48 protein-coding genes and 1 pseudogene (2 of these 49 only partly in view) are annotated in these 57,671 nt (G+C 54.9%); 29 read left to right on the forward strand and 20 right to left on the reverse strand.

From position 1 onward, the window contains the following. The first annotated feature begins 16 nt into the window (after positions 1 to 16). The 3 genes from V6944_RS19225 to V6944_RS19235 are packed head-to-tail and all read left to right on the forward strand — an operon-like array spanning position 17 to position 3,416. Positions 17 to 1,192 carry a dsDNA nuclease domain-containing protein gene (locus V6944_RS19225; protein WP_333500113.1) on the forward strand — a complete coding sequence of 392 codons (1,176 nt, stop codon included), beginning with the start codon at positions 17 to 19 and terminating at the stop codon, positions 1,190 to 1,192. Further along, the gene (locus V6944_RS19230) at positions 1,189 to 1,668 is read left to right on the forward strand and encodes a hypothetical protein (RefSeq protein WP_333500114.1); all 480 of its coding nucleotides are present in this window, start codon (positions 1,189 to 1,191) and stop codon (positions 1,666 to 1,668) included. Before V6944_RS19225 ends, V6944_RS19230 begins: the two co-directional genes overlap by 4 nt. Continuing rightward, positions 1,665 to 3,416: an AAA family ATPase gene (locus V6944_RS19235; protein ID WP_333500115.1), complete on the forward strand. Its 1,752-nt coding sequence runs from the start codon at positions 1,665 to 1,667 to the stop codon at positions 3,414 to 3,416. The genes V6944_RS19230 and V6944_RS19235 overlap by 4 nt, the downstream gene beginning before the upstream one ends. Positions 3,417 to 3,544: 128 nt before the next feature. Here the strand turns inward: V6944_RS19235 and V6944_RS19240 are convergent. The 6 genes and pseudogenes from V6944_RS19240 to iaaA all read right to left on the reverse strand — a co-directional run bounded on the left by V6944_RS19240 (position 3,545) and on the right by iaaA (position 11,351). Next, a pseudogene (locus V6944_RS19240) lies at positions 3,545 to 4,620 on the reverse strand (IS3 family transposase). A 470-nt stretch (positions 4,621 to 5,090) separates the two neighbouring features. Beyond that, positions 5,091 to 6,002: a glutathione ABC transporter permease GsiD gene (gene gsiD / locus V6944_RS19245; protein ID WP_333500116.1), complete on the reverse strand. Its 912-nt coding sequence runs from the start codon at positions 6,000 to 6,002 to the stop codon at positions 5,091 to 5,093. Position 6,003: 1 nt separating this feature from the next. Then, a complete protein-coding gene (gene gsiC / locus V6944_RS19250; protein WP_185666664.1) occupies positions 6,004 to 6,924 on the reverse strand; it encodes a glutathione ABC transporter permease GsiC in 921 nt (306 codons plus the stop codon). Positions 6,925 to 6,976: 52 nt separating this feature from the next. Beyond that, positions 6,977 to 8,515, reverse strand: a complete 1,539-nt coding sequence (gene gsiB / locus V6944_RS19255) for a glutathione ABC transporter substrate-binding protein GsiB (protein ID WP_333500117.1) — start codon at positions 8,513 to 8,515, stop codon at positions 6,977 to 6,979. A 23-nt stretch (positions 8,516 to 8,538) separates the two neighbouring features. Continuing rightward, complete coding sequence (gene gsiA / locus V6944_RS19260; RefSeq protein WP_333500118.1) at positions 8,539 to 10,398, reverse strand: glutathione ABC transporter ATP-binding protein GsiA; 1,860 nt, start codon at positions 10,396 to 10,398, stop codon at positions 8,539 to 8,541. An 11-nt stretch (positions 10,399 to 10,409) separates the two neighbouring features. Continuing rightward, on the reverse strand, positions 10,410 to 11,351 hold the full coding sequence (gene iaaA / locus V6944_RS19265) for a beta-aspartyl-peptidase (protein ID WP_333500119.1): 942 nt from the start codon (positions 11,349 to 11,351) through the stop codon (positions 10,410 to 10,412). A 178-nt stretch (positions 11,352 to 11,529) separates the two neighbouring features. Between iaaA and moeA the strand changes: the two genes are divergently transcribed. Both moeA and moeB read left to right on the forward strand, forming a co-directional pair. Continuing rightward, the gene (moeA, locus tag V6944_RS19270; protein WP_333500120.1) at positions 11,530 to 12,765 is read left to right on the forward strand and encodes a molybdopterin molybdotransferase MoeA; all 1,236 of its coding nucleotides are present in this window, start codon (positions 11,530 to 11,532) and stop codon (positions 12,763 to 12,765) included. Then, a complete protein-coding gene (gene moeB / locus V6944_RS19275) occupies positions 12,765 to 13,514 on the forward strand; it encodes a molybdopterin-synthase adenylyltransferase MoeB (RefSeq protein WP_333500121.1) in 750 nt (249 codons plus the stop codon). The genes moeA and moeB overlap by 1 nt, the downstream gene beginning before the upstream one ends. 139 nt (positions 13,515 to 13,653) lie before the next feature. Here the strand turns inward: moeB and fsa are convergent, their stop codons facing one another. Further along, complete coding sequence (gene fsa / locus V6944_RS19280) at positions 13,654 to 14,316, reverse strand: fructose-6-phosphate aldolase (protein ID WP_333500122.1); 663 nt, start codon at positions 14,314 to 14,316, stop codon at positions 13,654 to 13,656. A gap of 133 nt (positions 14,317 to 14,449) precedes the next feature. Here fsa and V6944_RS19285 point away from each other — a divergent pair, with 133 nt between their 5' ends. The 4 genes from V6944_RS19285 to V6944_RS19300 all read left to right on the forward strand — a co-directional run bounded on the left by V6944_RS19285 (position 14,450) and on the right by V6944_RS19300 (position 20,254). Next, a complete protein-coding gene (locus V6944_RS19285) occupies positions 14,450 to 15,352 on the forward strand; it encodes a glycyl-radical enzyme activating protein (RefSeq protein ID WP_333500123.1) in 903 nt (300 codons plus the stop codon). Positions 15,353 to 15,356: 4 nt separating this feature from the next. Further along, entirely contained in the window at positions 15,357 to 17,789 is a 2,433-nt protein-coding gene (locus V6944_RS19290; protein ID WP_333500124.1) for a formate C-acetyltransferase/glycerol dehydratase family glycyl radical enzyme, read from the forward strand. 176 nt (positions 17,790 to 17,965) lie between these two features. Then, positions 17,966 to 18,781 carry a Cof-type HAD-IIB family hydrolase gene (locus V6944_RS19295; RefSeq protein ID WP_333500125.1) on the forward strand — a complete coding sequence of 272 codons (816 nt, stop codon included), beginning with the start codon at positions 17,966 to 17,968 and terminating at the stop codon, positions 18,779 to 18,781. Between the two features lie 207 nt (positions 18,782 to 18,988). After that, positions 18,989 to 20,254, forward strand: coding sequence for a DUF1479 domain-containing protein (locus V6944_RS19300; RefSeq protein ID WP_333500126.1), 1,266 nt, complete (start codon positions 18,989 to 18,991; stop codon positions 20,252 to 20,254). Here the strand turns inward: V6944_RS19300 and V6944_RS19305 are convergent. Continuing rightward, positions 20,221 to 21,324: a LacI family DNA-binding transcriptional regulator gene (locus tag V6944_RS19305; protein WP_333500127.1), complete on the reverse strand. Its 1,104-nt coding sequence runs from the start codon at positions 21,322 to 21,324 to the stop codon at positions 20,221 to 20,223. The genes V6944_RS19300 and V6944_RS19305 overlap by 34 nt on opposite strands. A gap of 301 nt (positions 21,325 to 21,625) precedes the next feature. Here V6944_RS19305 and V6944_RS19310 point away from each other — a divergent pair, with 301 nt between their 5' ends. After that, positions 21,626 to 22,927, forward strand: a complete 1,302-nt coding sequence (locus V6944_RS19310; RefSeq protein WP_333500128.1) for an MFS transporter — start codon at positions 21,626 to 21,628, stop codon at positions 22,925 to 22,927. Positions 22,928 to 22,941: 14 nt separating this feature from the next. Further along, positions 22,942 to 25,302 carry a glycoside hydrolase family 31 protein gene (locus tag V6944_RS19315; RefSeq protein ID WP_333500129.1) on the forward strand — a complete coding sequence of 787 codons (2,361 nt, stop codon included), beginning with the start codon at positions 22,942 to 22,944 and terminating at the stop codon, positions 25,300 to 25,302. A gap of 106 nt (positions 25,303 to 25,408) precedes the next feature. Here V6944_RS19315 and V6944_RS19320 read toward each other — a convergent pair whose 3' ends face one another. After that, complete coding sequence (locus tag V6944_RS19320; protein WP_185666678.1) at positions 25,409 to 27,001, reverse strand: ABC-F family ATPase; 1,593 nt, start codon at positions 26,999 to 27,001, stop codon at positions 25,409 to 25,411. Positions 27,002 to 27,219: 218 nt separating this feature from the next. Here V6944_RS19320 and ldtB point away from each other — a divergent pair, with 218 nt between their 5' ends. After that, the gene (gene ldtB, locus V6944_RS19325; protein WP_220438663.1) at positions 27,220 to 28,140 is read left to right on the forward strand and encodes a L,D-transpeptidase; all 921 of its coding nucleotides are present in this window, start codon (positions 27,220 to 27,222) and stop codon (positions 28,138 to 28,140) included. A 45-nt stretch (positions 28,141 to 28,185) separates the two neighbouring features. On the opposite strand, the gene V6944_RS19330 is transcribed toward ldtB, so the two are convergent. The 4 genes from V6944_RS19330 to mntR all read right to left on the reverse strand — a co-directional run bounded on the left by V6944_RS19330 (position 28,186) and on the right by mntR (position 32,042). After that, the gene (locus tag V6944_RS19330; RefSeq protein WP_333500130.1) at positions 28,186 to 28,902 is read right to left on the reverse strand and encodes a GntR family transcriptional regulator; all 717 of its coding nucleotides are present in this window, start codon (positions 28,900 to 28,902) and stop codon (positions 28,186 to 28,188) included. A gap of 15 nt (positions 28,903 to 28,917) precedes the next feature. Further along, complete coding sequence (locus tag V6944_RS19335) at positions 28,918 to 30,294, reverse strand: glycoside hydrolase family 1 protein (protein WP_333500131.1); 1,377 nt, start codon at positions 30,292 to 30,294, stop codon at positions 28,918 to 28,920. Positions 30,295 to 30,459: 165 nt separating this feature from the next. Further along, complete coding sequence (locus tag V6944_RS19340; RefSeq protein WP_333500132.1) at positions 30,460 to 31,572, reverse strand: anion transporter; 1,113 nt, start codon at positions 31,570 to 31,572, stop codon at positions 30,460 to 30,462. After that, a complete protein-coding gene (mntR, locus tag V6944_RS19345) occupies positions 31,569 to 32,042 on the reverse strand; it encodes a manganese-binding transcriptional regulator MntR (protein WP_185666682.1) in 474 nt (157 codons plus the stop codon). The genes V6944_RS19340 and mntR overlap by 4 nt, the downstream gene beginning before the upstream one ends. Positions 32,043 to 32,223: 181 nt before the next feature. Here mntR and mntS point away from each other — a divergent pair, with 181 nt between their 5' ends. From mntS to V6944_RS19360, 3 genes are all read left to right on the forward strand, one after another. Further along, positions 32,224 to 32,349, forward strand: a complete 126-nt coding sequence (gene mntS / locus V6944_RS19350) for a manganase accumulation protein MntS (RefSeq protein ID WP_333495866.1) — start codon at positions 32,224 to 32,226, stop codon at positions 32,347 to 32,349. Positions 32,350 to 32,606: 257 nt separating this feature from the next. Beyond that, positions 32,607 to 34,211, forward strand: a complete 1,605-nt coding sequence (locus tag V6944_RS19355; RefSeq protein WP_333500133.1) for a phosphoethanolamine transferase — start codon at positions 32,607 to 32,609, stop codon at positions 34,209 to 34,211. A gap of 117 nt (positions 34,212 to 34,328) precedes the next feature. Beyond that, complete coding sequence (locus V6944_RS19360) at positions 34,329 to 35,282, forward strand: nickel/cobalt transporter (RefSeq protein ID WP_333500175.1); 954 nt, start codon at positions 34,329 to 34,331, stop codon at positions 35,280 to 35,282. Positions 35,283 to 35,346: 64 nt separating this feature from the next. On the opposite strand, the gene ompX is transcribed toward V6944_RS19360, so the two are convergent. Further along, positions 35,347 to 35,859, reverse strand: a complete 513-nt coding sequence (gene ompX / locus V6944_RS19365; RefSeq protein WP_333500134.1) for an outer membrane protein OmpX — start codon at positions 35,857 to 35,859, stop codon at positions 35,347 to 35,349. A gap of 353 nt (positions 35,860 to 36,212) precedes the next feature. On the opposite strand from ompX, the gene rhtA reads away from it, so the two are divergent. From rhtA to glnQ, 5 genes are all read left to right on the forward strand, one after another. Beyond that, positions 36,213 to 37,100 (forward strand): threonine/homoserine exporter RhtA, encoded by an 888-nt coding sequence (gene rhtA / locus V6944_RS19370; RefSeq protein ID WP_333500135.1) that lies wholly within the window; start codon positions 36,213 to 36,215, stop codon positions 37,098 to 37,100. A gap of 291 nt (positions 37,101 to 37,391) precedes the next feature. Then, positions 37,392 to 37,895: a DNA starvation/stationary phase protection protein Dps gene (gene dps, locus V6944_RS19375; RefSeq protein ID WP_333500136.1), complete on the forward strand. Its 504-nt coding sequence runs from the start codon at positions 37,392 to 37,394 to the stop codon at positions 37,893 to 37,895. A 363-nt stretch (positions 37,896 to 38,258) separates the two neighbouring features. Beyond that, positions 38,259 to 39,005: a glutamine ABC transporter substrate-binding protein GlnH gene (gene glnH / locus V6944_RS19380; protein ID WP_185666687.1), complete on the forward strand. Its 747-nt coding sequence runs from the start codon at positions 38,259 to 38,261 to the stop codon at positions 39,003 to 39,005. A 120-nt stretch (positions 39,006 to 39,125) separates the two neighbouring features. Beyond that, positions 39,126 to 39,785: a glutamine ABC transporter permease GlnP gene (glnP, locus tag V6944_RS19385; RefSeq protein WP_185666688.1), complete on the forward strand. Its 660-nt coding sequence runs from the start codon at positions 39,126 to 39,128 to the stop codon at positions 39,783 to 39,785. Continuing rightward, positions 39,782 to 40,504: a glutamine ABC transporter ATP-binding protein GlnQ gene (gene glnQ / locus V6944_RS19390; RefSeq protein ID WP_185666689.1), complete on the forward strand. Its 723-nt coding sequence runs from the start codon at positions 39,782 to 39,784 to the stop codon at positions 40,502 to 40,504. Before glnP ends, glnQ begins: the two co-directional genes overlap by 4 nt. A gap of 42 nt (positions 40,505 to 40,546) precedes the next feature. Here the strand turns inward: glnQ and rlmF are convergent, their stop codons facing one another. Then, entirely contained in the window at positions 40,547 to 41,473 is a 927-nt protein-coding gene (gene rlmF, locus V6944_RS19395) for a 23S rRNA (adenine(1618)-N(6))-methyltransferase RlmF (protein ID WP_333500137.1), read from the reverse strand. 96 nt (positions 41,474 to 41,569) lie between these two features. On the opposite strand from rlmF, the gene V6944_RS19400 reads away from it, so the two are divergent. After that, positions 41,570 to 42,190: a flavin reductase family protein gene (locus V6944_RS19400; protein WP_333500138.1), complete on the forward strand. Its 621-nt coding sequence runs from the start codon at positions 41,570 to 41,572 to the stop codon at positions 42,188 to 42,190. 88 nt (positions 42,191 to 42,278) lie between these two features. Here V6944_RS19400 and V6944_RS19405 read toward each other — a convergent pair whose 3' ends face one another. After that, positions 42,279 to 42,770, reverse strand: a complete 492-nt coding sequence (locus V6944_RS19405) for an REP-associated tyrosine transposase (protein ID WP_333500139.1) — start codon at positions 42,768 to 42,770, stop codon at positions 42,279 to 42,281. 394 nt (positions 42,771 to 43,164) lie between these two features. On the opposite strand from V6944_RS19405, the gene V6944_RS19410 reads away from it, so the two are divergent. The 3 genes from V6944_RS19410 (at position 43,165) to ybiJ (ending at position 46,896) form a co-directional block, all read left to right on the forward strand. Further along, positions 43,165 to 45,447, forward strand: coding sequence for a catecholate siderophore receptor Fiu (locus V6944_RS19410; RefSeq protein WP_333500140.1), 2,283 nt, complete (start codon positions 43,165 to 43,167; stop codon positions 45,445 to 45,447). A gap of 46 nt (positions 45,448 to 45,493) precedes the next feature. After that, positions 45,494 to 46,171, forward strand: coding sequence for a PKHD-type hydroxylase YbiX (gene ybiX, locus V6944_RS19415; protein WP_333500141.1), 678 nt, complete (start codon positions 45,494 to 45,496; stop codon positions 46,169 to 46,171). Between the two features lie 464 nt (positions 46,172 to 46,635). Next, positions 46,636 to 46,896: a DUF1471 family protein YbiJ gene (ybiJ, locus tag V6944_RS19420; protein WP_185666760.1), complete on the forward strand. Its 261-nt coding sequence runs from the start codon at positions 46,636 to 46,638 to the stop codon at positions 46,894 to 46,896. A gap of 174 nt (positions 46,897 to 47,070) precedes the next feature. Here the strand turns inward: ybiJ and ybiB are convergent, their stop codons facing one another. From ybiB to rhlE, 3 genes are all read right to left on the reverse strand, one after another. Next, a complete protein-coding gene (gene ybiB, locus V6944_RS19425) occupies positions 47,071 to 48,039 on the reverse strand; it encodes a DNA-binding protein YbiB (RefSeq protein WP_333500142.1) in 969 nt (322 codons plus the stop codon). A gap of 62 nt (positions 48,040 to 48,101) precedes the next feature. Further along, entirely contained in the window at positions 48,102 to 50,255 is a 2,154-nt protein-coding gene (dinG, locus tag V6944_RS19430; protein WP_333500143.1) for an ATP-dependent DNA helicase DinG, read from the reverse strand. 96 nt (positions 50,256 to 50,351) lie between these two features. Then, entirely contained in the window at positions 50,352 to 51,737 is a 1,386-nt protein-coding gene (rhlE, locus tag V6944_RS19435; protein ID WP_333500144.1) for an ATP-dependent RNA helicase RhlE, read from the reverse strand. Positions 51,738 to 51,965: 228 nt separating this feature from the next. Here rhlE and cecR point away from each other — a divergent pair, with 228 nt between their 5' ends. The 5 genes from cecR to V6944_RS19460 all read left to right on the forward strand — a co-directional run. Beyond that, positions 51,966 to 52,643, forward strand: coding sequence for a transcriptional regulator CecR (gene cecR, locus V6944_RS19440; protein ID WP_333500145.1), 678 nt, complete (start codon positions 51,966 to 51,968; stop codon positions 52,641 to 52,643). After that, positions 52,640 to 53,635: a secretion protein HlyD gene (gene hlyD / locus V6944_RS19445; protein WP_333495878.1), complete on the forward strand. Its 996-nt coding sequence runs from the start codon at positions 52,640 to 52,642 to the stop codon at positions 53,633 to 53,635. Before cecR ends, hlyD begins: the two co-directional genes overlap by 4 nt. Next, positions 53,628 to 55,367, forward strand: a complete 1,740-nt coding sequence (locus V6944_RS19450) for an ATP-binding cassette domain-containing protein (protein ID WP_333500146.1) — start codon at positions 53,628 to 53,630, stop codon at positions 55,365 to 55,367. Before hlyD ends, V6944_RS19450 begins: the two co-directional genes overlap by 8 nt. Further along, a complete protein-coding gene (locus V6944_RS19455; RefSeq protein ID WP_185666700.1) occupies positions 55,357 to 56,490 on the forward strand; it encodes an ABC transporter permease in 1,134 nt (377 codons plus the stop codon). The genes V6944_RS19450 and V6944_RS19455 overlap by 11 nt, the downstream gene beginning before the upstream one ends. 90 nt (positions 56,491 to 56,580) lie before the next feature. Beyond that, positions 56,581 to 57,671 carry the 5' portion of an ABC transporter permease gene (locus V6944_RS19460; RefSeq protein WP_185666701.1) on the forward strand. It continues 16 nt past the right edge of the window, so 1,091 of the gene's 1,107 nt are visible here — the first part of the coding sequence; the start codon lies at positions 56,581 to 56,583; its stop codon lies beyond the right edge, outside the window. Further along, positions 57,649 to 57,671, reverse strand: the 3' end of a protein-coding gene (locus V6944_RS19465; protein ID WP_220438392.1) for a YbhQ family protein. 388 nt of this gene lie beyond the right edge of the window; 23 of the gene's 411 nt are visible here — the last part of the coding sequence; its start codon lies off the right edge, out of view; the stop codon is at positions 57,649 to 57,651. The genes V6944_RS19460 and V6944_RS19465 overlap by 39 nt on opposite strands.

A 57,671-nucleotide genomic window follows, 5' to 3' on the forward strand; every position in this document is an offset into this window, starting at 1 on the left:
CTTTAAGCCATCTTAAATGACTCTGAGGTGTCTGTTAAACCCGTGGCGATTCAATACCTTAGAACGGTATAATGCTCAGATTAGAGCGGCGAGTATCGCATGTTTGTCAATCTTAGAGGGCAAAGACGTTAAACGTGTTTTTTGCGAATTTCACGATGATTTTGTGATTGAAAAAGTTGTCGCTAATGATATTCATTACACATTTGTGCAAGTCAAAACTAAGGAGAAGCTTCGTGAAATATGGAAACTTCGAGATGTTTTTGGAATCTTAAAAAGAAAAAGTGCAAAAAACCCTCAAACCAATGAAATGATCAGAGATAGTTTTGTTGGGAAATTATTGCAGCACACGACTAATTTTGAGGATTCCTGCAAAGAGGTTGTTTTGCTTACAAATACGCATGTTGACGAAGATATAGAGAACATTATTAATGACATATCATCTGAAACTTTTTCAAACACACATTGCAAGCTAATTATTGACTCATTTAATAACTGCTTTATCTCAATTCAGAATGAACAAAAAGAGTTAGGAATTGACGCAATAAAACACAAGCTTAAGAAATTAAGGTTCGAAACTGATGTAGAATATATAAAGAGCAAACATGAAACATTTGAGATACTTGCAAAAGAGAAGATTTTTAAATTTAGCGAAATAGAACTATCGCATAGTGAAGCTAAAGAAATACTTTTTTCCCTCTTAGCTCTTGTAAATTCTAAGTCTAGTGTAAAAATCAATGACTGCTCAAAAGAAAATATAGAAAAACTCGCAGGAGTTGATATCAATGACCTTCTAGAAGTTTTAAGCATCTCTAAACGTGCTTATTATGATTTCTTAGAGAATGGTGATGAACATGCTTTAAAATCAGCATCAGTAATTGAAAGATTACTGAGAAAAGCAGGAGCCAGCGACATCGAAGTGGATTTTTTTACCAGATGCAAGATCAAATGGGATCAGTGGCTAAGGAATAACAGACACATTATATCTGAATTAGATTACATCACACTTGAAAGAGAGATTAATTCAACTTTGGATAAACTAACCTTCATGCATGGAAGTTTATTTATTTCAAACTTGAGAACATTCATAGATGAATTATATGATTTATTACATAAGCATAATTTACTTCATTCTTTAGATAAAGAGACTTTAATAGGAAGTCTTTTTTCCAGATTAGTAGAGCGTTCAAAATGAACTATGATGAATTTTTTGACACTATATCCCATAAAGAAATTAGAATTGATATAAAATACATTGATAAGCAAGAGAGCACAGGACTAAACAATGAGGCTCTATTTCAATTGCCTTTAATAGCTCTGATTATACTTCTTTTATCTAAAAATCGTGTTAAACCTCGTGCTTGCGAAGTCGGTAGCCTAATAGGTATACTTTTAGAAGATGTGATGCTGGGGTTTAAAGGATCATCACAACTATTAGGTTGGTCAGCTAATCTTAGAATACGTACAGTAACTGCATTACAATTTCTTGAATCTGTACAACTAGTTATTTTAGATGAGAGCAGTAAAAAGTTAAATATTACCAAGTTAGGGAAGAAAGTTATCGATAAAGCATTTTTATATGAAAGCGATTTATCTTATAATCTCGCATTAATAGAAAGGTCATATAGAAATTACTGTGTTGATTCAACATTGGACGGTGAATTATTATGAAGCTGATAAGTATAAAAATTAAAGGTAGAGATATAGTCGGCCTTGAATCCGAAGAGCTAATCTTTGGGACAAACATAACTGAATTTTATGGCCCCAATGGATGTGGAAAAACACCATTATTACAATCAATCTCTTATTGCCTAGGATACCCGTGCAAATTTAGGGATGATATTTATAAACTATGCAAATCTGCCACTCTTACGTTCACTATAGCTAATAATATTTTTCGTGCCACAAGGGACTTTGAAAATACCGATTTCATTTTAGCATTAGAACAAAATGAAGAGACATTAAGATTTTACAACCAAGCTGACTATTCAAAACATATCTTTGAATTGTTATCACTCAGTTATCCATCGCTTCTTACAACGCAGAATAAACAGTCTTATCCCTATTTATCAACTATTCTTCCTATATTCTATCTTGATCAAGATTTAGGTTACTCAAAATTTTATTATTCACCCGGTAACTTCATAAGAGATCAATTTTCTGAAATGCTCAGAATCGTATTTTCGTTGCCTGAAAAACACTCTTTTGACGCTAAAAAGAAAGCAATTAATATTACAGAAGAGTTAAAATATCTTGATAACTCATTAGCAGTACAAAGGAGAAATATTGAAATAGCTAAAGGAACTCACAAAGACAAAAATATTGAGGCAATTGATAGCTCTATTGATAATTTAAAAAATGAACTTTCTGAATTAAAAAACAGTAAATCATTAAAAAATGATTCTCTATTTAGCATAGAGGCGGTAATAAAAAAACAAAAAGAAAATTTAAATGATCTGAAATCCAAACTAAACTTCATGGAAAGGAGAGAGTCTTCATTGTTACAGATAATGAAGGAGATCAATACTGAAATAGAAACTCTAAACCTTAATGAAGAAGCCAAGAGAATATTCCGTTCTTTCGAGGAAATTTGCCCATCTCTTGATTGCAAAATGTTCTCCCGCAGCTCTGAAAGCTACGCAAAACATCTGTTATATCTAAAAGATCAAATTAAAGACATTGAAAGAAGTTTAAATTTAGATAGTGATCGACATGACAAGATAGAACAAGAAATTTTATACACCAGTAAGACCATTGAAGATCTTGGTACTATGAGAAATAACATCATAGAAGAGGAGGACATATCCTCAGTAATTGATGCCATTTCCGAAATATCATCTATGCTATTTAAGTTGCAATTAGAAAAAAACGAGTTAAATAAAATAGCATTATTAGAAGATAAATATGTAGAAATGCTTAATAAGCGTGAATATGCTTTAGATGAATTAGCTGGACTCGAAAAAAATAGACAATCAATACCGAGATTGGCGAAAATAAAAACAACTCTACGAGATAAATTTATCAACTGGTTGAAGGTTTTAAAAACTCCAAATATTGATTTCAATGTCACGTTTGAAAATGATTTTAGCCCTATTATGGGCTATGAAACATTGGAACAATTAAAAGGAAGCACTAAAGTTAGAGCAATACTTGCATATAGAACAGCATTAATAGAAAGCATGCTTGAACTGGACTGTAAATCCTTCATGTTTGCGATATTTGACACACCAAAGCAACATGAAATACATTATGAAGACATAGACAACTTTATCATTCATTTGAAAACCCTTTCTAAAAGATACAATTTCCAGTTTATTTTTTCATCCACCGAATACAAATACGAAGGTGATGAAAATGATGTCTTGTTAACACCAAAATATCCTGGAGAACAACACAACATGTTTTTAATGAGATATTAATTAATATTTCGCCCATATTTATAAGAATAAACATGGGCTTTTTACATCCATAATCCGTATGATTCAAAATACTAATCTTAGCTTCAGTTAGTAATGTCGGTTGGTTTTTCTTCATATTTCCCGTTTCGTCAGTTCGCTGCAAATTCAGCTGGCGTCAGGTAATCCAGCGATGAATGTGGACAGCACTCGTTATAATCCTGCCGCCAGTCATTAATCGTTTTCCTGGCATAAGCAATATCGCTGAACCAGTGCTCGTTCAGGCATTCATCTCTGAATCGTCCGTTAAAACTCTCAATAAACCCGTTCTGAGTCGGCTTGCCCGGCTGGATAAGCCGTAGTTCCACACCATGCTCAAAGGCCCATTGATCGAGCGCGCGGCAGGTAAATTCCGGGCCCTGATCGGTTCTTATTATCGCCGGATAGCCCCGAAACAGTGCGATGCTGTCCAGAATACGCGTGACCTGAACGCCTGAAACCCCAAAAGCAGCGGTGATCGTCAGACACTCCTTTGTGAAATCATCCACACAGGCCAGGCACTTGATCCTGCGACCGTTGGCCAGTGCGTCCATAACGAAATCCATCGACCATGTCAGGTTCGGCGCATCCGGCCGCAGAAGCGGAAACCGTTCGATCTCCAACCCTTTACGGCGTCGTCTGCCTTTTACGCTCAGTCCATTAAGATGGTAAATACGGTATACCCGCTTGTGATTGACGTGAAGACCCTCCCGACGCAGCAACTGCCAGATGCGCCGATAACCAAAACGTCTGCGTTCAAGCGCCAGCTCAGTAATACGCCCTGATAAATGTGCATCAGCAGATGGACGCTGAGCATCATAACGACAGCTCGACAGGGACAAACCTGTAAGCCTGCAGGCACGACGTTGCGACAGACCGGTCGCATCACACATCAACATCACGGCTTCCCGCTTCTGGTCTATCGTCAGTACTTTCGCCCCAGAGCCACATAAAGCGCCTCCTTATCCAGCATGGCTTCGGCAAGCCGCTTCTTGAGGCGAGCGTTCTCCTCTTCAAGAGATTTAAGCCGCTTCACCTCAGGAACGTCAATGCCACCAAACTTCTTGCGTCAGGTGTAGAAAGTGGCATCGGAAATGGCGTGCTTACGGCAGAGCTCAAGGGCAGAAACTCCGGCCTCCGCTTCGCGGAGAATACTGATGGTCTGTTCGTCGGAAAAACGCTTCTTCATGGGGATGTCCTCATGTGGCTTAGGAAGACATTACTAACATCGGGGTGTGTTAATCAACGGGGAGCAGGTCAGGTTCTCCCGCTCCCACAGATCGGCTTCTATTTGCTGTGCGCTTTTGGCCCCCCCCAGCACCACAGCATGATGGGCAAGAAAGCGGAAAACAGACTGCTTATCGGTAAAAGTCTGGTTGAGAAAAATGTTGTCCCGAGCAATGAGCATTGACCTATCTCTCCCTGCAAATATTCTCGATTAGGTTAAGTCGATATTAAGCTTTCTGGCGGGAACAAACCGAGATGCGTGTTCCGCCCGCGGGAGGAACACGATTCTTTATAACAAGGGGAAAAAAGCGAGCGGGATCAAAAAAGCATCAGGATTTGTGAGCGTGGAAGGAATTGGCTCAGCGCAGGCAACTTGCACCGCCCGATGGCGCTACGCTTATCGGGCCTACATTGTTCAGGATATCTGTTAACTCACCCTTTCAATTTCGGATCCAGCGCGTCGCGCAGGCCGTCACCCAGCAGGTTAAACGCCAGCACCGTCAGGAAAATCGCCAGCGCCGGGAAGACTGCGACGTGTGGCGCAATCACCATATCCGCGCGCGCTTCGTTAAGCATCGCTCCCCATTCAGGCGTCGGCGGCTGTGCGCCGAGGCCGAGAAACGACAGGCTAGCGGCGGAGATAATCGACACCCCGATACGCATGGTGAAATAGACCACGATAGAAGAGACCGTGCCGGGCAGGATGTGCTGGAACAGGATCACGCGGTCGCTGGCGCCGATGCTGCGCGCCGACTCGATAAAGGTTTGCTGCTTCAGCACCAGCGTATTGCCGCGCACCAGGCGGGCAAAGGCCGGAACCGAGAAAATCGCCACGGCGATAATCACGTTGGTCATGCCGCTGCCCATAATCGCGACCACAGCAATCGCCAGTAAAATGCCGGGGAAGGCAAACAGCACATCGCAGATGCGCATGATGATGCGGTCCCACCAGCCTTCGTAGTAGCCCGCCAGCAGCCCGAGTACGGTGCCAATCAGCGAGCCAATCAATACCGCAAATACGCCCGCGGTAAGCGAGATTTGCGCGCCCACCAGCACCCGACTGAAAATATCGCGCCCTAATGAATCTACGCCGAACCAGTGGATCAGCGATGGGCCGTCGTTCAGGCGGTCATAATCGAAGTAGTTTTCCGCATCAAACGGCGCAATCCACGGTGCCACCACCGCCACGATAATTAGCAGCAGTACGAAAATGCCGGAAGCCATCGCCACCGGCTGCTGGCGAAAGCGCCGCCAGAATTCTCGCCACGGCGTGCGCGTCGTCCCCGCTTGCATCACCGGCATGGCGTTAAGCACCGCCTGCCGACGCCAATTGAATAATCGCACGTTATTTATACCTGATAGCCGGGTTAATGGCGGCGTAGAGCACATCCACCACTAAGTTGATAAGAATAAACTCCAGCGAAAACAGCAGTACCTCAGCCTGAATCACCGGGTAATCACGCATCTCCACCGAATCCACCAGCAGGCGTCCAAGCCCCGGCCAGTTAAAGACTTTCTCTACCACAATCGAGCCGCCGAGCAGGAAGCCAAACTGCAGCCCCATCATCGTCACCACTGGGATCATGGCGTTACGCAGCCCGTGTTTCAGCACCACCACTTTTTCGCTCACCCCTTTGGCGCGGGCGGTACGCATATAGTCTTCATTGAGCACGTCAACAAACGAGGCGCGGGTAAAGCGCGCCATCACCGAGGCCACGGCGGCACCGAGAGTGATTGACGGCAGAATGTAGTGCTGCCAGCTGTCGGCGCCCACGGTCGGCAGCCAGCCAAGCTCAACGGAGAAAATTTGCATCAGCAGCATCCCCAGCGCAAACGCCGGGAAGGAGATCCCGGTAACCGCCAGCGCCATGCCGAGACGATCCGGCCAGCGGTTGCGCCACACCGCGGCGGCAATCCCCGCGGCCATACCAAAAATCACCGCCCAGACCATGCTGGCGAGGGTCAGTAAAAGCGTTGGCAGAAAGCGGCTGGCAATCTCCTCAGAAACGGGACGGCGTGACACCATTGAGATGCCAAAATCACCCTGCACCGCATGGGTGATGTAGTGCCAGAACTGAACGTACAGCGGCTGATCCAACCCCAACTGCTGGCGAACCATCGCGATAACCTGCGCGTCCGCTTCCGGCCCGGCAATCAGTCGCGCCGGGTCGCCGGGAAGCAGATGGACAAATAAAAACACCAGCACCGCCACGATAAACAGCGTCGGGATCAGGCCGAGCAGGCGTTTAAGAACATAGTTAAGCATGACTCTCCTTGCCGTAAGCTCCCTGCGCCATCATGACGCAGGGAGACGTCGCTTACTTCAAATCCGCATCGTCAAAGCTAAAGCCCGTGTCCGGCATAATATAGAACCCGGTCAATGACTTGCTGTGCGCCGAAACCAGTTTCTCTACCACCAGCGGCACCCACGGCGACTCTTTCCAGATAATATCCTGGGCCTCTTTGTAGAGCCGCGCTTTTTCTTTCGCATCCGTCGTTTGCAGCGCCGCCGTCAGGTCTTTATCCACCTGCGGGTTGCTGTAGAACGCGGTATTAAACTGGGTTGGCGGCCAGTTAGACGAGGCAAACAGCGGCGACAGCGCCCAATCGGCTTCACCCGTTGAGGCGGACCAGCCGGTGTAGAACATTCTCACACCGCTCTCTTTCTGCCCTTTCGCTTCCACTTCCGCCGCACGCTGGCCGGCATCCATCGCCGTCACCTGTGCTTTAATACCAATTTGCGCCAGCTGCTGCTGGGTAAACTGCAGCACCTTCTGCGCGGTACTGTGGTTGTGTGACGACCAGAGCGTGGTGCTAAAGCCGTTCGGGTAGCCCGCCTCTTTCAGCAGCGCTTTGGCTTTTGCCGGGTCGTACGGCCACGGCTGATACTGCTGAGCGTAGGCGATAGACGGCGGCACCACGCCGGTAGCCGGGGTCGCGTAGCCCGCGAAGGCCACCTTCACCAGCGCCTGACGGTTGATGGCGTAGTTAATCGCCTCGCGCACCTTCGGATTATCAAACGGCTTTTGCGTCACGTTCATGCTGATATAGCGCTGCATAATCGATGGGCTCGCCACCAGTTCAAGCTGGCTGTTTTTGGCCAGCAGCGCCGCCTGCTCGTAAGGGATGGGGAAGGCAAACTGCGCCTCGCCGGTTTGCAGCATCGCGGCACGCGTGTTGTTATCAACCACTGGACGCCAGGTGATGGAATCAAGCTTCGGTAGCCCTTGCTGCCAGTAGCCAGCAAATTTGCTGACCTTCACGAAGTCAGTCTGGTTCCAGGTGTCGAGCTTATACGGCCCGGTTCCCACCGGATGGAAGCCAATTTCATTGCCGTATTTCTTCAGCGCCGCCGGGGAGATCATCGCCGTTGCCGGGTGGGCCAGAATATTGATAAACGCCGAGAATGGCTGCTTTAAGGTGATCTTCACCGTCTGGTCGTCAACGACCTCGGTTTTATCAATGTTTTTATACAGGTTATAGCGCTTGAGGTGGCTATCCGGGTTGCTGGCGCGATCGAGGTTAACCTTCACCGCCTCGGCGTTAAAATCGGTGCCGTCCTGGAATTCGACTCCCTGACGTAGCTTCAGAGTGTAGACCTTACCATCGTCAGAAACGGTGTAACTTTCCGCCAGTACGTTCTGCAGCTTCATCTCTTTATCAAGACCAAACAGCCCCTGATAGAACGATTTCGCCACCGCCTGCGACAGCGTGTCGTTGGCATCATATGGGTCAAGCGTGGTGAAGTTGGAGCCTACCGCCACGACCACATCTTTTGCCGCGAACGCGGGAGAAGCCGCCAGCGCGGAAGCCACGCCCAGTGCGACCAGCCATTTACGTGAAACGCGTTGTGTCATGTTGTCCCCTGCCTATGGTTTTATTATCTATTGATCAGCGCACTGCTAGCCGGCTCCCTGGCGACATAGTGCCCCGGTGAAACCTGTTGCAAATTAATGGGTTCGACTTCTTCACCCCGTTTGTAGATATTGCCCGGCAGATCGTCCGACAGCAGCACGCGCTGCGGCCGCCGATGGGCCGGGTCCGCCACCGGTACGGCGGCGAGCAGCTTACGGGTATACGGATGCTGCGGGTTTTCAAACACCGCGCGGCGCGGGCCAATTTCCACGATGCGCCCGCGGTACATCACCGCCACGCGGTGGCTAATGCGCTCAACCACCGCCATATCATGCGAAATAAACAGAAATGCGATGCCCATCTCCCGCTGGAGCGACAGCAGCAGATTGATGATCTGCGCGCGAATCGAGACGTCCAGCGCCGAGACCGATTCATCGGCAATCACCACCTTCGGGTTCAGCGCCAGCGCGCGGGCAATGCAGATACGCTGCCGCTGGCCGCCGGAAAACTCATGCGGATAGCGCCACGCGTGCTCCGGCTGTAGGCCCACGCGCTGCAATAGCCACTCCACCCGCTGCTGTAGCGCCTCGCCCTGCAACGCCCCATGAATGCGCAGCGGCTCCATAATCGAGAAGCCGACGGTGTGGCGCGGGTCGAGCGAGGCGTACGGGTCCTGGAAGATAAACTGAATATCGCGGCGCAGCGGCTGAAGCTGATGCGCCGAGAGCGTATCAATGCGCTCGCCGTTAAAGGTAATGGTGCCGCTTTGCGACTCCACCAGCCGCAGCAGCGCCCGCCCGGTGGTGGATTTTCCGCAACCGGATTCCCCCACCAGCGCCAGCGTCTCGCCAGGCCATAAATCAAAACTGACGTTTTCTACCGCGTGCACTTCACGAGTGACGCGGTTCAGAATGCCACCGCGCAGCGGGAAACGCGCCACCAGATTGCGCACCTTGAGAATCGGTTTGCCGTCGACAACGGTGTCTTGCTGCTGCGGTTCACTCTTCTGTGCATTGAAATCCGGGAAGCTTTTAGGATAGTCGCTGCCGCGCATCGCGCCCAGACGTGGGACGGCTGCCAGCAAACGGCGCGTGTACGGGTGCTGCGGCGCGGTAAATATCTCGTCCACCAGCCCGCTTTCAACCACTTCGCCCTGATGCATCACCAGCACCCGGTCGGCGATTTCTGCCACCACGCCCATATCGTGAGTGATGAAAATCACCCCCATCGACATCTCTTTTTGCAGCACGTCGATAAGCTGCAGGATCTGCGCCTGAATCGTCACGTCCAGTGCGGTGGTTGGTTCGTCGGCAATCAGCACCGCCGGGCGGCACGACAGCGCCATCGCAATCATCACCCGCTGGCGCATGCCGCCGGAAAGCTGATGCGGGTAGCGTGACAGCATGGCCTGCGCTTCCGGAATGCGCACCTTATCGAGCATTTTTTTCGCCTCGGCCAGCGCCTCTTCGCGCCCAAGTCCCTGATGCAGACGAATAGACTCGGCAATTTGCTCGCCGATGGTAAACACCGGGTTCAGCGAGGTCATCGGCTCCTGGAAGATCATGGCGATGTCGGCACCGCGCACGCTGCGCATTTGCGTTGGCGTTTGCTCCTGAAGATCAATAACCTCGCGGTTACGTCGGCGCAGCAGCAGGCTATCCATGTTCACCTGGCTGCCGGACTGCTCCAGCAGGCGCATTAATGCCAGCGCCGTGACCGATTTCCCCGAGCCGGACTCCCCCACAATCGCCAGCGTTTCACCGCGATTAAGATGAAAAGAGAGCTGATGCACGGCACGCACGGGCTGCCCGTCCTGACGAAACGTCACATTCAGGTTCTCAACACTCAGCACCTGCACGTTATCAAGCTCAGCGGAATGCGGCACGGTAACTCCTTCTATTCCTTATAGATACCAATGGTCGGCGTATCACCGGCGTAGGCCCAGGCGCGGTACATACCTTCGCTGTTAAACGGCAGCACCACGTTGCCTTCGCGGTCGATGGCGATAAGGCCGCCGCTGCCGCCAAGCGCGGGCAGCTTTTCCATCACCACACGCTCGCAGGCCTCGTAAAGGCTGAGGTTGCCGTACTCCATCAACGCGGCGATGTCGTACGCCGCCAGCGTACGGATAAAGACTTCGCCCGTGCCGGTGCAAGAGACCGCGACGCTGGCGTTATTGGCATAGCACCCCGCCCCCACCAGCGGGCTGTCGCCCACCCGGCCGGGCAGTTTGTTGGTCATCCCGCCGGTCGAGGTGGCCGCCGCCAGGTTGCCGTTGAGATCCAGGGCGACGGCACCCACCGTGCCCATCTTTTGCTGCTCATCCAGTGGAGCGGCATCGTGGTCGAGAATAAAGTCGCCGTTGCTGCGGGCCACCAGCAGTTGCTGGAAGCGCTCGTCGGTGGAGAACAGTGAATTATTCACCAGCTCCATTCCCTGCGACTGCGCAAAGGCTTCTGCCCCCTCGCCAATCAGCATCACGTGCGGGCTGTTTTCCAGCACGCTTCTGGCCGCCAGCACCGGGTTGCGCAGATGTTTTACGCCGGCAACGGCCCCCGCCTGCAGCGAGTAGCCGTCCATCACGCAGGCGTCCAGTTCATGCGTCTCTGCCGAGGTGAAGACCGCGCCAATCCCAGCGTTAAACAGTGGGCACTCTTCAAGCTGGCGTACCGCTTCGGTGACCGCATCCAGCGCGCTCACTCCAGACTCCAGCATGCCCTGTACGCTTTCGACGATGCCGGAAAGCGCGGTGACGTATTGTTGTTCTTTTTCTGCCGACAGCTGGCTGCGGCTAATTGCGCCAGCCCCGCCGTGTATTGCAATGACTGCCTTGCCCATTAAGCGATCCCTTACCTCATTTTCTTTATAGATATCATTATAGTGCCTCTGTTCCTATATCAATTTTGAATATAGAAATAGCATCCCGCATAGTGAGGTACACCACAGGTGGCATACTGTCGGTAAGGCTTTTCTGCCATAATGTGCGCATTCGAACGTTTCCCGCAGGAGTTTACCCATGGATTTTACCGCCGGACTGATGTCGCTTGATACCGCGTTGAGCCAAATGCTTGATCAGATTACCCCGCTGCACGAGCGCGAGTCGGTACCGCTGCTGAAGGCTTTTGGTCGCATTACCGCGAGCGATATCGTCTCCCCGTTGGACGTACCGGGTTTTGATAACTCGGCAATGGATGGCTATGCGGTGCGTCTGGCCGACCTCGCGGCGAAGACGCCGCTGACGGTGGCAGGTAAAGCTTTTGCCGGTCAGCCGTTCCACGGTGAATGGCCTGCCGGTACCTGTATTCGCATTATGACCGGCGCGCCGGTGCCTGCGGGCTGTGACGCGGTGGTGATGCAGGAAGAGACGGAGCAAACCGACGACGGTATTCGTTTTACCGCCCACGTTAAAGCCAACCAGAACATTCGCCGTCGCGGCGAAGACATCGCTAACGGCGCGGTCGTGTTCCCTGCCGGAACTCGTTTAACCGTCGCCGAACTGCCGGTGCTGGCATCGCTCGGCATCGCTGAGGTGGACGTGGTGCGTAAAATCCGTGTCGCGCTGTTCTCCACCGGCGATGAGCTGCAGCTGCCGGGCCAGCCGCTGGGCGATGGACAAATCTATGACACCAACCGTCTGGCGGTGCACCTGATGCTGGAACAGCTGGGTTGCGAGGTGATTAATCTCGGCATCATTCGTGATGATCCGGACCAGTTGCGCCAGACCTTTATCCAGGCCGATCAACAGGCCGACGTGGTAATAAGCTCCGGCGGTGTTTCCGTCGGTGAAGCCGACTACACCAAAACCATCCTCGATGAGCTGGGTGAAATCAGCTTCTGGAAGCTCGCCATCAAACCGGGTAAACCGTTCGCCTTTGGTAAGCTTAACCATAGCTGGTTCTGCGGTCTGCCGGGCAACCCGGTTTCCGCGACGTTGACTTTCTATCAGCTGGTACAGCCGCTGCTGGCCAAGCTGAGCGCCGGTAGCGTGGCAACCCAGGCGCCACGTCTGCGCGTACGCACCACCGACCGCCTGAAAAAATCACCGGGTCGCCTCGACTTCCAGCGCGGTCTGCTGACCCGCAATGAAAACGGCGAGCTGACCGTTTCCACCACCGGCCATCAGGGTTCCCACATCTTCAGTTCGTTCAGCCAGGGCAACTGCTTTATCGTGCTGGAGCGCGAACGCGGTCACGTTGAGCCGGGCGAATGGGTAGAGGTGGAGCCGTTTAACCATCTGCTGGGAGGCCTGTAATGGCAGCGGAGCTTAGCGATGCGGAGATGATGCGCTATAACCGGCAAATCATCCTGCGCGACTTCGATTTTGACGGTCAGGAGCGGCTGAAAGCGGCTCGCGTGCTGGTCGTCGGCCTCGGCGGGCTGGGCTGCGCGGCCACGCAGTATCTGGCAGCCGCAGGTGTTGGCGAGCTGACGCTACTCGACTTCGATACCGTTTCGCTCTCCAACCTACAGCGCCAGACGCTGCACAGCGATGCCACCATCGGTCAACCAAAGGTGGACTCCGCACGCGAGGCGCTGACGCGCATTAACCCGCACGTTAGGCTGAATACGCTAAATGCGATGCTGGAAGAAGCGGCGCTGTGGGCGCAGATTGCCGAACACGACCTGGTGCTCGACTGTACCGACAACGTGACCATTCGCAATCAGCTCAACGCGGGCTGTTTCCAGCACAAAATCCCGCTGGTGTCCGGGGCGGCGATTCGGATGGAAGGTCAGATCAGCGTCTTTACGTACCAGGAGGACGAGCCGTGCTACCGCTGCCTGAGCCGCCTGTTTGGCGAGAACGCATTAACCTGCGTGGAAGCTGGGGTGATGTCACCGCTGGTTGGCGTGATTGGTGCAATGCAGGCAATGGAAGCGATTAAAGTGCTGACCCATTACGGGGTGCCTGCCGCGGGGAAAATCGTGATGTACGACGCAATGCGCTGTCAGTTCAGAGAGATGAAACTGATGCGTAGCCCGACGTGTGAGGTGTGCGGGTAGGCTTCGGCGTAGCCCTCTCCCCAATGGGGAGAGGGAACCGATCGGCGAATCCATCGTAGCCCGGCCGAGCGAATGCGACGCCGGGAATCAGCTCCGAGCCGCCCCGGGGTCGGCATAAATGCCTCGCCCGGGCTACGCGCTACAGCGACGTACGTCCGAACGCCGTCTGCCAGTCCTGCTCAAACTTCGCCACCGCCGCATCAACCGCCGGGTAGCTAATCAGCTGCTGCGCCACATCGAGCGGCAGCGTGATTGACTGGCAGCCCGCCAGCAGGCAGTCCAGTGCCTGGCGCGGTGTTTTAAAGCTTGCGGCCAGTACTTTTGCCTGCGGCGCGTGCAGGGTCAGCAGGTCCTGTAATTCACACACCGTCTGAATCCCGTTGCCGCCCTGGGCATCCACGCGGTTGACGTAGGGCGCGACGTAATCGGCCCCCGCCAGCGCCGATAACAGCCCCTGCGCCGCACCGTAAACGGCCGTACCGAGCGTTGGGATACCTTCCGCTTTCAATAGCTTAATCGCCGCCAGACCTTCCGCCGTCACCGGCACTTTCACGACCAGATCGGGAATAATTGCCCGCAGCTTGCGCGCATCCGCCACCATGCCATCCGCCGTGGTCGCCATCACCTGGGCAAACAGTCGGCCTTTACCGCCCATGGCGTCCAGTAGCTCCGGCAGCAGTGCGTCCAGCGGCGTCTTACCTGCCGCCACGATGCTTGGGTTTGTGGTCACGCCCGCCAGTGGGAAAACGCGCGCCAGCTTCTTCACTGCAGCGACGTCGGAGGTGTCGAGATAGAGTTCCATGATGTGTCCTTAAACCGTGATATTGAGCATGGAATAACATTACCACAGCAAAACCTCTTCTTAAGTTGACTCACGTCAAGATAACTTTCATTCGAAAGTATTTTAATCTTTATACGAAAGAAGAGGGCAGCATATGATTTTTAACATTCAGCGCTATTCCACCCATGATGGTCCAGGCATCCGCACCGTCGTCTTCCTTAAAGGATGTTCGCTCGGTTGCCGCTGGTGCCAGAACCCCGAAAGCCGCTCCCGCGAGCAGGATCTGCTGTTCGACCCGCGCCTGTGTCTGGACGGCTGCGACCTGTGCCAGAAAGCCGCGCCGTCGGTGATTGAACGCGTGCTGAACGGGCTGGTTATCCATCGGGAAAAGCTGGATGACAGCCATCTTGCCACACTGACAAGCTGCTGCCCGACGCAGGCGTTAACCGTCTGCGGGGAAGCAAAAAGCGCTGAAGAGATTATGGCAACCGTGCTGCGCGACAAACCGTTTTATGACCGCAGCGGTGGCGGCATGACCCTCTCCGGTGGCGAGCCCTTTATGAACCCGGAGCTGGCGCTTGCGCTGCTAAAAAGCGCGCACGACCAGGGTATTCATACCGCCGTTGAGACCTGCCTGCACGTGCCGTGGCGCTACCTTGAACCCGCGCTGCCCTATATCGACCTGTTCCTGGCCGACCTCAAGCATGTCGATGAAGCACGTTTCAAGCAGTGGACCGACGGCTCGGCCAAGCGCGTGCTGGATAACCTGAAGCGACTGTCAGCCGCCGGTAAACAGGTCACGCTGCGCGTGCCGCTGATTCAAGGCTTTAACGCTGACGAAACCTCGATTAAAGCGATTACCGATTTTGCCGCCGACGAAATGCCCGGCGTGCGCGAGATTCATTTTCTGCCTTACCACACGCTCGGCATCAATAAATATGCCCTGCTCGGCCTTCCCTACTTCGCACCCGATAAGCCGCTGAATGACCCTGAGCTGCTGGATTTTGCTCAACAGTATGCCGGTGAAAAAGGGTTAACAGCGACACTACGAGGATAAAACGATGACCACTCTGAAACTCGATAAACTGACCGACCGCATTCAGGCCCATAAAAACGCGCTGGTGCATATCGTGAAGCCACCGGTGTGCACCGAACGTGCACGTCACTATACCGAAGCCTATCAGCAGCATCTCGACAAACCGATCCCGGTACGCCGTGCGCTGGCGCTGGCCCATCACCTCGCAGAACGCACTATCTGGATTAAGCATGACGAGCTGATCATCGGCAACCAGGCAAGCGAAGTGCGCGCCGCGCCTATCTTCCCGGAATATACCGTCAGCTGGATTGAAAAAGAGATCGACGACCTGGCCGATCGCCCAGGCGCTGGCTTTGCGGTGAGCGAAGAAAACAAACGCGTGTTACACGAGGTATGCCCATGGTGGCGCGGCCAGACCGTACAGGACCGCTGCTACGGCATGTTCACCGACGAGCAAAAAGCGCTGCTGGCGACCGGCATCATCAAAGCCGAAGGCAACATGACCTCCGGCGATGCCCACCTGGCGGTGAACTTCCCGCTGCTGCTGGAAAAAGGCATGGACGGTATGCGCGCTAAGGTAGCCGAGCGCCGCACCCGCATTAACCTGACCGTGCTGGAAGACCTGCACGGTGAACAGTTCCTGAAAGCCATTGATATTGTGCTGGACGCGGTGAGCCTGCACATTGAACGTTTCGCCGAACTGGCGCGCAAGATGGCTGCCGAAGAGATTCGCGAAAGCCGCCGCGACGAGCTGCTCGCAATAGCAGAAAACTGCGATGTGATTGCCCACGAGCCGCCAAAAACCTTCTGGCAGGCGCTGCAGCTGTGCTACTTCATCCAACTGATTCTGCAAATTGAGTCCAACGGCCACTCGGTGTCGTTTGCCCGCATGGACCAGTATCTCTACCCGTACTACCGTCGCGATGTTGAACTGGAACAGACGCTGGACCGCGAACACGCCATCGAGCTACTGCACAGCTGCTGGCTGAAGCTGCTGGAAGTGAACAAGATTCGCTCCGGCTCGCACTCTAAAGCGTCCGCCGGTAGCCCGCTGTATCAGAACGTCACCATCGGCGGTCAGAAGTTAGTGAACGGTGAAGCGCTGGACGCGGTAAACCCGCTCTCTTACGCGATTCTCGAATCCTGCGGCCGTCTGCGCTCCACTCAACCTAACCTGAGCGTCCGCTACCACGCGGGCATGAGCAACGACTTCCTCGACGCCTGCGTGCAGGTGATTCGCTGCGGCTTCGGCATGCCGGCGTTCAACAACGATGAAATCGTTATCCCGGAATTTATTAAGCTCGGCGTTGAGCCGGAAGATGCCTACGACTATGCGGCCATCGGCTGTATCGAAACCGCCGTTGGCGGTAAGTGGGGCTACCGCTGTACCGGAATGAGCTTTATCAACTTTGCCCGCGTAATGCTCGCGGCGATGGAAGGCGGTCGTGATGCCACCAGCGGTAACGTGTTCTTACCGCAGGAGCACGCGCTGTCTCAGGGCAACTTCGCCAACTTCGATCAGATGCTGGCCGACTGGGATACCCAGATTCGCTATTACACCCGTAAATCGATTGAGATTGAGTACGTGGTCGACACCATGCTGGAAGAGAACGTGCACGATATTCTGTGCTCGGCGCTGGTTGATGACTGCATCGAGCGGGCGAAAAGTATCAAACAAGGCGGCGCGAAGTACGACTGGGTTTCCGGCCTGCAGGTCGGTATCGCCAACCTCGGCAACAGCCTGGCGGCGGTGAAAAAACTGGTCTTCGATCAGGGACTGATTGGTCAGCAGGAGCTGGCAAAAGCGCTGGCGGAAGACTACGACGGCCTGACCCACGAGCAGCTGCGCCAGCGGTTGATCAACGGCGCGCCGAAGTACGGCAACGATGATGACAGCGTCGACACCCTGCTGGCTCGCGCTTACCAGACCTATATCGACGAGCTGAAGCAGTATCACAACCCGCGCTACGGTCGTGGCCCGATTGGCGGCAACTACTACGCTGGCACGTCCTCTATCTCTGCGAACGTACCGTTTGGCGCACAGACCATGGCAACGCCGGACGGCCGTAAGGCCAAAACCCCGCTTGCCGAAGGGGCCAGCCCGGCAAGCGGCACCGACCATCTTGGGCCAACGGCGGTGATTAGCTCGGTCGGGAAGCTGCCAACCTCGGCGATTCTTGGCGGCGTGCTGTTGAACCAGAAGCTGAACCCAGCAACCCTTGAGAACGAGAGTGATAAGCAGAAGCTGATGGCGCTGCTGCGCACCTTCTTCGAAGTGCATAAAGGTTGGCATATTCAGTACAACATCGTGTCGCGCGAAACGCTGCTGGAAGCGAAGAAACATCCGGACCAGTATCGTGACCTGGTGGTGCGCGTGGCAGGGTATTCGGCGTTCTTTACCGCGCTGTCGCCGGATGCACAGGACGATATTATTGCGCGTACGGAACATACGCTGTAGGTCAGTGCTTTTCCCTCTCTCCCCTGGGGAGAGGGAACCGATCGACGTTGTCGATAAGCAGGTAGCCCGGGCGAACGCAGTGACCCCGGGATTTCTTTCGAATGAAATAAATTTGTGCTTTAGCTCACATTGTAATTAAATTGTTTCTGGCCGAAGTTACTCCAGGAGCATCCCGCATGACCGTTAAAGTTATCGTCACTGATATGGACGGAACTTTTCTTAATGACGCCAAGACCTACGACCGTTCGCGGTTTCTGGCGCAGTTTGAACAGCTTCAACAGCGTGGCATTGAATTCGTCGTTGCCAGCGGCAACCAGTACTACCAGCTGATTACCTTCTTCCCTGAAATTCGCGATCGCCTCTCTTTTGTCGCTGAAAACGGCGCGCTGGTGTACGAGCACGGGCAGCAGCTTTTCCACGGTGAGCTGACGAAGCATGAGTATCAGGTGGTGATTGGTGAACTGCTGAAAGACCCGCAGATGTACTTCGTCGCCTGCGGTCTGGAAAGCGCCTACATCAGCGAGAGTGCGCCAGATGCGCTGGTCGAGCTGATGTCCAAACACTACTACCGCTTAAAGCGCGTGGCGAACTTCCACGACGTCGACGACAAAATGTTCAAATTCTCGCTGAACCTGCCGGATAGCGACATTCCCGATCTAATTGATAAGCTGCACGTCTCCCTTGACGGCATTATGAAGCCCGTGACCAGCGGTTTCGGCTTTGTCGATCTCATCATCCCTGGTCTGCACAAAGCCAACGGCATCAGCCGTCTGCTGAAACGCTGGCAGCTTTCGCCGCAGCAGTGCGTGGCAATTGGCGATAGCGGCAACGACGCCGAAATGCTCAAGCTGGTGAAGTACGCCTTCGCGATGGGCAATGCGGCCGAGAGCATTAAAGCTATCGCCGACTACCAGACCGACGATAACAACCACGACGGCGCGCTGAATGTGATTCAGGCCGTGCTGGACAGCACCGCACCTTTCTCTTCCTGAAGGTAGCCCGGACGAGGCGCAGAGCGCCGACTCCGGGGATTCTCCCCATTTCCAGATCTTGTGCCTTCCCGGCGTCGCTGCGCTCGGCCGGGCGACTTTTCGCCTTCGTGATCGAACGCAAAAATTTAAACTTTCATTAACTTTATTTTAACTTAAAGTATCACTTGTAATGCATTTTACTTTCGAACGAAAGATTGCGAGGTTGATATGACAATGTCCTTTACCCACGAAACGCTGCCCGCCGACCCGAAAGCGGCGATTCGCCAGATGAAGCAGGCGCTGCGTGCACAGATTGGCGATGTGCAAGCGGTGTTCGACCGCCTGAGCACCACCATTGAAGCCCGCGTGGCGGAAATTAACGCGCTGAAGGCTGAGGGGCAGCCAGTGTGGCCGGAGATCCCGTATGCCGAACTCGCGGCCGGGAAGATAACGGAAGCTACCCGCGCTGAAGTGAAGCGTCGCGGCTGTGCGGTGATAAAAGGTCATTTTCCTCGTGAACAGGCATTGGCCTGGGATCGTTCGATGCTCGACTACCTCGACCTCAATCACTTTGACGATGTCTACAAAGGTCCCGGCGACACCTTCTTCGGGTCGCTTGATGCCTCACGCCCGGAGATTTACCCCATCTACTGGTCACAGGCGCAGATGCAGGCCCGCCAGAGCCCGGAAATGGCCCAAGCGCAGTCATTCCTGAACCGTTTGTGGCAGGTGGAAAGCGACGGTAAGCAGTGGTTTAACCCGGATATCAGCGTTATCTACCCGGATCGTATTCGCCGCCGCCCGCCGGGCACCACGTCTAAAGGTCTGGGTGCGCATACCGACTCCGGCGCGCTGGAGCGCTGGCTGTTACCCGCCTACCAGCAGGTATTTGCCAACGTGTTTAACGGCAATATTGAACAGTACGATCCGTGGAACGCCGCGCACCGCACCGATGTGGAAGAGTACACCGTCGATAACACCACCAAATGCTCGGTATTCCGCACCTTCCAGGGCTGGACGGCGCTCTCCGATATGATTCCCGATCAGGGATTATTGCACGTGGTGCCGATTCCAGAAGCAATGGCCTACGTGCTGCTGCGTCCACTGCTGGATGATGTGCCGGACGACGAACTCTGCGGCGTCGCGCCGGGCAAAGTGCTGCCGATTTCCGAGAAGTGGCACCCGCTGTTGATCAGCGCGCTGACCGCCATTCCCGCCATTGAGGCCGGGGATTCCGTATGGTGGCACTGTGACGTAATTCACTCGGTGGCACCGGTCGAAAATCAGCAAGGCTGGGGCAACGTGATGTATATTCCGGCGGCACCGATGTGCGCGAAAAACCTCGCCTATGCCCATAAGGTGAAGGCCGCGCTGGAGCGCGGCGCATCGCCGGGCGACTTCCCGCGTGAAGATTACGAAGCCGACTGGCAAGGGCGTTTCACCCTCGCCGACCTTAACATTCACGGCAAGCGAGCGCTCGGTATCGACGGCTGATTGTCGTACAGCCCTTCCCGCTCTACGGCGGTGTGCCCTTTTCCGGGGCGCACCCGCCTGACCGACTCCCGCACCGCCAGCCGCCCGTGCAACAGCAGTGAACCGACCGGTGCATCCGGGCGAATTAAGCGCTGTTGCAGCATCTGCACCGCCTCAACGCCCAGCTCATCACGTGGGACGTGAACCGCCGTTAGCGGCACATCTTCAATCGCCGCCAGGTTAAAGCCGTCGATACTCATCACCGAAACATCCTGCGGCACGCGCAGCCCGCGCTGACGCAGCGCGTTGATGGTACCCGCCGCCATAAAATCACCGCCGACCAGGAACGCCGTTGGCATCGGGCGGCTGCCCAGCGCGTCGAGCCACGCCCCCACCTTCTCTTCCGCCCCTTTGGCGCTAAAGCTGCCGATATTGAGCAGGTCACGCTCATGCTGAAAAACGAGGTTGTGCTGCCGCCACGACTCTTTAATGCCCGCCAGTCGCTGCTCCATAGTGTAGCGGCGCAGGCACATCACGTTCATCACCTCACGGTGGCCCATTTCAAACAGATAACGGGCGGCAAATGCGCCGATCATACGGTGATCCGGCGCGATAGCGGGCAATCGCATACGATCGTCGCGGCAGTTGATCAGCACGCAGGGCTTGCCGAGATCGGCCGCCAGATCGTGAATATGCGGATCGTCGATACCCAACAGAATGGCCGCCTGCGTCTCCGGTTCATTCATACGTGACAAAAATAGCGTCGGGTCACCGTCGTTCTCTTCCAGCGGGCAATAGCGCAGGCGCACCTCGTGCGGAGCCAGCGCCTTGCTGATGCTCTGAATCACACGGTAGTAGAAGATGTCCGAACGCTCGTCAAACGCCCTTGGCGGCGCAAAGATTATCAGGTTGTTCAGCAACATACGGCCTGCTGCCATGCCGTCCATCACCCCCAACTCACGCGCACAGGCCAGCACCTTTTCTCGGGCACGGTCGCTGGTGTTGGCTTTCCCTGCTAATACCCGCGAAACGGTGCTGGCGGAGAGCCCGGTTCGCGCGGCAATTTCCGCGATTCTTAGCTTCTTTTCCATTATGTGATCCGCCTCTAATTCAGAAATGAAAGAATTTTCATGACATAAAAACCGCACGCTGACGGGATTTGAATGCTTGTACGTAATCTATATCAGCCAGTTATGAAAAAACGTGCACAAAACCCGCTTTCCCCCGCTTTTATTGTCTCCTACTGTGAATTGGTAGAACAACTTCCATACAAGAACGGTGGAAGTGAACAAAAACAAAAACGATAACAATCAAAACGTTAATAAAAGTGGTGTGACAACTCCCCCCACGCAGTTGGCGCACCGTCCCCTATACCATCCTGTGGAGAACCCTATGAGCCAGGGTATCAATAATGATATGGCCGTCAGCAAAACGCGCCGCGTAGTGAAGAATCTGCGCTGGTGGATGCTGGTCCTCTTTTTACTCGGTGTCACCGTCAACTACATCACCCGCAACTCGCTGGGTATTCTGGCCCCGGAGCTGAAAACCAGCCTTGGGATCACCACTGAACAGTACTCGTGGATTGTCGGGGCGTTCCAGATTGCCTACACCCTGTTCCAGCCACTATGCGGCTGGCTGATTGACGTGATTGGCCTCAAGCTGGGCTTTATGATCTGCGCCAGTCTGTGGGCATTGGCCTGCCTGCTGCATGCGGGAGCCGGTAACTGGGTGCATCTGGCAATGCTGCGCTTCTTTATGGGGGGCGCGGAAGCGGCGGCAACCCCAGCAAACGCCAAGACGATTGGCGAGTGGTTCCCGAAATCCGAGCGCCCGGTGGCGGCAGGATGGGCGGGCGTAGGTTTTTCTATCGGCGCAATGCTGGCGCCGCCGATTATCTACTTTGCCCACGCCTCCTTTGGCTGGCAGGGCGCATTTATGTTTACCGGCGTACTGGCCGCGGCGTGGGTGGTGCTGTGGTGGGTGTTCTACCATAACCCGGACAAACACCCGAACCTGGGCAAGGCCGAACTGGACTATATCCGCCAGGATAACGAAGCGCCGCCGGTCAAGCTGCCGTTCCTCACCGCGTTGAAAACCGTCGGCAAAAACAAACGCTTCTACGGCATCGCGATTCCCGCATTTATGGCGGAACCGGCCTGGGCCGTATTCAGCTTCTGGATGCCGCTCTACTTCGCCAAACAGTACAACATGGATCTCAAGCAGATCGCCCTATTCGCCTGGCTGCCGTTCCTCGCCGCCGACCTCGGCAGCGCCGCCAGCGGTTACTTAACCCGCCTGTATGTCCGTCTGTTTGGCTGCTCACGCGTCAACTCCACCGTGGCAAGCTCCGTGACCGGCGCGTTCCTGATGGTGTCACTCGCCGTGGTCGCACTGACCAAAGATCCTATCGTCGCCGTGGTGCTGATGTCGATTGGCGGCTTCGGCCACCAGATCATCTCCTGCATGTTGAGTGCCCTGGTGGTGGAGTCGTTCGATAAGGGCCAGATGGCAACCGTGAACGGCATGCGTGGATCCGCCGCGTGGATCGCGAGCTTCATCTTTTCCCTGATTATCGGGGTGACCGCCGACAAAATCGGCTTCAACCCGCTGTTTATCGCCATGGGCTTCTTCGACCTGATTGGCGCCATCTTCCTGGTTTCCTTTATTGCTGAACGCCGCGCAAAACGCGCCTGAGAGTGGATGTAGATATGAAAACGCTGAAAAACTGGACCCTGCAAAAACAGTCAACCCATCACGTCGAGCTGCTGGTCGACGGCCAGCACAAGCTGTGCCTGTACGTGCTGGAGGAGAATCTGTTCCGCGTGCTGTTAAAACGCAAAGGCGAGCTGGCGCTGGACCGCACCTGGAGTATCGCGCCAGCGCAGGATGTGCCGTGGGAAGGACGTGACCGTGAGGATCTCAGCGGTTTTACCCTACCGGCCTGGACGTTGAGCCAGCAGGACGACACCGTGACGGTGGCGACCGAATCCCTGCGTGCTACCGTCCACCAGCCGCTGTGGATCGAATGGCATTACCGTAACGCCGAGGGCGAGTGGCAGCCGCTGGTGAATGACCGCCCGACTAGCGCCTACCTGGTCAACGCCCACGGCGACGGCGTGGCGCACTACCAGAGCCGCCGCAAGGACGAACGTTTTTATGGCCTCGGCGATAAAGCGGGCGACCTGCAGCGCACCGGCAAACGCTATGAGATGCGCAACCTCGATGCGATGGGCTATAACGCGGTCAGCACCGACCCGCTGTACAAACATATTCCGTTTACCATCACCCGCCGCGATGACGTGAGTTTCGGGCTGTTCTACGACAACCTCAGCAGCTGCTGGCTGGACCTCGGCAACGAGATCGACAACTACCACACCGCCTACCGCCGCTGGCAGGCCGAGGCCGGGGATATCGACTACTACCTGTTCACCGGTGAACGCGTGCTCGACGTGACCAAAGCCTTCGTCCGCTTAACCGGTAAAACGCTGTTCGGGCCAAAATGGAGCCTCGGCTACAGCGGTTCCACCATGCACTACACCGACGCGCCGGACGCGCAAAATCAGTTGATGAACTTTATTCGTCTATGCGACGAACATGCGATTCCGTGCGACTCGTTCCAACTCTCTTCCGGCTATACCTCGATTAACGGCAAGCGCTACGTGTTCAACTGGAACTACGACAAGGTGCCGCAGCCGAAGGTGATGAGCCAGGCGTTCCACGACGCCGGGCTGCATCTGGCGGCGAACATCAAGCCGTGCCTGCTGCAGGATCACCCGCGCTACGGCGAAGTGGCAGAACAGGCGCTGTTTATTCGCGATTCCGAAAGCGACGGCCCGGAACGTTCCAGCTTCTGGGATGACGAAGGTTCACACCTCGACTTCACCAACCCACAGACCGTGACCTGGTGGCAGAACGGCGTCACCGGCCAGCTGCTGGAGATGGGCATCGACTCCACCTGGAACGATAACAACGAGTTTGAAGTCTGGGACGGCGAAGCGCGCTGCCACGGCTTCGGCAAAGAGATTGCCATCAAGCATATTCGTCCGGTGATGCCGCTGCTGATGATTCGTGCCTCAATGGAAGCCCAGCAGCGCTTTGCGCCGAACAAGCGCCCGTACCTGATTTCCCGCTCCGGCTGCGCCGGGATGCAGCGCTACGTGCAGACCTGGAGCGGCGATAACCGCACCAACTGGGATACCCTGCGCTACAACACCCGCATGGGGCTGGGCATGAGCCTGTCTGGCCTCTACAACCTCGGTCATGACGTCGGCGGTTTCTCCGGTGATAAACCCGATCCGGAACTGTTTGTACGCTGGGTACAAAACGGCGTGATGCACCCGCGCTTTACCATCCACTCCTGGAACGATGACCATACCGTCAACGAACCGTGGATGTACCCTGCCATCACGCCAGCCATCCGCAGCGCCATTGAACTACGCTACCGCCTGCTGCCCTACTTCTACACCCTGCTGTGGCAGGCGCACGCCGACGACGAACCGATGCTGCGCCCAACGTTCCTCGACCACGAGCACGATGAACAGACGTTTGCGGAGTGCGATGATTTCCTGCTCGGCCGCGATATTCTGGTCGCCAGCGTCGTCGAAGCAGGCGAGCGCGAGCGCCGCGTCTGGCTGCCGGATAACGAGACCGGCTGGTACGATTTTTACACCAGCGAGTGGTTCAGCGGCGGTCAGTGGATAACGGTCGATGCGCCACTGGAGAAGCTGCCGCTACTGGTACGCGCCGGGGCCGGTATCCCAATGAGCGAACGCATTACCTTTGTTAACGCCGCCGAAGATACGCAACGCGAGCTGAAGCTGTACCCGCTGAAAGGCGTGGGCAGCACGTCCGGTATGCTGTTCGAGGATGACGGCGAGTCCTGGGGATACCAGCAGGGCAACGCGCTGTGGCTGGAGTGGGAGATGGTCTGCACCGGCAGTACCATTGATCTGAAGGTCAATGCGCGCGGCGATTATCGTCCGGCATGGAAGGCGTTGAAGGTAACGCTGCCGGAAGGGGAAAAACGTCGGCTACTGATTAACGGAAAAGAAGGAAATGAATGGCAGTAATACCAGCGCCGGAGAGTCCCCGGCGTCGGCGTAAACGCCTCGGCCGGGCTACGTTTATTGTAGCCCGGCCGAGCATCGCGACGCCGGGATGGCGCCGACGAACAGATTACTCCACGCCTTTGCTGCGCAGGTAATCTTCGTAGTTGCCGCTGAAGTCCACCACGCGCTCTGGGGTAATTTCAATCACGCGGGTCGCCAGCGAGCTCACAAACTCACGGTCGTGGGAAACGAAGATCAGGGTGCCCTGATACATTTCCAGCGCCATGTTCAGTGATTCGATCGATTCCATATCCAGGTGGTTGGTTGGTTCATCCATCACCAGAATGTTTGGTTTCTGCATCATCAGCTTACCGAACAGCATACGACCCTTCTCACCACCGGACAGTACTTTCGCCGGCTTCTTGATATCGTCCTGGCTGAACAGCAGACGGCCGAGGAAGCCACGCACCACCTGCTCGTCGTCGCCTTCCTGTTTCCACTGGCTCATCCAGTCAAACACGGAGAGATCGTTATCGAAATCTTCGGCGTGATCCTGCGCGTAATAACCAATGCTGGCGTTCTCGGACCATTTTACGGTACCGCTATCCGGTGCCAGTTCACCAACCAGGGTTTTCAGCATGGTGGATTTACCGACGCCGTTGGCACCGATAATGGCGATCTTCTCGCCCACTTCCATCATCAGGTTGAAGTTTTTAAACAGCGGGCCGTTATCAAAACCTTTGGTCAGCGCTTCGACTTCCAGCGCGTTACGGAACAGTTTCTTCTCCTGTTCGAAACGGATGAACGGGTTCTGACGGCTGGAGGCTTTCACTTCGTCGAGCTTGATTTTGTCAATCTGACGGGCACGAGAGGTCGCCTGACGGGATTTAGAGGCGTTGGCGCTAAAGCGGCTAACGAACGACTGCAGGTCAGCAATCTGCGCTTTTTTCTTGGCGTTATCGGCCAGCAGACGTTCACGCGCCTGAGTCGCTGCGGTCATGTACTCGTCGTAGTTACCGGCGTACACGCGCAGTTCACCGTAGTCGAGGTCAGCCATGTGGGTGCAGACCATGTTCAGGAAGTGACGGTCGTGCGAAATGATGATCATGGTGCTGTCGCGTTCGTTCAGCGTCTGCTCCAGCCAGCGGATGGTGTCGATGTCCAGGTTGTTCGTCGGTTCATCGAGCAACAGAATGTCTGGATTAGAGAACAGCGCCTGCGCCAGCAGCACACGGAGTTTCCAACCCGGAGCCACTTCGCTCATCAGGCCGTAGTGCTGCTCCAGCGGAATGCCCACGCCCAGCAGCAGTTCGCCTGCGCGTGATTCCGCAGAGTAACCGTCCATTTCGCCGTAGAGCACTTCGAGGTCGGCCACTTTGTAGCCGTCTTCTTCGCTCATTTCCGCCAGACCATAGATGCGGTCGCGCTCTTGTTTCACTTCCCACAGCTCGCCGTGACCCATGATGACGGTGTCGAGTACGGAGTACTCTTCGAAGGCGAACTGATCCTGACGCAGCTTACCGATGCGTTCGTTCGGATCGAGGGAAACGTTGCCCAGCGTTGGCTCTAAGTCGCCGCCGAGGATTTTCATAAAGGTAGATTTGCCGCTCCCGTTTGCGCCAATCAGGCCGTAACGGTTGCCGCCGCCAAATTTCACGGAGATGTTTTCGAACAGCGGCTTACTGCCGAACTGCATGGTAACGTTGCTGGTAACTAACACGGGAGTATCCTGAAGAATGTGACAAACCGCCTATTCTGCCACAATTGGGAATAAAAAGCGCCCGCCTTCGCCAGTGACTAAACTGTAACTCAAGTGAAAAAAATGTGATTTCGTACACATCCGAATTCCCTGCGGGGAGGAATGCACATATAATGCGCTCCTACCAACAGTCTGAATTCTCAAACAACCGCTGTAATGGCACTGATACCTCGCACAACATGAACATGAAATTAACTACGCTTTTCGCTGCGGCGCTTGCTGTCGTAGGCTTCTGTAATTCGGCATCGGCGGTAACCTATCCGCTGCCAACCGATGGAAGCCGCATTGTCGGTCAGAATCAGGTCATCACCATTCCTGAAGACAATAAGCAACCGCTGGAATACTTCGCGGCCCAGTACCAGATGGGTCTGTCTAACATGCTGGAAGCTAACCCTGGCGTGGATACCTACCTGCCGAAAGGCGGTAGCGTGCTGAACATTCCTCAGCAGCTGATCCTGCCGGACACCGTGCATGAAGGTATCGTAATTAACAGCGCAGAAATGCGTCTGTACTACTATCCGAAAGGCACCAATACCGTCATCGTGCTGCCAATCGGTATCGGTCAGTTGGGCAAAGATACGCCTATCAACTGGACCACCAAGGTAGAACGTAAGAAAGCGGGCCCAACCTGGACCCCAACGGCGAAAATGCACGCTGAATATGCCGCAGCCGGTAACCCGCTGCCAGCCGTCGTTCCTGCTGGCCCGGATAACCCGATGGGTCTGTACGCGCTGTATATCGGCCGTCTGTACGCTATCCACGGCACCAACGCCAACTTCGGTATTGGACTGCGCGTAAGCCACGGCTGCGTTCGTCTGCGTAACGAAGACATCAAATTCCTGTTCCAGAACGTGCCGGTCGGTACTCGCGTACAGTTCATTGATGAGCCTGTGAAAGTGACCACCGAACCAGACGGCAGCCGCTTTATGGAAGTTCACAACCCGCTGTCTACCACCGAAGCGCAGTTTGAAGGCGGCGAAACCGTTCCGGTTGTGCTGACTAAAGCGGTGCAGAGCGTGACCAGCCAGGCTGACGTTGACCAAAGCATCGTTGACCAGGCGGTTAAAAACCGTTCCGGTATGCCAGTTCGTCTGAACTAATTGCCTGACGACATAAAAATGGCGGGTTAATCACCCGCCATTTTTTTATCCGTTATTTACTATAACTATACCGCCATGGTCGTAGCGATAGTGGCAGTGCGCGTACTCCAGCGGCGTGCCGTCATCCAGGTAGATAACCTGCTCCACCTCCAGCACCGGGTCGCCGGGCTCACAGCTTAGGTGCAGCTGATCGAGCGTATCGGGTTTAATGGCCCGCACCACCCGATACGATCCCATCATCTTCAGACCCAGGCTTTCCTGCACATAGCGAAACACCGAACTTTCGAGATGCGTTTTGCTTAACCCCGGCACCAGCGACACCGGCATCACGGTCATATCCAGCGACAGCGGCTCGCCGTTGAGCAAACGCAGACGGACAAAGTCATAGACCGGCGCATCGGCGTTAACCAGCAGTGAAGCCTGCTCTTTTTCCGTAGGAAAGCGCAGTTCAAAGCGAATGACCTGACTTTCCACGGTGCCAAGATGCTCCCAGGTTTCAGTGGCCCCGGAGTAGTCGGCGCCGGGAACGTCCCACTGGGAAAGCTGCAGGAAATTCTTACGCACAAACGTGCCCTGACCCTGACGGGTATACACCAGCCCTTCGACGATCAGCTGGCGCATGGCCTGCTGAATGGTCATCCGGCTGGTACCGAACTCCGCCGCCAGCGCAAACTGGTCGGGCAATGGTTCAGAGGCGGAATACTGCCGACTGATAATCCGTTTTTTAATTTCCCGCGCTATCGCGATGTATTTCGCCGCCATGAACCACTCCTGTTATTACATCTCTTCGCCGTTGCTATGAATCGCCTTTTTCAGCCATTCATAGCTTTTCTTCGGCACACGCTTGAGGTCTTTTAAATCGTGGTTTTCACGGTTGACGTAGACCACGCCGTAACGTTTACGCATATCGCCCTGCGAGCTCAGAATATCAATCAGTCCCCAGCCAAGATAGCCAATGACCTGCGCGCCATCTTCAAACATCGCCGCTTTCATGGCGTTGATATGGTCACGGTGATAGGCAATACGATAGTCATCTTCGATGATATGTTCGCCGTCCCAGGATTCGATCACCCCAATGCCGTTCTCAATCGGGAATACCGGCAGACGCCAGTCATTGTAATAGCGCGTAATAATACTGCGAAAACCGAGCGGGTCTATCTGCCAGTTCCACTCCGTGGCTTTCAGGTGCGGGTTTGGCGTGTCGCCAAACAGCATATAGTTGTTCACCGCCGTGCCTTCCGGAATAGCGTCGCTGTTGAGGGTACGGCTGGCGTAGTAGCTGAAGGCCATGTAATCGTTTTTCATGGTCGCCAGCACCGCCAGGTCTTCCTCGCGGTAGATGTCGTCAAAGCCGGACTGCTTAACGAAGTGTATTACTTCCGGGCTATAGCCCTCACCCGCAAAAGCGCGCAACAGGTTCTGGTTGAAGAACTCATCCAGTTGCTGGGCACAGAACACATCGCGCGGCTTACAGGTGGCCGGATAAACCTGAGCATGCGCCAGCATCCCGCCCATCAGCTTGCCCGGTTTGGTCTCGTGCAAGTAATTGGTGAGATGCGCGTGGGCCATCATCACGTGGTGCTGAATTTCATAAAGCTCGCGCAGGGTTTTGTCGCCGCGCATATAGCCGGAGATCAGGAACGTTTCCGGCATATGGTAGAGATTCTGCTCGTTAAAGGTCAGCCACCAGGTCACCTTGTCGCCGAAGCAGTCGATCACTTTTTTGCCGTAGCGGATAAACGCGTCCATCACGCGACGGTCGGTAAAGCCGTTGTATTTTTCCGCCATCGCCAGCGGCATATCGAAATGGTACAGGCAGATCATCGGCTCAATGCCGCGTTCAATCAGGGCATCGATAAAACGATCGTAGAAGGCAAGGCCCTCTTCGTTGAACTCGCCGTCGCCGGTTGGGCACACGCGACTCCAGGCAATCTGGAAGCGGTAGCAGTTCATGCCCAGGTCTTTCATTAAATCGAAATCTTCTTCATAGCGATGATAAGAATCCGTCGCCACTTTCCAATCAGAGGCGAACTCTTTCGGTTCGCGAATATCGTATACCGACATCCCCTTACCGCCTTCATTCCAGGCGCCTTCGGTCTGCATGCTGGAAACAGAGTTGCCCCAAAGGAAGTTGGCGGGCAGTGATGGTTTCATGGTTCGGCTCCTATATGACTAGTCATTTAAATTTCATGACTAGTCATATAACGCAAAGAAGAAAAAGCGCGCAACCCTGAAGATCGTTTTTTGTGAGTCGGAGAGGTTTTTTCCCGGCGGCGCTTCAAATGTAGCCCGGCCAAGCGAAGCGCCGCCGGGGAAAGATCAGCGGAGGATCAACAGCAACCCATACCCCACCGCCGCCGCCCATAGCAGCATCGGAATAGAGTACAGGTGGAAGCGCCACCAGATGCGTCGGTCCGCCGCCATACGCAGGGCAATCAGGTTCGCCAGCGAGCCGGGCAGCAACCCGAAGCCACCGACGTTTACCGCCCATGCCAGCAGCAGCGACGGCGGCACGTAGTTGAGCAGCAGGATGGTTGATGGGACGTTACTGATAACCTGTGACAGCCCAATCGCCGTAAGCCAGAGCGGCGCATCAGACAACCCGCTCACCCCGCTCAACACCTGATACAGCGCGGGAAGTTGGGTCAGCAGGTGTACGTCGATAAACATCGCCATAAACACCAGCAGCAGCGTCCAGTCCACACCGAACACGACGCGTCGCGCCAGGATCAAAAATCCGGCGGCCACGATCGCTAAACCCCATAGCTCCTGCTTTATTTCGAGTGCGGTCAGAAAGACAAGGTAGAACACCAGGCAGCTCCACACCAGGCGCGGCTGCCAGGTCGGTGTGATATCACTGCTCTGAAACTGCAGCTTTTTCGCCGGGAAGCAACACCAGCACAGCGCCAGCAGCGTAGCCATCATCGCCAGCGCCAATGGCAGCATTTGCAGGGTAAACGCCGGGAACGACAGGCCAGAACGCCCCCACAACAGGATGTTCTGCGGGTTACCAATAGGCGTTAGCAGCGACCCGGCGTTGACCGCCAGCGCTTCGAAAATAATCAGCCGATTAATCGGCAACGCACACCATTTTTTCAGCGTTAAGGTCAGCGGCACCACGATAAACAGCGCCACGTCGTTGGTGAGAAACGTTGAGAGCAGCGCCGCCGCCAGCACCATAAACAGCGCCAGCTGCCGCTCGGAGGCGAAGCGACGCGCCATTTTGCGCCCGAGGACATCAAAATAACCGCTCTGTTCTACCCCTTTGGTCAGCAGCATCAGGCCGCTCAGGGTAATGATGGTGTGCCAATCAATGGCCGCAGGCCAGCGTGATGGCGTGAAGGGCACGAAAAAGCTCAGCAGTATGCCGACGATAATCAGCAGATGCAGAAAACGGTCGCGGGCGAGCGACCGTATAAAAGGGAGGTTCATTCCACGTATTGCCCGTGTTTCTGGGTAAACTGGCGGAACATGTCCAGCGTCTCTTCGCTGACATGGTGTTCAATGCCTTCCGCGTCGCGGCGGGCGGTGTCGGCGCTGACGCCCAGCACCAGCAGGAAGTTCTCCACCACCTGATGACGCTCGCGGCTCTCCTGCGCCAGTTTTTCTCCTTCCGGCGTCAGGAATACACCACGCCATGGGATCTGTTCAATCAGCCCTACGCCAGCAAGACGTTTAAGCATTTTAGCCACCGTCGGCTGCGAGACGCCAAGACGGGCGGCCATATCCACCTGTCGCGCTTCCCCTACTTCGCGGATTAAATCAGAAATTAGCTCAACATAGTCATCAATCAGCTCCCGGCGATGCGCTTCACGCACCTGACGGAACCCTTCGACGTGCTCTTCAACGTTAACCAGCTGCGTCGCTTTTTTTGTTGTTGGCGTACCTGCGCGGCGGCTCATAACACTTCCTCATCTGCGTGACGCCTGAACGCGTCATATCAAGTGAGCCCATTGTAATGGATTGTGACCCAAGCACAAAAATTTAACGTTTTAGCCATAGCTATAAAATATAGCCTGTGCTATATCTGTATGTAATGCAAACGCTCATCACGGATTGACGGGCCAAATCGCAGGAGGAACCATGAACGAATTCAAGAGGTGTATCAGCGTGTTTAGTCATTCTCCTTTTAAAGTCCGGTTAATGTTGATCGGTATGCTGTGCGACCTGTTCAACAATAAACCGCAGCAGGACTCTCAGTCCCACTAAGCGGCGAGCGCATCGCCGCTTCATCTTTCCGTCACAATTCGGTGGCAAGCTACTCTATTTCGCCCAAAAACCCCGGTTATTTTCTGGTTTTGCAATCTCCCTCCCAAAACAATTCGTTATCAGTAGTTGACCCGATAATAAGCTCGCTTTATCTTTGCGCAGCCCTGAACTTTGCTTCCCCCTCGTTACGCATTGTCTGGCCAATAAAGACCCCTTGACGCCAGGGGATGCGCATGGCGTTTTTATAGTTGCTATCTATGAACCTAACCCTGAAAGAAACCCTCGCTGCACGTGGGCTTGCCCTGAGCCCGTGGACGGGATTTTATTTTTTACAATCGATCCTGATTAACCTGGCGCTGGGTTACTCCTTCACGCGACTTGCTGACTGCGGGTGGGATCTCATGTACGCCGTAGCCTTTACGTGTGTATTACATTTGCTCTGGCGAACAGCACCCACAGTTCAAAGGGTGATGCTAGGGGTATACTCACTCGTCGCCGCGCTCTATTTTCCCTTTAGCCAGGCCTACGGCGCGCCGAACTTCAACACCCTGCTGGCGCTGCACTCCACCAACGTCGAAGAGTCGACGGAAATCTTCACCATCTTCCCGTGGTACAGCTACCTCGTTGGCCTGTTTATTTTCGCACTCGGGGTCATTGCCGTTCGTCGCAAAGTCACGGATAAAAAGCGTTGGGGCGTGATGGAAACGCTGTGCCTGGTGTTCTGCATCGGCGTGTTCTTCGTCCAGCCGATTCAAAACCAGATGACCGGTTGGGGCTTTAAACTGAGAGATAGCGGCTACCCAGCCTTCCGCTTCGTTAAAGACATTATTGTGAACAACAACGAGGTGATTGACGAGCAGCAGCGCATGGCTGAGCTTTCCAATATGAAAGACACCTGGAACGTGCTCGCCGTGAAGCCGAAATATCACACCTACGTGGTGGTGATTGGCGAAAGCGCGCGCCGTGATGCGCTGGGTGCATTTGGCGGCCATTGGGACAACACACCGTTTGCCAGTTCAGTAAACGGCAACCTGTTCACCAACTATATTGCTGCCAGCGGCTCAACGCAGAAATCGCTGGGGCTGACCCTGAACCGCGTGGTGGATGGTAAACCGTTGTACCAGGATAACTTCGTCACCCTCGCCAACCGCGCGGGCTTCCAAACCTGGTGGTTCTCCAACCAGGGGCAGATTGGCGAATACGATACAGCGATTGCCAGTATCGCCAAACGCGCCGATGAGGTGCACTTCCTGAAAAACGGTGATTTCGAAGCGGACAAAAATACCCGCGATGAAGCGCTGCTGAAAATGACCGCGCAGGTTCTGTCGACCGCCCGCAGCCAGCCGCAGCTGATTGTGTTGCACCTGATGGGCTCACACCCGCAGGCCTGCGACCGCACCCAGGGCAAATATGCGCAGTTTGTGCAGTCAAAAGAAACATCATGCTACCTCTACACTATGACGCAAACCGACAGCTTGCTTAGCCAACTGTACGATCAGCTGCGTCGCAATACCGACAGCTTCTCGATGGTCTATTTCTCTGACCACGGGCTGGCGTTTAAAGAACGCGGTAAAGCGGTGCAGTATCTGGCGCATGATGATAAGTACCAGCAAAACTTCCAGGTGCCGTTTATGGTGCTGTCCAGTGATGACAAAAAGCACAACGTCATCAAGGCGCGCCGTTCCGCTAACGACTTCCTGAGCTTCTTCTCGCAGTGGACGGGGATCCAGACCCAGGAGATCGTGCCGAAGTACCGCTTTGTCTCCTCGCAGAAAGCGGGAAAGGTCTACATCACCAACTTCCAGTTACAAAAAGTGGATTACGACACGCTGAAAACCGATCTGTTTGATCCCAAAAGCTAATTCGTTCCTTCCCTGATCTTGCTATCCGCCCGCCGTGAAGTCCTGCGGGCGGATAGCAAACCCGCCAGACTCTGCATTACTATACTGTTCTCAACTCCTCTCACCGCGAGCCTGATGATGATCGCACAACGTCTTACGCGCGACTGGCGTATTCCTACCGCCGGACTAATGTTGTTGCTCTTACTCGCTACCGCATTCAGTCTGCACACTCACTGGAACGCCTTTATCCAGTGGTGTCTGGCGACGCAAATCACCCTGCACCGCTATCTGGTGATGTATTTGCTGCAGCTCAATAACCACGAATACAGCGGCGGGTTATGGCTGTTAACCGGCGCATTTTTTTATGGCGTGCTGCACGCCGTTGGGCCTGGACACGGCAAGTTTATTGTCACCACCTATCTCAGCACCAACCATGAAAGCCTGGTGGCCGCCCGCGTGGTGCCCTTTATCGGCAGCCTGATGCAGGGCATCAGCGCGATTCTGTTTGTCTTTATTCTGGCGGTGGGCTTTAACCTGGCCTCCGGCGATCTCAGCACCAGCCGTTGGTACGTTGAGAAAATCAGCGCGGTCATGATTGGCGCATTTGGGCTGTTCGTTATCTATCAGGCGCTGAAAAGCCTGCGCCCGCGCAAAATGACAATCTCATCGCTCAAACCATTGCACCAGCACGATGAACAGTGTGGCTGCGGGCACCACGGCGTGGGAGCCGCGCTGACAAAAAGTGACTGGAAAACCCGTCTGGGGGTGATTCTGGCGATCGGCGCTCGACCATGCAGCGGCGCCATTATGATTCTGATGTTCGCCAATGCGCTTGGTATTGTCAGTTGGGGGATTGCGGCAGTGATGACAATGGCCTTCGGTACAGCACTGTCCATTCTTGGGCTATCGCTTGCCGTACGCTATGCACGCGAACGAACGGTCGCCTTTTTTGGCGGCGCGACGGGGCAGAGTTGGGTAATGCCAGCGATTAAAGTGGCCGGAGGGGTGATGCTGATTCTCTTTGCGACCGTGCTATTTTTAACGGTCATTCCTATCAGCGCTAACGGGGATTACATCGCAGCAGGCTGCTAGTCTGCGGTACAACAGGCATAAAAAAAGGGGTCATCAAGACCCCTTTTTTACATCACCGAAGTGATTAGAAGCGGTAACCTGCACCCACGATCCAGGTACCTACGTCAACGCTACGAATGCGAGACTGCTCGTAGGATACGTCCAGAGCGACGTTCTCGATCGGGTTGAACTGCAGACCAGCACCGTAAGAGAAACCGTAGTCGCTGGTGCTGTTGTTGTTTTCTGGGAACTGGTTGTACTGTGCTTTACCGTAACCAACACCGACTACGCCGTAGATGCTCGCCCAGTCGTTGATGCGGTAAGCAGGACCAGCAGTGATGCCGTAGTACTGACCTTTGGTGTAGAAGTCGTTCTGAGTGTCGCTCTTAGACGTGTAGGTGAAGGAGCCGATCACACCCAGTGGGCTGTTGTCTGCTTCGTAGCGGTATTTCAGGTTGAAACCGCCCGCTTTGTTAGCAACGCCCTGCATATCGCTCTGAGCGTAACCACCAGTAACGGTAGAAGTTGCAGCTACGGCAGTACCTGCGGAGATAGCCAGTACAGCGGCCAGTGCTGAAAGACATGCAATTTTTTTCATAACCACCTCAAATGTGCTTCTAATAAATCCTAAGTTTTAAATATATCAAAAATTGTTAAGAAACTCTTTCGGCCTAATGCTGTCTAAGGGCATTTATGATGTAAAACTTTGTTTCCATGCATCACTATCCCTTTCATTAACCACACGTTTTTACCTTAAGTCTTATCTCTACGTCGGTAAAATCCAGGTTAATTTTTCCAGATTATTCCTGGTTTGATCGGCCAAAATGTCCTCAACTGAAGAAATTCTACCCCTTCCATGACGCTTTTTTTTCAACAATCCCTCAACCGTAGCCGACTATTTCAATTACACTGCCGGTTTTACCTCTTTTGACAAAAGCTGACAGGAAGAAGATGCCCGGCACACCCCGCAAGGTACCATCATGGTTACCCATACTCGTTATTCTTATCTCAATGGTCTCTATCCAGAGCGGTGCTTCGCTGGCTAAATCATTGTTTCCGCTGATCGGTGCTCCCGGCGTTACCGCGCTGCGTCTGGCCTTAGGCACATTAATTCTCGTCGTAGTGTTTAAGCCCTGGCGACTGCGCTTTGCCAAAGAACAGCGACTGCCGCTGCTCTTTTATGGCCTTTCGCTTGGCGCCATGAACTACCTCTTCTATCTATCTTTGCAGCGCATTCCGCTGGGTATCGCGGTGGCGCTGGAGTTTACCGGCCCGCTGGCGGTGGCACTCTTTTCCTCGCGCCGCCCGGTCGACTTTATCTGGGTGATTCTGGCGGTCGCCGGTCTGTGGTTCCTGCTACCGCTGGGCCAGGATGTGGCGCACGTCGATTTAACCGGCGCACTGCTGGCGCTGGGTGCCGGTGCGGGCTGGGCGGTGTATATTCTGAGCGGGCGACGTGCCGGTGAAGAGCATGGCCCGGCAACGGTGGCCATGGGCTCGCTGATTGCGGCCATCGTGTTTGTACCGCTGGGGGCTTTTCAGGCAACGGACGCGCTGTGGCATTGGTCGATATTACCGCTGGGGCTTGCCATTGCCGTGCTCTCTACCGCACTGCCCTACTCGCTGGAGATGATTGCCCTGACGCGTTTACCTACCCGCACCTTCGGGACACTGATGAGCATGGAACCGGCGCTGGCCGCCCTCTCCGGGATGGTTTTTCTGGGCGAGCTGCTGACCTTCAGTCAGACGTTGGCGCTGGGCGCCATTATTATTGCCTCGATGGGCTCAACGCTGACCATGCGACAGGAAAGTAAAATTAAAGAGGTCGATGTCGGCTAGGTTTTTATATTATGCATAGTGCACGCCACTATGCATAATAACCCCGAGCAATTGCATAACTTTTTATTTCATAGCAATAAAATAGCCGCAAAAATATTATCGCCTGACCATTAAAATAATAAGCCATTGTTTTAAAACAAAAATACCCAACCTATCATCATCACTATCAAACCTATAGGCAGAATCAGAAAATACCGTTTCGGTGACGGTGCTATACTTGTTTTCGTTAATTCATGAGGACGCAGATACACACAACTTTATAGGTGTATCAGATCAAGAGGATATATGATTATGAGTACTGCAAAACTGGTTAAAACGAAAAATGCCCATCTGCTCTATACGCGTAACGATGTTCCGGATAGCGAAAAACAGGCGACCGTTGCGTTACTCAATCGTCAGGTTCTGCAGTTTATCGATCTGTCATTGATTACCAAACAGGCACACTGGAACATGCGTGGCGCCAACTTTATCGCCGTTCATGAAATGCTCGACGGCTTCCGTACCTCGTTGACCGATCATCTGGACACCATGGCAGAACGCGCCGTGCAGCTTGGCGGTATTGCGCTTGGTACCACTCAGGTTATCAACGCCCAGACTCCGCTGAAAAGCTATCCGCTGGATATCACCAGCGTGCAGGATCACCTGAAAGCGCTGGCCGAACGTTATGCCATCGTGGCTAACGACGTGCGTAAAGCTATTAGCGAGGCAAAAGATGAAGATACGGCGGACATTTTCACCGCTGCATCTCGCGATCTTGATAAATTCCTGTGGTTCATCGAAGCGAATATTGAATAACCTTAAGTAAAACCGGTCTCCTTCCCGTCGCCCGACGGGAAGGCTTTCGCACCAAAAAAGTGCATCATAACGGTTATAAACCCCGCCAAAGTAAATCAATTGTAATAATCACCTCGCACAATCGTTAATAAAAGATTGTTTTCTCCCCTGCGTTTGCGCTAAAAATCACCATACTTAACAACATCTTTTTCACGCACTACTTTGGTGCCCCTTTATGGTGCATATGGACATTTATCCTGCCGAAATTGTGCAAAGCCAAAAGCATTATTTGTTGATAAACAATGAATTGTAATGTTGGCACGATTTTTTCATATACCGATTGTTCTCGCTGGGGATCGCCCCGTGGATATAAAAGGAAATGCTATGAAGTCTATGTTTAAAGTTTCACTGGCTGCACTCACCCTGGCTTTTGCAGTTTCTTCTCATGCTGCAGACAAGCAACTGGTTGTGGCAACGGACACGGCGTTCGTTCCGTTTGAATTCAAACAAGGCGACAAGTACGTCGGCTTTGATATCGATCTGTGGGCCGCGATTGCGAAAGAACTGAAGCTGGATTACACCCTGAAGCCAATGGACTTTAGCGGCATTATCCCAGCGCTGCAGACCAAAAATATCGACCTGGCGCTGGCAGGCATTACCATTACCGACGAACGTAAAAAAGCGGTCGACTTCTCCGACGGCTACTACAAAAGCGGCCTGCTGGTGATGGTGAAAGCCAACAACAACGACATTAAAAGCGTGAAAGATCTCGACGGCAAAGTGGTTGCCGTGAAGAGCGGTACCGGTTCTGTTGATTACGCGAAAGCCAACATCAAAACCAAAGACCTGCGTCAGTTCCCGAACATCGATAACGCGTACATGGAATTAGGCACCAACCGTGCTGACGCGGTGCTGCACGATACGCCAAACATTCTCTACTTCATCAAAACTGCCGGTAACGGTCAGTTCAAAGCGGTAGGCGAATCTCTGGAAGCGCAGCAGTACGGTATTGCGTTCTCTAAAGGCAACGACGAGCTGCGCACCAAAGTTAACGGCGCGCTGAAAACGCTGCGCGAGAACGGCACCTATAACGAAATCTACAAAAAATGGTTCGGCACTGAACCTAAATAAACCCACCTGACTTATCAGGTTCTGTAACGCCCGGTGGCGCTTGCGCTTACCGGGCCTACAATTTTAGTCAGCACACGTTGACTCATTTTTTATTTTCACCACGGTATACAGGAATACATCATGCAGTTTGACTGGAGCGTCATCTGGCCAGCCATTCCAATTTTGTTGGACGGCGCCAAAATGACTCTGTGGATTTCGATCCTCGGCCTGGCGGGCGGTATTATTATCGGTCTGCTGGCGGGCCTGGCCCGCACCTACGGCGGCTGGATTGCTAACCACATTGCCCTCGTATTCATTGAAGTGATCCGCGGTACGCCGATCGTCGTGCAGGTGATGTATATCTACTTCGCCCTGCCGATGGCCTTCCCGGATATTCGCATCGACACGTTCACCGCAGCGGTGATCACCATCATGATCAACTCCGGCGCCTACATTGCCGAAATCACCCGTGGCTCGGTGCTGTCGATCCATAAAGGTTTCAGCGAAGCCGGTCTCGCGCTCGGTCTTTCCCGTCGCGAAACCATTCGTCACGTGATTATGCCGCTGGCCCTGCGCCGCATGCTGCCCGCGCTCGGCAACCAGCTCATCATCAGCATCAAAGATACCTCGCTGTTTATCGTTATCGGTGCCGCTGAGCTGACCCGCAGCGGTCAGGAAATTATCGCCGGGAACTTCCGCGCACTGGAAATCTGGACCGCTGTTGGCGTTATCTACCTCATTATCACGCAGGTACTCAACATCGTTCTCCGCGTTCTTGAAAGAAGGATGAAAATCCTGTGATTGAATTTAAAAACGTCTCTAAGCACTTTGGGCAAACCCAGGTGCTGCATAACATCGATCTCAACGTCAAGCAGGGTGAAGTCGTGGTGATTATCGGGCCATCCGGTTCCGGTAAATCGACGCTGCTGCGCTGCATTAACAAGCTGGAAGAGATAACCAGCGGTGACCTGATCGTCGATGGTCTGAAGGTCAACGACCCGAAAGTGGACGAACGCCTGATCCGCCAGGAAGCGGGTATGGTGTTCCAGCAGTTTTATCTGTTCCCGCACCTGACGGCGCTGGAAAATGTGATGTTTGGCCCAACCCGCGTGCGTGGTCTTAATAAAGCCGCCGCGGAGACGCTGGCCAAAGATCTGCTGGCGAAGGTCGGCCTTGCCGAGCGCGCCCATCACTACCCTTCTGAGCTGTCCGGCGGCCAGCAACAGCGCGTGGCGATTGCCCGTGCGCTGGCGGTGAAACCGAAGATGATGCTGTTTGATGAGCCTACATCGGCGCTCGACCCGGAACTGCGCCACGAAGTGCTGAAGGTGATGCAGGATCTGGCGGAAGAAGGCATGACGATGGTCATCGTGACCCATGAAATCGGTTTTGCCGAGAAAGTGGCGTCTCGCCTGATCTTTATTGATAAAGGCCGGATTGCCGAGGATGGCAACCCGCAGGAGCTGGTGAAGAATCCACCAAGCCAGCGTCTGCAAGAGTTCCTGCAGCACGTCTCCTGATGCTAACGCCGTTTATTCCCTTGGGATAAACGGCGTTTTTTCTTAGCGTTTGCGCGCCAGGAAACGACGACGCTGTTCGTCATCCATAAACGACCAGGCGATAAAGCGACTCTGCTTCTGCCCCTGCGCCATCTCTTTTTTGACGACCTTCACCGCCCCCACGTCGGTTAACGCACGGTACAGCGGCGGCAGGTTTTCGCCTTTGGATACCAGCGATGTAAACCACATCACCTGACGAGCAAAACCTTTGCTCTCTGCAATCATCTGTTTGATAAAGGCCACTTCCCCGCCTTCACACCACAGCTCCTGCTGCTGGCCACCAAAGTTCAGCGCGTCGTCACGGTCCTGACCCAGGTTACGACGCTTACGCTCGCTGCCTGCACGTGCTGCTGCTGCCGAATCGTGGAATGGCGGGTTACACAGGGTGGCATCGTACTGTTCATTTTTGTGGATCACGCCGTTGAACATCGCTGTCGTATCTTTCTGGCGACGCAGACGGATCATGCGGTTCAGCGACGGGTTCGCGCTCAGAATAGCCTGTGCGCTGGCAAACGCCTCAGCATGCGTTTCGCTGCCGGTGAAGCGCCAGCCGTATTCATGCGCGCCAATCAGCGGATAGATACAGTTCGCGCCGACGCCGATATCCAGGATATTGGCCCCTTTTACTACATTGCCGCTCTCATCGCTGAGCAGGTCACCCAGGTGGTGGATATAATCCGCGCGTCCCGGTACCGGTGGGCAGAGGAATCCTTCCGGAATATCCCACTCTTTGACCGCGTAGAAATGCGCCAGCAGCGCTTTGTTCAGCGTCTTCACCGCCAGCGGGTCAGCGAAGTTGATGGTCTGCTCGCCCGCTGGGCTGAGGGTAATAAAATCGCGCAGTGCAGGGACGGCCTGGCACAGCGCTTCGAGATCGTAGCGACTATGATGACGGTTACGCGGGTGTAAACCCGGTTTTTGGGTACTCATGACTTTCTCCTGTCGTAATGCGGCGTAAGATACCCGTTGACGACGGTGCGGTAAATAAGGGAGTCTGGATTCCTGCTTCTAAATAACAGGTGCGCTATGTATTTTTATGAGCCTTCCCACGGACATGGGCTGCCTCACGACCCGCTCAATGCCATCGTCGGGCCACGACCTATCGGCTGGATTTCCTCCGTCGACCCGCAGGGGCGGCGCAATCTTGCGCCCTACAGCTTTTTTAACTGCTTTAACTATCGCCCACCGATCATCGGTTTCGCCAGCAGCGGCTGGAAAGATAGCGTGCAGAATATTGTCGAAACCAAAGCGTTCGTCTGGAATCTGACCACGCGCGATTTAGCCATCGCAATGAACGAAACCTCCGCCACGCTGCCGCACGGCGAGGATGAGTTTGCCCGCGCCGGGCTCACGGCCATAGACAGCCGATTGGTGAAAGCGCCTCGCGTAGCTGAAAGCCCGGTTAACTTCGAGTGCCGCCTGTCGCAGTGCATTCAGCTCACCGGTGCGGACGGTACCACCGTCGATACCTGGCTGGTGCTGGGCGAAGTGGTCGGCATTCACATTGACGAATCGCTGCTGGAAAACGGTATCTACCAAACCGCCAAAGCGCAGCCGGTGCTCCGCGCCGGTGGCCCGTCGGCCTATTACACCATTGATGAGCGTCATCGGTTTGACTTAATCCGCCCGGATGCGCGTCAGGCCTGAGCAATACCTCCCCGGGGTCGGCGTAAACGCCTCGCCCGGGCTACGTTCGATATGTAGCCCGGGCGAGCGCAGCGACTCCGGGAAATTGTCACCGCCTCTCTCCCACATCCATCTCACCAACATTTCCGCCCCAACCAGCAGGATACAGTCCGCGTCGCACATCCCGATGAAACGAGGAATACGGCCATTCTTTAACGGATGCCACCCATCCATGCTTCACCGGGTTGAAATAGCAGTAGTCAACGTGCCGTCTGTAGTCCGTTTCATCGCGTAAGGTGTGCTCCCAAAAGCGAGGTTGCCATATTTCCCGCATTCTCAAAGGCTGGGTGAAATGTCGTTTAAGCCCAAGCCAACGCTGGGAAAAATCATTATCACCCGGCGGTAGCGTCCAGATGCAGTGCATGTGCTCAGGTAGCACCACCCAGGCGTTGATGATGAAGGGTTGCACGCGTTGAACGTCAGCAACCGCTTGCCGTAGCAGATCGATGTGCCGGGTAAGCAGGTCGCTGCGGCGGTTTCGCAGATTGGCAGTGAAGAACAGAATACCTCCAGGAATGGCGGATCGACGGTAGTGAACCATTGTCATTGCTCCTTGCGTAAGACACTCGCAGCAACGTAATCCCCAACACGATATGGCGCAAATCATCAGTTTTGCTTGTGGAAAGCGGCACGCAAATTTTATCGCCGAGCCGCCCCGGAGTCGGCGTAAACGCCTCGTCCGGGCTACAAACCTGTCGCCCGAGAGCCCCCTCAATGTGTAATCTTTATGTATAAAAAATGAAGAAACTGTAAAGCAATGTATTTATTTTTAGCTCAATGAGTGATAAAAAGTTACGCGTTTTGATAATGCTTCTCACAATCATTATCAACATCATTTAAAAAAACATTAAGCAACCTGCAGTGGCAAAGGGGACAAGGTGTGCCCGGTTGTCATCTTTAACATCGCTTTTAAAAATTATAAGACGCTCATTGATATGGATAAAAATCGCACTACCCCATTCAGCAGCTTTGGCTCGCTTACCTTCTTTACCGGACTGTGCATTGGCCTGACGCCTGCTGCCCAAGCCGCGGACAGTAAAGAAAAAGGCCAGGGAGATACGCTGGTTGTTGAAGCGCAAGCCCCATCGCTATATGCCCCGACAAAATCAGCCGACCCGAAATTCAGCCGTCCGATTGCCGACACCACGCGTACCGTGACGGTAATTTCCGAGCAGGTTCTTAAGGATCAGGGTGCTACCAACCTGACCGACGCGCTGAAAAACGTGCCGGGCGTGGGCGCATTCTTTGCGGGTGAAAACGGCAGTTCATCGACCGGCGATACCATCTATATGCGCGGTGCGGATACGTCGAACAGTATCTACATCGATGGCGTTCGTGATATCGGCAGCGTGACGCGTGACACCTTCAACACCGAACAGGTAGAAGTGATTAAAGGCGCGTCTGGTTCAGACTATGGCCGCAGCGCGCCGACGGGCTCAATCAACATGATCAGCAAGCAGCCGCGTCTGGACTCCGGTATCGATGCTTCAGCAAGCGTCGGCAGCGCATGGTATCGCCGCGGCACGCTGGACCTGAACGAAGCCATCGGCGACACCACCGCCGTGCGTTTAAATCTGATGGGGGAAAAAACCCACGACGCCGGGCGTGATAACGTGAAAAACGAACGTTACGGTATTGCCCCGTCCATTGCTTTTGGCCTCGGCACACAAAACCGCCTGTATCTGAACTATCTGCACGTCACCCAGCACAACACGCCGGATGGCGGTGTGCCAACCGTGGGCCTGCCAGGTTACTCCGCACCAAACGCGGCGACATCGGCGCTCAATAGCTCGGGCAAGGTAGATACGCACAACTTCTACGGTACCAACTCAGATTACGACGACTCCACCACCGATACGGTGACGATGCGTTTCGAGCATGACTTCAACGACACCACCACCCTCCGTAACACCACCCGCTGGTCACAGATTAAGCAGGACTATCTGATGACGGCGGTGATGGGTGGAGCCACTAACATCGGTCAACCAAACCCTAATGATGTCGGCACCTGGACCTGGACGCGCAACGTCAACACCAAAGACGTGAGCAACAAGATCCTGACCAACCAGACCAACCTGACCTCGAAGTTCTATACCGGCGCTATCGGCCACGATATCAGCACCGGCGTCGAGTTTACCCACGAGCAGCAGACCAACTACGGCGTCTATCCGATAACCGCCCCGGTGGTGAATCTGTATAACCCGAACAGTAACGTCAACATCGGCAGCCTGAACCGCAGCGGCGCTAACGCTAACGGTCAGACCGATACCTTTGGCGTCTACGCGTTCGACACGCTGCAAATTACCCGTGATTTCGAGCTGAACGGCGGTATTCGCCTGGATAGCTATCACACCGAATATGACAGCGCCTCACTGTGTGGCGGTACGGGACGCGGCGCAATTGCCTGCCCGGCGGGCGTGGCCAAAAACAGCCCAGTCACCACCGTCGATGCAACAAAATCGGGTAATCTGGTCAACTGGAAAACGGGAGCGCTGTATCACCTGGCGCAAAACGGCAACGTCTACGTCAACTACGCTATCTCCCAGCAGCCTCCGGGCGGCAGCAACTTCGCGCTGGCCGCTGGCGGTACAGGTAACAGCGCCAACCGTACCGACTTTAAGCCGCAGAAGGCCAAAACCAGCGAAGCGGGCACCAAGTGGGAACTGTTGGATAAGCGCCTGCTATTGTCGGCAGCGTTGTTCCGTACCGATATTGAAAACGACGTTGAGGCCAACGACGACGGCACCTACTCGCAGTACGGCACCAAACGCGTAGAAGGCTATGAGATCTCCGTAGCCGGGAACATTACTCCTGAGTGGCAGGTCATTGGCGGCTTCACACAGCAGCGTGCGACCATCAAGCAGGGTGCTGATGTCACTCAGGACGGCTCATCCTCACTGCCGTACACGCCGGAGCATGCCTTCACCCTGTGGAGCCAGTACCAGGCAACCGATGCCATTTCTGTCGGCGCGGGCGCACGCTATATTGGTAGCATGCATCGCGGCAAAGACGGTGCCGTTGGCACGCCGGACTCTACCGACAGTTACTGGGTTGCCGATGCCAAGATTGGCTACCGCGTGAACAGCACGCTCGACCTGCAGTTGAACGCCTACAACCTGTTTGATACCAACTATGTTGCCTCGATCAACAAGAGCGGCTATCGCTATCATCCGGGTGAGCCGAGAACCTTCGTGTTAACGGCTAACGTACACTTCTAAGTATCATCGTGGGGCGCAAGCCCCACTTTTTTAAGGAGAGATTCCCATGATGTACCGCATTCCTGGCGTATTGAACGCCGACGAGGTTCGCCTGCTTGTTGAAGAGTTGGACCAGGCGGAGTGGGTAGACGGTCGAGCGACCGTCGGAGCGCAGGGGGCGCAGGTTAAGCAAAATCAGCAGGTCGACACTCGCAGCGAACGCTACGTCCGCCTGCAGGCGAAAGTACTGGAGGCGGTGAATCGCCACTCACTGTTCTTCGCCGCAGCGCTACCCAGGACGATCTCCAGCCCGTTGTTCAACCGCTATCAGCAGCAGGAGACCTACGGTTTTCATGTCGATGGCGCGGTACGTCAGCATCCGCAAAGCGGCTGGATGCGTACCGACCTCTCCGCCACGCTATTTTTGTCCGACCCGGAAAGCTATGAGGGCGGCGAACTGACTATTAACGATACCTACGGCCAGCACGCGGTGAAGCTTCCGGCGGGCGATGTGGTGCTCTACCCTTCCAGCAGCCTGCACTGCGTCACGCCGGTGACCTCAGGCGTCCGCATCGCCTCCTTTATGTGGATTCAGTCGATGATTCGCGATGACAAACGTCGCGCCATGCTGTTTGAGCTTGATGGCAATATTCAGTCTTTAAAACGTCGTCACGGTGAGTCGGATGAGGCGCTTTCGCTGCTTAATCTCTACCATAACCTGCTGCGGGAATGGTCGGAAATTTAGCCCAAAATATTTCTCAAATTTTATGATGGAGATAAACGGGATCAGCGAATGATACGGTCATTAGTGGCTATCAATGGCAAACCGCTCCATCAAAAAACAAACCCATGACAAAAGTTTACGTCTAATTCATTTGTTGGAATATAATGCTAATTAAAGGCGATCAAACCCGCTATGGTGACAAATCTATACCTGAATATACAGAGCAATCGGTTATCTTTACGAGCACGCTTTTTGGCAAATAAAGTGGCAAATTGTGCGCTAGATCGCGCTCTGACCGCTAGACACTCCGCAAATGCATTCATTTCATGAATATTTTATTAGTAATCAATACATTAATAATTGTTCAATTTTTTTGAGCATGGACATCAATTCTCTTCGATTTATTCCACCGAATAAAAGCGTGATACTTCTCACATCGACGGAAACAACGTCATCCGAACAACATCACCTGCGAGAGATTAATGATGAAAACGATTAAATATGCTGTTGCTGCTATTGCCCTTTCTACCCTGTCTTTCGGTGCTTTTGCTGCACAACCGGTCACTCAGGAACAAGCGCAAAAAATGAATGAAATTGGTGTGGTATCTGCGAACGGTGCAAGCACGCTGGATGGTCTGGAAGCAAAACTGGCGCAGAAAGCTGCTGACGCTGGCGCATCCGGTTACAGCATCACCTCCGCTAACACCAACAACAAAGTTAGCGGCACCGCGGTTATCTACAAATAACCAACCGATGTACTACCCCGTGGGCCTGACCTCTCGCGGGTGCTCCAACCCTCATTAAACTTGTTGATACCCTTATTTGCCCGGCCGCCACGCCGGGCTTTTTTTTGCGTGGAATTTGGGGATGGTGCTTTCCCGGGGTCGGCGTAAACGCCTCGCCCGGGAAAGTACTACGGCTTAATACGACTGCGCCACTCGCGCCAGCCCTTCTTCAATACTCTCTACTTCCCCCGTCGCCAGCAGGCAACACGCGAGCTGAATTTTCAGCGAATGCGGCACCGGCTCAACGCCCGCCACACAGCGTTCAATCCATTGAGCGGTGATTTCAGGATCCTTGCTCGACGGCAGCACCACTTCTGTCTCCGGCTGCTCGCTCTGACGTTCATTAACCACTCGCACACCCTCTGCATCGATCAGCGTGATCTGCGGGCAACGCTGCGGGTTGGCGTACACCTCACCTTCCGTACCATGCATCAGCAGGCTGCGCCCACCGATATCGGCAAAGAATTTCGCCACCTTCCCCACGTATTCGGGATGCGACACGCTGGACAGACGCAGCGCGGCATTCTCTTCAAACGGCGTGGCAAGCTTCGCCAGCGTATGGGCACTATTACGCACGCCAAGCTGCCAGCGGAAATTCAGCTGCCGCTCCAGCGGCGGGCACAGTGCGCCGACCGGAATATAGACCGGCTGATGGCCTTCGAGCTTGGCCTGCGCCTGACCGGCGTGGCGAGTAGGCTCAATGCCCATCAGAGCGAAAATAGTTTCTGTAATGACGCGGGTCGGGTCTTCGCTCACGCCGTGCACCACCACCGGGAAGCCCAGCTTGTGCAACAGCATCGCCAGCAGCGGCGTCAGATTGGCCTGCTTACGCGCGCCGTTATAGCTCGGAATGACGATAGGCATGGGTTTGCCTGCTGGCGGCGTTAAGCGCAGCGTCTTTTGCTGCATCGCATCGTAGAAGCCGAGCATCTCCGCTTCGCCTTCGCCCTTAATACGCATGGAGAGCAAAATCGCACCCATTTCCAGGTCCGGCACGTCGCCATCCAGCATGTGGCTATACAGGCCGCGCGCGGTCTCCTGGTCCAGGTCACGAGCGTGATTTTTACCGCGCCCGATTTCTTTGATGATTTTGCGATAATCCATGTGCTGCTCCTTTTACATGCTCATTCGGCGGCTTCGTCCCGACGGCACAACGCTCGACCGGGCTACCGTTTTTTACGGCGCGGCGATTTGGGTTTCGCCGTGGGGGCTTTTTGCTTCACTTCCGGCACTTCCGGGCGTTCAATCGGGAAAACCGGTAACGCATTCAGTAAACGCTTACCGTAGTTTTTGGTCAACAACCGCTTATCGTAGATAACCACTTCGCCCCAGCAGCCATGGCTACGAATGAGTCGACCCACCTGCTGAATCAGGTTAAACGATGCGCTAGGCAGACTCTGCACCTCAAAAGGATAGCGGTTGAGGCTTTTCAGCCACTCCCCTTCGGTGATCACCACCGGGCTATCAATCGGTGGGAAGGCTATTTTGTGGATATGCACCTGAGTGAGCAGATCACCTTTCAGATCCAGACCCTCGGCAAAAGATTGCAGACCAACCAGCACGCTACGCTCGCCGTTCTCCACCCGCTTACGGTGCAGCTCCACCAAGCGATAGCGCGGCTGATCGCCCTGCACCAGCAGCATCAGCCGCAGGTCGGTGACGTACTCGAGAAAACGCTGCATCGCGCGCCCGCTGGCAAACAGCACCAGCATGCCGTGGTGCTTTTTGCTCTCAACCTGCTCGCGGAAGTAGGCCGCCATTTCAGCAATATGCTGCTCTTCGTTATCGATAAGCGGCTCGTACTGCATCTGCGGAATAACGATTTTTCCCTGTTCGACGTGGTTGAACGGCGAATCCAGCGCGACAAAGCGATCGCCCGCCTTCTCCTTCAGGCCGCTCATCTCCTGCAGACGAGAGAAGCTGTTCAGTGAACGCAAAGTTGCCGAAGTGACGACAATATGTGGCACGCTGCGCCACAGCAGGCGTTCGAGCTGATCGCTCACGCGAATGCCCACGCAGTGGAACCAGACGTGCATCTGCCCGTCGCGCATATCACGCGTCGCCCACTTGGTGACCGGCGCGCCCGACGCTTGAGAGAGCGAAGCCAGCCGCCACAGCTTGCTCTGGGACTCAAACATGCCCAGGGCGCGGTTCATCTGCAAAATAATGCGATGCAGTCTCACAATGTCGTGGCTGCCGGTTTTTTCACTCAGATCGTTTAAGAACAGCTCGGCAAGCCCGCGCAGCATCTCGGTAAGCTTGGCCAGACGCTGGCAAATCTCCATCACCTCATCGGGCAGTTCGCCCATCGGGAAGCGGTGTTCAGCCTCCTGGGTAGCGGGCAGATAGAGATTCAGAATATTGTTGAGCGAGGCAATCAGCTCATATAGCTCTTCACAGTGGCCGTTCAGCCGTTCCGGCAGCGCCAGCGGCGGCGTGGTTTTCGGGCGGAACTGCTCCATGCAGGTCGCTACCAGCTTGCTGAAGAGATCGAGCTGCAGCCGATACCACGGCGCGGTAATCTCCGCACTCATCTCCAGCGCGTCACGCGCGACGTCAGGCAAATGGTGGCCTTCATCCAGCACCAGCAGCAGGTTTTTCGGCTCTGGCAGTACCGCTTCGCTCTCCATCGCGGCCATCACCAGCGCATGGTTGGCAACCACCACCTCCGCCTCCTGAATTTCGCGGCGAGCGACGAAGAACGGGCATTCGCGGTAGTAGTGGCAGTTACGGTTCAGGCAGCTGGCTTTATCGGTGCTCAGGCGGCGCCACAGATCGTCGTCAATGGCGATATCGGTGTGATCGCGCAGGCCGTCCCACTTGTAGCCGTCAAGGTCACCCTTCAGCTTTGCGCAACGCTTCTGCTCTTCCTGATTGTTTGGCGTGAGTTCGTCGTCGAGGAACGCCAGCAGGTCCTGCTGATTCGGCTCGGTGCTGGCCAGCGCCGCCAGATTACGCGGACAGACGTAGCGCCCACGGCCAAAGGCCGCGGTAAAGCGCAGGTCGGGGATAATTTTGCGCAGCAGCGGCAGGTCTTTACTGTAGATTTGATCCTGCAAGGCGACGTTGGCGGTACTGACCACCAGCGTTTTTTGCTCTTCGCGGGCAATGGCAATGCCGGGGATCAGATACGAGAGCGTTTTGCCGACGCCGGTCGGCGCTTCAATCGCCAGGTGCCGTCCCTCTTCTCCCGCCAGCGTTTTGGCGACATCCGCAATCATCTGCCGCTGCGGCGCGCGGGGAATAAAGTCGGGGATCTGTTCCTGAAGCGCCTTGTACCAGGCGGCGATTTGCGCTTTTAGCGCAGCGGTCAAAGCCATGAGAAAACCTGAGATACTGTATAAACAGCCACTATTGTGGCATTTTCTGTACGCCGCCGCAAAAAAGAAAGCCCGGCTTTCGGCCGGGCTCGCAATTTACTGCGCTGCTGCAGGTTTACGCGGACGGCGCGGTGGGCGTGGCTTATCGCCAGCCGGCTTGCCCTCTGCGCTGCGCGGTTTGGCTTTCGGCGCACCGCCATCGTTACGACGCGGCTGCTGCTGGCTGCGACCCGCCCCCTGGCCTTGACCCTGGCTCTGACCGCGACCACGGCCACCGCCGTTGCCGCCGTTCCCGCCGCCACGCTGCTGGCGACCGTTCTGAATCGGCTCGGCTTTGATTGACGGATCGACGTCATAGCCATCGAGGGCGATACGTGGGATCTCTTTCTTCAGCAGACGTTCGATGTCACGCAGCAGTTTGAGTTCATCAACGCACACCAGAGACAGCGCTTCACCGGTGGCCGCCGCACGGCCGGTACGGCCAATACGGTGCACGTAATCTTCCGGCACGTTCGGCAGCTCGTAGTTCACCACGTGCGGCAGCTCTTCGATATCCAGGCCACGCGCCGCGATGTCGGTTGCCACCAGCACGCGAATATCACCGGATTTAAAATCAGCCAGCGCACGCGTACGCGCACCCTGCGATTTGTTGCCGTGGATTGCCGCGCTGCGGATGCCGTCTTTGTTCAACTGCTCCGCCAGATGGTTCGCGCCGTGTTTGGTACGGGTGAAAACCAGCACCTGCTGCCAGTTACCCTGGCCAATCATCTGCGACAGCAGTTCACGCTTACGCTTTTTATCGACCATATGCACATGCTGCGTCACCTGCTCAGAAGCGGTGTTGCGACGCGCCACTTCGATTTCCAGCGGATTAGTCAGCAGTTTTTCAGCCAGTGATTTGATGTCGTCAGAAAAGGTCGCGGAGAACAGCAGGTTCTGACGCTTGGCTGGCAGCTTAGTCAGCACGCGGCGGATATCGTGGATAAAGCCCATATCCAGCATGCGGTCCGCTTCGTCCAGCACCAGAATTTCAATCTGGTCCAGCTTCACGGCGTTTTGATGTTCGAGGTCCAGCAGACGGCCAGGCGTTGCCACCAGAACGTCAACGCCGCCACGCAGCTTCATCATCTGCGGGTTAATGCTCACCCCGCCGAAAACCACCAGCGAACGGATGTTCAGGTAGCGGCTGTATTCACGGACGTTTTCGCCAATCTGGGCGGCCAGCTCACGGGTTGGCGTGAGGATCAGCGCGCGCACCGGGCGACGGCCTTTAACGTGCGGCTCGCGAGAAACCAGCAGCTGCAGCAGCGGCAGCGTAAAGCCTGCGGTTTTACCGGTGCCGGTCTGCGCGCTAGCCATCAGGTCACGGCCCTGCAGTACAGCAGGAATCGCCTGCTGCTGAATAGGAGTGGGTTCCTGGTAGCCCTGCTCAGCAACGGCACGCAGAATATCGGGGTTCAGTCCGAGGGAATCAAAAGACATACATACTCCACACCCACCCCGACCGCACGCGGTGTAGTTTTCGAGGGGATAAAAAACGGGGGAATGACAAAAACCACAATGTCATGAAGGGGCGGAGTGTAGCAGTTTTTGTGATGCACCGCATAAATTATCCCCTCCGGGGGAGAAAACAAGATTATTCACCAGACTGGACAAGTTTAAAAACGCGGCATAATCTTAATCAATCGTTTGATTAATTTTGGTGGCACCATGAGCACAACGCCAATAACCAGCAAAGGTGAGCAGGCCAAAAGCCAGCTGATAGCCGCGGGGCTCGCCCAGTTTGGCGAGTACGGGCTGCATGCCACCACCCGAGATATCGCCGCCCAGGCCGGGCAGAATATCGCAGCGATTACCTACTATTTTGGCTCAAAAGAAGATTTATACCAGGCCTGCGCGCAGTGGATTGCCGACTTTATTGGCGAGAACTTCCGCCCGCATGCCGAAGCGGCAGAACAGCTCTTTGCCCAGCCAGAGCCGGACAGAGACGCCATGCGCGCGCTGATCCTCCGCGCCTGCCAGAATATGATTTTGCTGCTGACTCAGGACGATACCCTGAACCTCAGCAAGTTTATCTCCCGCGAGCAGCTTTCGCCGACCGCCGCCTACCAGCGGATCCACGATCAGGTCATCGCCCCGCTGCACGCGCACCTCACCCGGCTGATTGCCGCCTATACTGGCTGCGACGCCAACAGTACGCAGATGATCCTCCATACCCACGCGCTGCTCGGCGAAGTGCTGGCCTTTCGCCTCGGACGGGAAACCATCCTGATGCGTACCGGCTGGTCGCAGTTTGATGCCGACAAGGCCGAGCAGATTTTCCAGGTGGTGACCTGCCACATCGATTTGATTTTGCAAGGACTGATGCAAAGGAGCCTGAAGTCATGAAAAAACCGGTAGCGCTTATTCTGGTCGTGGTGGTCATCGTCGCCCTGATTGGCGGCGGAACATGGTGGTATCAGAGTCGGCAAAATAACGGCCTGACCCTGTACGGGAACGTCGATATCCGCACCGTTAATATGAGCTTCCGCGTCGGCGGCCGCCTGCAGTCTCTATCGGTTGACGAAGGGGATGCCATCAAACAGGGGCAGACATTAGGCGAACTGGATAAAGCACCGTTTGAAAACGCGCTGATGCAGGCCAAAGCCAACGTCGCCACCGCCCAGGCGCAGTATGACCTGATGATGGCGGGCTACCGGGCCGAAGAGATTGCGCAGGCAGCAGCGGCTGTCAAACAGGCGCAGGCCGCCTATGACTACGCGCAGAGCTTCTTGCAGCGCCAGCAGGGGCTGTGGAGCAAACGGCTGTTGTCGGCAAACGATCTGGAAAACGCGAAATCCTCACGTGACCAGGCGCTGGCGACGCTGAAATCCGCGCAGGATAAACTGAGTCAGTACCGCGCCGGTAACCGTCCGCAGGAAATCGCCCAGGCCAAAGCCAATCTGGAACAAGCGCAGGCGCAGCTGGCGCAATCCACGCTAGACTTACAGGACACCGTGCTTACCGCCCCTTCCGACGGTACGCTGCTCACCCGCGCCGTGGAACCCGGCAGCATGCTCAGCGCAGGCAGCACGGTGCTGACGCTCTCCCTGACCCGTCCGGTCTGGGTTCGTGCCTATGTCGATGAAAAAAATCTCAGCCAGGCGCAGCCGGGTCGCGAGATCTTGCTCTATACCGACGGTCGCCCGGATAAGCCGTATCACGGCAAAATTGGCTTTGTATCGCCTACCGCAGAATTCACCCCGAAAACCGTTGAGACGCCGGACCTGCGTACCGACCTTGTCTACCGCCTGCGTATTATCGTGACCGATGCCGACGACAGCCTGCGTCAGGGAATGCCGGTCACCCTGCGCTTTAGCGATGAGTCACGCCATGAGTGACCAACAGATTCAGCTGCACGGGCTGGTTAAACAGTTCGCTGGCATGAATAAACCGGCGGTGGCGAAGCTGGACTGCACGATTAACGCCGGCTACGTCACCGGGCTGGTCGGCCCGGACGGTGCGGGGAAAACCACGCTGATGCGCATGCTGGCGGGTTTATTGAAGCCTGACGACGGCAGCGCCGTGGTGCTGGGGCTTGACCCGATTCGTGATGGTAGCGCCCTGCACTCGGTGATGGGCTATATGCCGCAGAAGTTCGGTCTTTACGAAGACCTCACGGTGATGGAGAACCTCAACCTCTACGCCGACCTGCGCAGCGTCACCGGCGAAGCGCGCGAGAAAACCTTCGCTCGCCTGCTGGAGTTTACCGCGCTCGGCCCGTTCACCTCTCGGCTAGCCGGTAAGCTCTCCGGCGGTATGAAACAGAAGCTGGGACTCGCCTGTACGCTGGTTGGCGAACCGAAGGTACTGCTGCTCGATGAGCCCGGCGTCGGCGTTGACCCCATCTCCCGCCGCGAGCTGTGGCAGATGGTGCATGAACTGGCGGGCGACGGGATGCTGATCCTCTGGAGCACCTCCTATCTCGATGAAGCCGAGCAGTGCCAGGACGTGTTGCTGATGAACGAAGGCGAGCTGCTCTATCAGGGCGAACCCACCGCCCTCACCCGCACCATGGCCGGGCGCAGCTTTTTAATGCATAGCCCGGTGGAGAATAACCGCCGACTGTTACAGCACGCGCTGAAGCAGGAGATGGTCAGCGACGGCATGATTCAGGGGCGCTCGGTGCGGGTTATCCTGAAGAAATCGGCAACGGCCGAAGATCTCAAACGCGCGCCGGGGATGCCGGAATTAGAAATTGAAGAAACCACGCCGCGCTTTGAAGATGCGTTTATCGACCTACTCGGCGGTGCGGGCACCTCTGAATCTCCGCTGGGGGCGATTCTGCACACCGTTCAGGGCACGGCGGATGAAACGGTAATCGAAGCGAGGCAGCTCACCAAGAAATTTGGCGATTTCGCCGCCACCGACCACGTGAATTTTGCCGTCAAGCGCGGCGAGATTTTCGGCCTGCTCGGGCCAAACGGCGCGGGAAAATCCACCACCTTCAAGATGATGTGCGGCCTGCTGGTACCGACCTCCGGCAATGCGTTAGTGCTGGATATGGATCTGAAAACCGGTTCGGGCAAAGCTCGCCAGCATTTGGGCTATATGGCGCAGAAGTTTTCCCTCTACGGCAACCTGACCGTAGAGCAGAACCTGCGCTTCTTCTCCGGTGTATATGGCCTGCGCGGTCGCGTGCAGAACGACAAAATTGAGCGTATGAGTGAAGCGTTTGGCCTGAAGGAAATCGCTCGCCACACCACCGACGCGTTACCACTGGGCTTTAAGCAGCGTCTGGCGCTGGCCTGCTCGCTAATGCACGAGCCGGATATTCTGTTCCTCGATGAACCCACCTCGGGCGTTGACCCCATCACCCGCCGCGAATTCTGGCTGCATATCAATAGCATGGTGGAAAAAGGAGTCACCGTGATGGTGACCACCCACTTTATGGATGAGGCCGAGTACTGCGACCGTATCGGCCTGGTCTATCGCGGCAAGCTGATTGCTAGCGGCACGCCGGACGATTTGAAAGCCGAAGCCGCGGATGAGCAACAGCCTGACCCCACCATGGAGCAGGCGTTTATCACCCTCATCCACGACTGGGATAAGGAGCATGCCGATGAGCGCTAAAGGGCTATCGTGGCGGCGCGTACGTGCGCTGTGCGTGAAGGAGACGCGGCAGATCGTCCGCGATCCCAGCAGTTGGTTGATTGCGGTAGTGATCCCGCTGATGCTGCTGTTTATTTTTGGCTACGGCATTAACCTCGACTCCAGCAAGCTGCGGGTTGGCGTGCTGCTCGAACAGCAGAGCAAAGAGGCGCTGGACTTCACCCATACCCTCACCGGCTCGCCCTACATCGACGCCACCATCAGCGACAACCGCCAGCAGCTGATTGAGATGATGCAGGCCGGACGCATTCGCGGCCTGGTGGTGGTGCCGGTCGATTTCGATAAGAAAATGGCCCGCCCCGGCGACGATGCGCCGATTCAGGTGATCACCGACGGCAGCGAGCCTAATACCGCTAACTTTGTGCAGGGCTACGTCGAGGGGATCTGGCAGCTGTGGCAGAAACAGCGCGCCGAGGACAACGGACAAAGCTTCGAACCGCTTATCGACGTGCAAACCCGCTACTGGTTTAACCCAGCGGCCATCAGCCAGCACTTTATTATTCCGGGGGCGATAACCATCATTATGACGGTCATCGGCGCGATCCTGACCTCGCTGGTGATCGCCCGCGAATGGGAGCGCGGCACCATGGAGGCGTTGCTCTCCACCGAAGTAACCCGCGTCGAACTGCTGCTGTGCAAGCTTATCCCCTACTACTTCCTCGGCATGCTGGCGATGCTGCTCTGTATGCTGGTGTCGGTGTTTGTGCTCGGCGTGCCGTATCGCGGTTCGCTGGTGATTCTGTTTTTCATCACCAGCCTGTTTTTACTCAGCACGCTGGGAATGGGGTTGCTGATTTCGACCATCACCCGCAACCAGTTTAACGCCGCCCAGGTGGCGCTCAACGCCGCGTTTCTGCCGTCGATTATGCTGTCCGGGTTTATTTTCCAGATTGATAGTATGCCAGCGGCTATTCGCGTGGTGACCTACATCATTCCGGCGCGCTATTTCGTCAGCACCCTGCAAAGCCTGTTTCTGGCGGGGAATATTCCGGTGGTGCTGATGGTCAACACGCTGTTTTTGATTGCCTCGGCGGTGATGTTTATTGGTCTGACGTGGATGAAAACCAAACGTCGGTTGGATTGATGCTTTCCCGGGGTCGCTGCGCTCACCCGGGCAACCCTTTATCTGTAGCTCGGGCGAACGAAGTGACCCCGGGGACAATGGAGAATTCACATGCTGTACCGCTTATGGACGCTTATCCGCAAAGAGCTACAGTCGCTGCTGCGCGAGCCGCAGACGCGTGCCATTTTGATCATGCCAGTGCTGATCCAGGTGCTACTGTTCCCCTTTGCCGCCACGCTGGAGGTGACCAACGCCACCATCGCCGTCTATAACGAAGATAACGGCAAGCACTCGGTGGAGCTGACCCAGCGCTTTGCCCGCGCCAAAGCGTTTACCCACGTTCTGCTGCTGCAAAGCCCGCAGGAGATCCAGCCGACCATCGACACCCAGAAGGCGCTGCTGCTGGTGCGCTTCCCGGCCGATTTTTCCCGTAATCTCGACACGTTCCAGACCGCGCCGATGCAGCTGCTGCTCGACGGGCGCAACTCGAACAGCGCCCAGATTGCCGCTAACTATCTCCAGCAGATCGTCAAAAACTATCAGCAGGAATTGCTGGAGGGGAAAGCGAAGCCCAATAATAGCGAGCTGGTGGTACGCAACTGGTATAACCCTAATCTCGATTACAAATGGTTCGTGGTGCCGTCGCTGATCGCCATGATCACCACCATCGGCGTGATGATCGTTACCTCGCTGTCGGTGGCGCGTGAACGCGAACAGGGCACGCTTGACCAGCTACTGGTCTCCCCGCTGGCCACCTGGCAAATTTTCGTCGGCAAAGCGGTGCCCGCGCTGATTGTGGCAACCTTCCAGGCAAGCATCGTGCTGGCGGTCGGGATCTGGGCCTATCAGATCCCCTTCGCCGGGTCGCTGGCGCTGTTCTACTTTACGATGGTGATTTACGGACTCTCGCTGGTGGGCTTCGGGCTACTTATCTCGTCGCTGTGCTCAACCCAGCAGCAGGCGTTTATCGGCGTATTCGTCTTTATGATGCCCGCGATTCTACTTTCAGGGTACGTGTCGCCGGTGGAGAACATGCCGCTGTGGCTGCAGCATTTGACGTGGATAAACCCGATTCGTCACTTTACCGATATCACCAAGCAGATCTATTTGAAGGATGCGAGTTTGTCAATTATCTGGGGGAGTTTGTGGCCGCTACTGTTTATAGCGGCCACGACGGGATCAGTGGCGTACGCGATGTTTCG

Origin of the sequence: Kluyvera sp. CHPC 1.2972, from assembly GCF_036759925.1 — a bacterium.
Lineage (GTDB): Bacteria > Pseudomonadota > Gammaproteobacteria > Enterobacterales > Enterobacteriaceae > Kluyvera.

Coding starts and splice junctions, on each gene's coding strand:
- V6944_RS19360 (WP_333500175.1), top strand. CDS start 34,329: ATGATCGCACAACGTCTTACGCGCGACTGGCGTATTCCTACCGCCGGA.
- dps (WP_333500136.1), top strand. CDS start 37,392: ATGAGTACTGCAAAACTGGTTAAAACGAAAAATGCCCATCTGCTCTAT.
- fsa (WP_333500122.1), bottom strand. CDS start 14,316: ATGGAACTCTATCTCGACACCTCCGACGTCGCTGCAGTGAAGAAGCTG.
- V6944_RS19340 (WP_333500132.1), bottom strand. CDS start 31,572: ATGAACCTCCCTTTTATACGGTCGCTCGCCCGCGACCGTTTTCTGCAT.
- glnH (WP_185666687.1), top strand. CDS start 38,259: ATGAAGTCTATGTTTAAAGTTTCACTGGCTGCACTCACCCTGGCTTTT.
- V6944_RS19305 (WP_333500127.1), bottom strand. CDS start 21,324: ATGGAAAAGAAGCTAAGAATCGCGGAAATTGCCGCGCGAACCGGGCTC.
- ybiX (WP_333500141.1), top strand. CDS start 45,494: ATGATGTACCGCATTCCTGGCGTATTGAACGCCGACGAGGTTCGCCTG.
- cecR (WP_333500145.1), top strand. CDS start 51,966: ATGAGCACAACGCCAATAACCAGCAAAGGTGAGCAGGCCAAAAGCCAG.
- V6944_RS19235 (WP_333500115.1), top strand. CDS start 1,665: ATGAAGCTGATAAGTATAAAAATTAAAGGTAGAGATATAGTCGGCCTT.
- V6944_RS19410 (WP_333500140.1), top strand. CDS start 43,165: ATGGATAAAAATCGCACTACCCCATTCAGCAGCTTTGGCTCGCTTACC.
- V6944_RS19290 (WP_333500124.1), top strand. CDS start 15,357: ATGACCACTCTGAAACTCGATAAACTGACCGACCGCATTCAGGCCCAT.
- rlmF (WP_333500137.1), bottom strand. CDS start 41,473: ATGAGTACCCAAAAACCGGGTTTACACCCGCGTAACCGTCATCATAGT.
- iaaA (WP_333500119.1), bottom strand. CDS start 11,351: ATGGGCAAGGCAGTCATTGCAATACACGGCGGGGCTGGCGCAATTAGC.
- V6944_RS19450 (WP_333500146.1), top strand. CDS start 53,628: ATGAGTGACCAACAGATTCAGCTGCACGGGCTGGTTAAACAGTTCGCT.
- glnP (WP_185666688.1), top strand. CDS start 39,126: ATGCAGTTTGACTGGAGCGTCATCTGGCCAGCCATTCCAATTTTGTTG.
- rhtA (WP_333500135.1), top strand. CDS start 36,213: ATGCCCGGCACACCCCGCAAGGTACCATCATGGTTACCCATACTCGTT.
- ybiB (WP_333500142.1), bottom strand. CDS start 48,039: ATGGATTATCGCAAAATCATCAAAGAAATCGGGCGCGGTAAAAATCAC.
- V6944_RS19300 (WP_333500126.1), top strand. CDS start 18,989: ATGACAATGTCCTTTACCCACGAAACGCTGCCCGCCGACCCGAAAGCG.
- V6944_RS19400 (WP_333500138.1), top strand. CDS start 41,570: ATGTATTTTTATGAGCCTTCCCACGGACATGGGCTGCCTCACGACCCG.
- V6944_RS19405 (WP_333500139.1), bottom strand. CDS start 42,770: ATGGTTCACTACCGTCGATCCGCCATTCCTGGAGGTATTCTGTTCTTC.
- V6944_RS19455 (WP_185666700.1), top strand. CDS start 55,357: ATGAGCGCTAAAGGGCTATCGTGGCGGCGCGTACGTGCGCTGTGCGTG.
- moeA (WP_333500120.1), top strand. CDS start 11,530: ATGGATTTTACCGCCGGACTGATGTCGCTTGATACCGCGTTGAGCCAA.
- mntS (WP_333495866.1), top strand. CDS start 32,224: ATGAACGAATTCAAGAGGTGTATCAGCGTGTTTAGTCATTCTCCTTTT.
- ybiJ (WP_185666760.1), top strand. CDS start 46,636: ATGAAAACGATTAAATATGCTGTTGCTGCTATTGCCCTTTCTACCCTG.
- V6944_RS19355 (WP_333500133.1), top strand. CDS start 32,607: ATGAACCTAACCCTGAAAGAAACCCTCGCTGCACGTGGGCTTGCCCTG.
- ldtB (WP_220438663.1), top strand. CDS start 27,220: ATGAACATGAAATTAACTACGCTTTTCGCTGCGGCGCTTGCTGTCGTA.
- gsiC (WP_185666664.1), bottom strand. CDS start 6,924: ATGCTTAACTATGTTCTTAAACGCCTGCTCGGCCTGATCCCGACGCTG.
- moeB (WP_333500121.1), top strand. CDS start 12,765: ATGGCAGCGGAGCTTAGCGATGCGGAGATGATGCGCTATAACCGGCAA.
- V6944_RS19285 (WP_333500123.1), top strand. CDS start 14,450: ATGATTTTTAACATTCAGCGCTATTCCACCCATGATGGTCCAGGCATC.
- gsiB (WP_333500117.1), bottom strand. CDS start 8,515: ATGACACAACGCGTTTCACGTAAATGGCTGGTCGCACTGGGCGTGGCT.
- mntR (WP_185666682.1), bottom strand. CDS start 32,042: ATGAGCCGCCGCGCAGGTACGCCAACAACAAAAAAAGCGACGCAGCTG.
- V6944_RS19310 (WP_333500128.1), top strand. CDS start 21,626: ATGAGCCAGGGTATCAATAATGATATGGCCGTCAGCAAAACGCGCCGC.
- dinG (WP_333500143.1), bottom strand. CDS start 50,255: ATGGCTTTGACCGCTGCGCTAAAAGCGCAAATCGCCGCCTGGTACAAG.
- rhlE (WP_333500144.1), bottom strand. CDS start 51,737: ATGTCTTTTGATTCCCTCGGACTGAACCCCGATATTCTGCGTGCCGTT.
- V6944_RS19335 (WP_333500131.1), bottom strand. CDS start 30,294: ATGAAACCATCACTGCCCGCCAACTTCCTTTGGGGCAACTCTGTTTCC.
- V6944_RS19295 (WP_333500125.1), top strand. CDS start 17,966: ATGACCGTTAAAGTTATCGTCACTGATATGGACGGAACTTTTCTTAAT.
- V6944_RS19230 (WP_333500114.1), top strand. CDS start 1,189: ATGAACTATGATGAATTTTTTGACACTATATCCCATAAAGAAATTAGA.
- V6944_RS19315 (WP_333500129.1), top strand. CDS start 22,942: ATGAAAACGCTGAAAAACTGGACCCTGCAAAAACAGTCAACCCATCAC.
- V6944_RS19330 (WP_333500130.1), bottom strand. CDS start 28,902: ATGGCGGCGAAATACATCGCGATAGCGCGGGAAATTAAAAAACGGATT.
- hlyD (WP_333495878.1), top strand. CDS start 52,640: ATGAAAAAACCGGTAGCGCTTATTCTGGTCGTGGTGGTCATCGTCGCC.
- V6944_RS19225 (WP_333500113.1), top strand. CDS start 17: ATGACTCTGAGGTGTCTGTTAAACCCGTGGCGATTCAATACCTTAGAA.
- ompX (WP_333500134.1), bottom strand. CDS start 35,859: ATGAAAAAAATTGCATGTCTTTCAGCACTGGCCGCTGTACTGGCTATC.